The sequence below is a fragment of the Pseudomonas sediminis genome (genome assembly GCF_039555755.1).
GTDB classification, from domain to species: Bacteria; Pseudomonadota; Gammaproteobacteria; order Pseudomonadales; family Pseudomonadaceae; genus Aquipseudomonas; species Aquipseudomonas mendocina_D.
Map to the genome: position 1 here is coordinate 622709 of NZ_CP154631.1, position 57105 is coordinate 679813.

53 protein-coding genes and 1 pseudogene (2 of these 54 only partly in view) are annotated in these 57105 nt (G+C 62.1%); 35 read left to right on the forward strand and 19 right to left on the reverse strand.

The annotated features are described in order from the left end of the window. The 11 genes from algG to AAEQ75_RS03080 all read left to right on the forward strand — a co-directional run. On the forward strand, positions 1-329 hold the end of the coding sequence (gene algG / locus AAEQ75_RS03030) for a mannuronan 5-epimerase AlgG (protein ID WP_343350848.1). Its footprint begins 1207 nt before the window's first position; only the last 329 of its 1536 coding nucleotides appear in the window; its start codon lies beyond the left edge, outside the window; it ends in the stop codon at positions 327-329. Positions 330-340: 11 nt separating this feature from the next. Next, positions 341-1762 (forward strand): alginate O-acetyltransferase, encoded by a 1422-nt coding sequence (locus tag AAEQ75_RS03035; RefSeq protein ID WP_296232544.1) that lies wholly within the window; start codon positions 341-343, stop codon positions 1760-1762. Between the two features lie 10 nt (positions 1763-1772). Then, the gene (locus tag AAEQ75_RS03040) at positions 1773-2882 is read left to right on the forward strand and encodes a mannuronate-specific alginate lyase (protein WP_343350849.1); all 1110 of its coding nucleotides are present in this window, start codon (positions 1773-1775) and stop codon (positions 2880-2882) included. A gap of 177 nt (positions 2883-3059) precedes the next feature. Continuing rightward, positions 3060-4511 carry an MBOAT family O-acyltransferase gene (locus AAEQ75_RS03045; protein ID WP_430523441.1) on the forward strand — a complete coding sequence of 484 codons (1452 nt, stop codon included), beginning with the start codon at positions 3060-3062 and terminating at the stop codon, positions 4509-4511. Positions 4512-4524: 13 nt separating this feature from the next. Continuing rightward, a complete protein-coding gene (locus AAEQ75_RS03050) occupies positions 4525-5658 on the forward strand; it encodes an alginate O-acetyltransferase (RefSeq protein ID WP_343350850.1) in 1134 nt (377 codons plus the stop codon). A gap of 25 nt (positions 5659-5683) precedes the next feature. Continuing rightward, positions 5684-6331, forward strand: coding sequence for an alginate O-acetyltransferase AlgF (locus AAEQ75_RS03055; protein ID WP_343350851.1), 648 nt, complete (start codon positions 5684-5686; stop codon positions 6329-6331). A gap of 97 nt (positions 6332-6428) precedes the next feature. Then, the gene (locus AAEQ75_RS03060) at positions 6429-7865 is read left to right on the forward strand and encodes a mannose-1-phosphate guanylyltransferase/mannose-6-phosphate isomerase (protein ID WP_343350852.1); all 1437 of its coding nucleotides are present in this window, start codon (positions 6429-6431) and stop codon (positions 7863-7865) included. Between the two features lie 165 nt (positions 7866-8030). Beyond that, positions 8031-8495: a multidrug transporter gene (locus tag AAEQ75_RS03065; protein ID WP_343350853.1), complete on the forward strand. Its 465-nt coding sequence runs from the start codon at positions 8031-8033 to the stop codon at positions 8493-8495. 191 nt (positions 8496-8686) lie between these two features. Beyond that, positions 8687-9517 (forward strand): SDR family oxidoreductase, encoded by an 831-nt coding sequence (locus AAEQ75_RS03070; RefSeq protein ID WP_343350854.1) that lies wholly within the window; start codon positions 8687-8689, stop codon positions 9515-9517. Beyond that, entirely contained in the window at positions 9514-9882 is a 369-nt protein-coding gene (locus AAEQ75_RS03075) for a hypothetical protein (RefSeq protein ID WP_343350855.1), read from the forward strand. Before AAEQ75_RS03070 ends, AAEQ75_RS03075 begins: the two co-directional genes overlap by 4 nt. Before the next feature lie 21 nt (positions 9883-9903). Next, complete coding sequence (locus AAEQ75_RS03080) at positions 9904-11064, forward strand: AAA family ATPase (protein WP_343350856.1); 1161 nt, start codon at positions 9904-9906, stop codon at positions 11062-11064. A gap of 111 nt (positions 11065-11175) precedes the next feature. Here AAEQ75_RS03080 and trxB read toward each other — a convergent pair whose 3' ends face one another. After that, positions 11176-12123, reverse strand: a complete 948-nt coding sequence (gene trxB, locus AAEQ75_RS03085; protein ID WP_430523442.1) for a thioredoxin-disulfide reductase — start codon at positions 12121-12123, stop codon at positions 11176-11178. A gap of 415 nt (positions 12124-12538) precedes the next feature. On the opposite strand from trxB, the gene cysZ reads away from it, so the two are divergent. Then, the gene (gene cysZ, locus AAEQ75_RS03090) at positions 12539-13270 is read left to right on the forward strand and encodes a sulfate transporter CysZ (RefSeq protein ID WP_343350858.1); all 732 of its coding nucleotides are present in this window, start codon (positions 12539-12541) and stop codon (positions 13268-13270) included. A gap of 66 nt (positions 13271-13336) precedes the next feature. Beyond that, the gene (locus AAEQ75_RS03095) at positions 13337-14533 is read left to right on the forward strand and encodes a glycosyltransferase family 4 protein (protein WP_343350859.1); all 1197 of its coding nucleotides are present in this window, start codon (positions 13337-13339) and stop codon (positions 14531-14533) included. 125 nt (positions 14534-14658) lie between these two features. Here the strand turns inward: AAEQ75_RS03095 and AAEQ75_RS03100 are convergent, their stop codons facing one another. The 4 genes from AAEQ75_RS03100 to rluD all read right to left on the reverse strand — a co-directional run bounded on the left by AAEQ75_RS03100 (position 14659) and on the right by rluD (position 18221). Continuing rightward, positions 14659-15768, reverse strand: coding sequence for an NADH:flavin oxidoreductase (locus AAEQ75_RS03100; RefSeq protein ID WP_343350860.1), 1110 nt, complete (start codon positions 15766-15768; stop codon positions 14659-14661). A gap of 27 nt (positions 15769-15795) precedes the next feature. Continuing rightward, positions 15796-16386 carry a TetR/AcrR family transcriptional regulator gene (locus tag AAEQ75_RS03105; RefSeq protein ID WP_343350861.1) on the reverse strand — a complete coding sequence of 197 codons (591 nt, stop codon included), beginning with the start codon at positions 16384-16386 and terminating at the stop codon, positions 15796-15798. 132 nt (positions 16387-16518) lie between these two features. Then, the gene (pgeF, locus tag AAEQ75_RS03110) at positions 16519-17250 is read right to left on the reverse strand and encodes a peptidoglycan editing factor PgeF (RefSeq protein WP_343350862.1); all 732 of its coding nucleotides are present in this window, start codon (positions 17248-17250) and stop codon (positions 16519-16521) included. Next, the gene (rluD, locus tag AAEQ75_RS03115; RefSeq protein WP_343350863.1) at positions 17247-18221 is read right to left on the reverse strand and encodes a 23S rRNA pseudouridine(1911/1915/1917) synthase RluD; all 975 of its coding nucleotides are present in this window, start codon (positions 18219-18221) and stop codon (positions 17247-17249) included. The genes pgeF and rluD overlap by 4 nt, the downstream gene beginning before the upstream one ends. 138 nt (positions 18222-18359) lie before the next feature. Here rluD and AAEQ75_RS03120 point away from each other — a divergent pair, with 138 nt between their 5' ends. The 4 genes from AAEQ75_RS03120 (at position 18360) to AAEQ75_RS03135 (ending at position 22706) form a co-directional block, all read left to right on the forward strand. Further along, a complete protein-coding gene (locus AAEQ75_RS03120) occupies positions 18360-19352 on the forward strand; it encodes an outer membrane protein assembly factor BamD (RefSeq protein ID WP_179575669.1) in 993 nt (330 codons plus the stop codon). 192 nt (positions 19353-19544) lie between these two features. Continuing rightward, entirely contained in the window at positions 19545-19781 is a 237-nt protein-coding gene (locus tag AAEQ75_RS03125) for a PP0621 family protein (RefSeq protein ID WP_099522406.1), read from the forward strand. Further along, positions 19771-21363 carry a sensor histidine kinase gene (locus AAEQ75_RS03130; RefSeq protein WP_343352318.1) on the forward strand — a complete coding sequence of 531 codons (1593 nt, stop codon included), beginning with the start codon at positions 19771-19773 and terminating at the stop codon, positions 21361-21363. Before AAEQ75_RS03125 ends, AAEQ75_RS03130 begins: the two co-directional genes overlap by 11 nt. A gap of 2 nt (positions 21364-21365) precedes the next feature. Beyond that, positions 21366-22706: a sigma-54-dependent transcriptional regulator gene (locus AAEQ75_RS03135; protein WP_343350864.1), complete on the forward strand. Its 1341-nt coding sequence runs from the start codon at positions 21366-21368 to the stop codon at positions 22704-22706. Positions 22707-22797: 91 nt separating this feature from the next. On the opposite strand, the gene thiO is transcribed toward AAEQ75_RS03135, so the two are convergent. After that, positions 22798-23892, reverse strand: a complete 1095-nt coding sequence (gene thiO, locus AAEQ75_RS03140) for a glycine oxidase ThiO (protein WP_343350865.1) — start codon at positions 23890-23892, stop codon at positions 22798-22800. 90 nt (positions 23893-23982) lie between these two features. On the opposite strand from thiO, the gene AAEQ75_RS03145 reads away from it, so the two are divergent. The 7 genes from AAEQ75_RS03145 to AAEQ75_RS03175 all read left to right on the forward strand — a co-directional run bounded on the left by AAEQ75_RS03145 (position 23983) and on the right by AAEQ75_RS03175 (position 31346). Then, the gene (locus AAEQ75_RS03145) at positions 23983-24492 is read left to right on the forward strand and encodes a GspH/FimT family pseudopilin (RefSeq protein ID WP_343350866.1); all 510 of its coding nucleotides are present in this window, start codon (positions 23983-23985) and stop codon (positions 24490-24492) included. Between the two features lie 109 nt (positions 24493-24601). Next, positions 24602-25093, forward strand: a complete 492-nt coding sequence (locus AAEQ75_RS03150) for a GspH/FimT family pseudopilin (RefSeq protein ID WP_143506889.1) — start codon at positions 24602-24604, stop codon at positions 25091-25093. Continuing rightward, entirely contained in the window at positions 25090-25608 is a 519-nt protein-coding gene (pilV, locus tag AAEQ75_RS03155) for a type IV pilus modification protein PilV (protein ID WP_343350867.1), read from the forward strand. Before AAEQ75_RS03150 ends, pilV begins: the two co-directional genes overlap by 4 nt. A 2-nt stretch (positions 25609-25610) precedes the next feature. Continuing rightward, complete coding sequence (locus tag AAEQ75_RS03160; RefSeq protein WP_343350868.1) at positions 25611-26333, forward strand: prepilin-type N-terminal cleavage/methylation domain-containing protein; 723 nt, start codon at positions 25611-25613, stop codon at positions 26331-26333. Beyond that, on the forward strand, positions 26330-26890 hold the full coding sequence (locus tag AAEQ75_RS03165) for a pilus assembly PilX family protein (protein ID WP_343350869.1): 561 nt from the start codon (positions 26330-26332) through the stop codon (positions 26888-26890). Before AAEQ75_RS03160 ends, AAEQ75_RS03165 begins: the two co-directional genes overlap by 4 nt. A gap of 32 nt (positions 26891-26922) precedes the next feature. Further along, a complete protein-coding gene (locus tag AAEQ75_RS03170) occupies positions 26923-30882 on the forward strand; it encodes a pilus assembly protein (RefSeq protein WP_343350870.1) in 3960 nt (1319 codons plus the stop codon). Next, positions 30879-31346, forward strand: coding sequence for a type IV pilin protein (locus tag AAEQ75_RS03175; protein ID WP_343350871.1), 468 nt, complete (start codon positions 30879-30881; stop codon positions 31344-31346). The genes AAEQ75_RS03170 and AAEQ75_RS03175 overlap by 4 nt, the downstream gene beginning before the upstream one ends. A 40-nt stretch (positions 31347-31386) precedes the next feature. Here the strand turns inward: AAEQ75_RS03175 and ispH are convergent, their stop codons facing one another. The 6 genes from ispH to murJ form a co-directional block, all read right to left on the reverse strand. Next, positions 31387-32331: a 4-hydroxy-3-methylbut-2-enyl diphosphate reductase gene (gene ispH, locus AAEQ75_RS03180; protein ID WP_343350872.1), complete on the reverse strand. Its 945-nt coding sequence runs from the start codon at positions 32329-32331 to the stop codon at positions 31387-31389. Between the two features lie 138 nt (positions 32332-32469). Further along, the gene (locus AAEQ75_RS03185; protein ID WP_143498154.1) at positions 32470-32907 is read right to left on the reverse strand and encodes an FKBP-type peptidyl-prolyl cis-trans isomerase; all 438 of its coding nucleotides are present in this window, start codon (positions 32905-32907) and stop codon (positions 32470-32472) included. Next, on the reverse strand, positions 32904-33413 hold the full coding sequence (gene lspA, locus AAEQ75_RS03190) for a signal peptidase II (protein WP_343350873.1): 510 nt from the start codon (positions 33411-33413) through the stop codon (positions 32904-32906). The genes AAEQ75_RS03185 and lspA overlap by 4 nt, the downstream gene beginning before the upstream one ends. Then, positions 33406-36237: an isoleucine--tRNA ligase gene (ileS, locus tag AAEQ75_RS03195; RefSeq protein ID WP_343350874.1), complete on the reverse strand. Its 2832-nt coding sequence runs from the start codon at positions 36235-36237 to the stop codon at positions 33406-33408. The genes lspA and ileS overlap by 8 nt, the downstream gene beginning before the upstream one ends. After that, positions 36234-37184, reverse strand: coding sequence for a bifunctional riboflavin kinase/FAD synthetase (gene ribF, locus AAEQ75_RS03200; protein ID WP_343350875.1), 951 nt, complete (start codon positions 37182-37184; stop codon positions 36234-36236). The genes ileS and ribF overlap by 4 nt, the downstream gene beginning before the upstream one ends. A 79-nt stretch (positions 37185-37263) precedes the next feature. Beyond that, positions 37264-38805, reverse strand: coding sequence for a murein biosynthesis integral membrane protein MurJ (gene murJ, locus AAEQ75_RS03205; RefSeq protein ID WP_143506897.1), 1542 nt, complete (start codon positions 38803-38805; stop codon positions 37264-37266). Positions 38806-38996: 191 nt separating this feature from the next. On the opposite strand from murJ, the gene rpsT reads away from it, so the two are divergent. Next, positions 38997-39275 (forward strand): 30S ribosomal protein S20, encoded by a 279-nt coding sequence (gene rpsT / locus AAEQ75_RS03210; protein ID WP_003243036.1) that lies wholly within the window; start codon positions 38997-38999, stop codon positions 39273-39275. 133 nt (positions 39276-39408) lie between these two features. On the opposite strand, the gene AAEQ75_RS03215 is transcribed toward rpsT, so the two are convergent. Beyond that, on the reverse strand, positions 39409-39696 hold the full coding sequence (locus AAEQ75_RS03215) for a PA4642 family protein (RefSeq protein ID WP_343350876.1): 288 nt from the start codon (positions 39694-39696) through the stop codon (positions 39409-39411). 173 nt (positions 39697-39869) lie between these two features. Between AAEQ75_RS03215 and dauA the strand changes: the two genes are divergently transcribed. Beyond that, complete coding sequence (gene dauA / locus AAEQ75_RS03220; protein ID WP_343350877.1) at positions 39870-41588, forward strand: C4-dicarboxylic acid transporter DauA; 1719 nt, start codon at positions 39870-39872, stop codon at positions 41586-41588. A gap of 149 nt (positions 41589-41737) precedes the next feature. Here the strand turns inward: dauA and AAEQ75_RS03225 are convergent, their stop codons facing one another. Further along, positions 41738-42295 carry a hypoxanthine-guanine phosphoribosyltransferase gene (locus tag AAEQ75_RS03225; RefSeq protein WP_343350878.1) on the reverse strand — a complete coding sequence of 186 codons (558 nt, stop codon included), beginning with the start codon at positions 42293-42295 and terminating at the stop codon, positions 41738-41740. A 238-nt stretch (positions 42296-42533) separates the two neighbouring features. Here AAEQ75_RS03225 and upp point away from each other — a divergent pair, with 238 nt between their 5' ends. Continuing rightward, positions 42534-43172 carry a uracil phosphoribosyltransferase gene (upp, locus tag AAEQ75_RS03230; protein WP_041977009.1) on the forward strand — a complete coding sequence of 213 codons (639 nt, stop codon included), beginning with the start codon at positions 42534-42536 and terminating at the stop codon, positions 43170-43172. Position 43173: 1 nt separating this feature from the next. Continuing rightward, positions 43174-44436, forward strand: coding sequence for a uracil-xanthine permease family protein (locus tag AAEQ75_RS03235; protein ID WP_343350879.1), 1263 nt, complete (start codon positions 43174-43176; stop codon positions 44434-44436). A 61-nt stretch (positions 44437-44497) separates the two neighbouring features. Here the strand turns inward: AAEQ75_RS03235 and AAEQ75_RS03240 are convergent, their stop codons facing one another. Together AAEQ75_RS03240 and AAEQ75_RS03245 are read right to left on the reverse strand one after the other, a co-directional pair. Continuing rightward, on the reverse strand, positions 44498-45511 hold the full coding sequence (locus AAEQ75_RS03240) for a DUF481 domain-containing protein (protein ID WP_179575652.1): 1014 nt from the start codon (positions 45509-45511) through the stop codon (positions 44498-44500). A gap of 129 nt (positions 45512-45640) precedes the next feature. Continuing rightward, positions 45641-46633, reverse strand: coding sequence for a DUF481 domain-containing protein (locus tag AAEQ75_RS03245; RefSeq protein WP_343350880.1), 993 nt, complete (start codon positions 46631-46633; stop codon positions 45641-45643). Between the two features lie 17 nt (positions 46634-46650). Here AAEQ75_RS03245 and AAEQ75_RS03250 point away from each other — a divergent pair, with 17 nt between their 5' ends. The 3 genes and pseudogenes from AAEQ75_RS03250 (at position 46651) to AAEQ75_RS03260 (ending at position 50391) form a co-directional block, all read left to right on the forward strand. Next, positions 46651-47025 carry an MGMT family protein gene (locus AAEQ75_RS03250; protein WP_143506905.1) on the forward strand — a complete coding sequence of 125 codons (375 nt, stop codon included), beginning with the start codon at positions 46651-46653 and terminating at the stop codon, positions 47023-47025. 40 nt (positions 47026-47065) lie between these two features. After that, positions 47066-48862, forward strand: coding sequence for an AmpG family muropeptide MFS transporter (locus tag AAEQ75_RS03255; protein ID WP_343350881.1), 1797 nt, complete (start codon positions 47066-47068; stop codon positions 48860-48862). 107 nt (positions 48863-48969) lie between these two features. After that, a pseudogene (locus tag AAEQ75_RS03260) lies at positions 48970-50391 on the forward strand (IS1182 family transposase). A 127-nt stretch (positions 50392-50518) separates the two neighbouring features. On the opposite strand, the gene AAEQ75_RS03265 reads toward AAEQ75_RS03260, so the two are convergent. Both AAEQ75_RS03265 and AAEQ75_RS03270 read right to left on the reverse strand, forming a co-directional pair. Beyond that, entirely contained in the window at positions 50519-51346 is an 828-nt protein-coding gene (locus tag AAEQ75_RS03265) for a mechanosensitive ion channel family protein (RefSeq protein ID WP_343350882.1), read from the reverse strand. Between the two features lie 103 nt (positions 51347-51449). After that, positions 51450-51929 carry a YajQ family cyclic di-GMP-binding protein gene (locus AAEQ75_RS03270; RefSeq protein WP_013714167.1) on the reverse strand — a complete coding sequence of 160 codons (480 nt, stop codon included), beginning with the start codon at positions 51927-51929 and terminating at the stop codon, positions 51450-51452. 138 nt (positions 51930-52067) lie between these two features. Here AAEQ75_RS03270 and AAEQ75_RS03275 point away from each other — a divergent pair, with 138 nt between their 5' ends. The 4 genes from AAEQ75_RS03275 (at position 52068) to AAEQ75_RS03290 (ending at position 56607) form a co-directional block, all read left to right on the forward strand. Then, entirely contained in the window at positions 52068-53030 is a 963-nt protein-coding gene (locus AAEQ75_RS03275; protein WP_143506909.1) for a response regulator, read from the forward strand. Beyond that, the gene (locus AAEQ75_RS03280) at positions 53027-53938 is read left to right on the forward strand and encodes a putative 2-dehydropantoate 2-reductase (RefSeq protein WP_143506910.1); all 912 of its coding nucleotides are present in this window, start codon (positions 53027-53029) and stop codon (positions 53936-53938) included. Before AAEQ75_RS03275 ends, AAEQ75_RS03280 begins: the two co-directional genes overlap by 4 nt. A 71-nt stretch (positions 53939-54009) precedes the next feature. Further along, positions 54010-56028: a HAMP domain-containing sensor histidine kinase gene (locus AAEQ75_RS03285; RefSeq protein WP_017361312.1), complete on the forward strand. Its 2019-nt coding sequence runs from the start codon at positions 54010-54012 to the stop codon at positions 56026-56028. A 3-nt stretch (positions 56029-56031) separates the two neighbouring features. Next, positions 56032-56607, forward strand: a complete 576-nt coding sequence (locus AAEQ75_RS03290; protein ID WP_041976995.1) for a cob(I)yrinic acid a,c-diamide adenosyltransferase — start codon at positions 56032-56034, stop codon at positions 56605-56607. Positions 56608-56805: 198 nt separating this feature from the next. On the opposite strand, the gene AAEQ75_RS03295 is transcribed toward AAEQ75_RS03290, so the two are convergent. Beyond that, positions 56806-57105: the 3' portion of a Nudix family hydrolase gene (locus tag AAEQ75_RS03295; RefSeq protein WP_017361314.1), read on the reverse strand. 639 nt of this gene lie beyond the right edge of the window; 300 of the gene's 939 nt are visible here — the last part of the coding sequence; its start codon lies beyond the right edge, outside the window — the gene reads right to left on this strand; its stop codon occupies positions 56806-56808.

Genomic DNA, 57105 nt, shown 5'->3' on the forward strand with positions numbered 1-57105 from the left:
CGGCGATGAACCAGCTCACCGGTGTGTACGGCCACATCAAGGACCTGTCCGACACCGACCGCGACCTGGACCTCGACCCGTTCGATACCAAGATCTCGATGATCATCGTCGGCGGCACTTTGGCCGGTAACGGCTCCAGCCCGATCAACATCGACTCGCCGCTGTCGGTCGAGCTGTACCGCGTGAAGATGCTTGCCCCGCGCAAGAGCAGCGGCATCCAGCTCGCCGGCATCCTCGGCGAAAAACAGGACGAAATCCTCGACCTCATGGTGCGCCAGCGCCTACCCGTGCTGATCGATCCGATCGAGCCCGAGAAACTGACCAATTGATGAGGCCAACGATGATCCCATCACCCTTCAAGTCCCTTTCCCTGGCCGTGGCCTGTGCCCTGGCCAGCACCGCCCTGCAGGCGCAAGAGCGCCAGGCGCCGCAGTATCAGGTCGAAGACTGCTGCTCGCTGTGCCCGGCTGCGCACGACGCCAGCCGCTACACCACCAACTACATGAAGAACTTCGTCACCCTGCTCGATGCCGAGGAAGGCTGGCTGTTTCGCAGCGTCGAAGACCTGCGCACCGAGTTCGGCACCAGTGAAGTCGGCTACCAGCGCCTCAAGGAGCTGCGTGACGGCCTCAAGCAACGCGGCGTGGAGCTGGTGGTGGTCTACCAACCGACCCGCGGCCTGGTCAATCGCAACAAGCTGTCGCCCGCCGACTACCAGCGCTTCGACTACGACAAGGCGCTGCGCAACTACCGCCAGGCGCTGAGCCGCTTCGAGCAACTGGGTATCTGGGTGCCGGACCTGACCCCGCTGACCGACGAAAACAGCGACAAGGAGTTCTACTTCCGCCGCGACCAGCACTGGACGCCCTACGGTGCCGAGCGCACCGCACGGCTGGTGGCCGAGACGGTCAAGCGCATCCCCGGTTTCGAAGATATTCCGCAGAAGGAATTCGTCACCGAACGCATCGGCCTGATGGGCAAGACCGGCACTATGCAGAACGTCGCCAGCCAGCTGTGCGGCACCGGCTACGCGGTGCAATACGTCGATCAGTTCATCACCGAACCGAAGGACGCCAGCGATGGCGACGCGCTGTTCGGCGACGAGAGCAGCCCGAAGATCACCCTGGTCGGCACCAGCCACAGCGGCAAGAACTACAACTTCGGCGGCTTTCTCGAAGAGTACCTGGGCACCGACGTGCTCAACGCAGCCTTCCCGGGTGGCGGCCTGGAAGGCGCGATGCTCGAGTACCTGGCCAGCGATGCCTTCCAGAACGACCCACCGCAAGTCCTCATCTGGGAGTTCTCGCCGCTCTACGACCTGGCTTCCGACCGCATCCACCGCCAGCTGATGGCCAGCCTGAGCAATGGCTGCAGCGGCCAGACCGAGGTGCTCGCCAGCGAGAAGCGCCTGCATCCGGGCAGCAACGAAATCCTCGTCAATGGCGAGAACAAGCTGCTGACCCTGGCCGGCAATCGCCACCAGCTCGACCTGCGCTTCAGCGACCCTGCGGTCAAGCGCGTCGACGCCACCATCTGGTACCTCAACGGCCGCCGCGAACAGCTCAAGCTGGAGAAACCCAACACCGTCGATACCGACGGCCGTTTCACCGTCGAGCTGCGCGACGAGCCGGGCTGGGGTGAGCAGAACTTCTTCGCCCTGGAAATCCAGAAGCCCGAAGACAGCGCCGACGACCTGAAAGTCCAGGCCAGCCTGTGCCAGCGCCCGAGCGGCACTAGCCAGCAAGTCGCGCAGCACGACTGAGGAGGCCACCATGCCCATACGACTCGCTCCCTTGCCCCTGATGGCCGTGCTGCTCAGCGGCCCGGCCTTTGCCGAACTGCAACCGCCAGCGGGCTACTACGCCGCCGTCGGCCAGCGCGACGGCAAGGCGCCCACCTGCCCGGCGGTGCCGCAGCCGTATACCGGTGAGCTGCAGTTCACCAGCAAGTACGAGGGCTCCGACAAGGCGCGCGCCACGCTCAACCGCCAGGCGGAGAAGAACTTCCGCAAGCAGACCGAGGGCATCGTCCGCCTGGAGAAGGAAGGCGGGCGGATGATCACCAGCTACATGCGCACCGGTCAGCCGGAGCGCCTGGAATGCGCCATCGAATGGCTCGACCAGTGGGCCAGTGCCGATGCGCTGGAGTCCGAGCAGTTCAACCACACCGGCAAGTCGATGCGCAAATGGGCGCTCGGCAGCCTGGCCGGCGCCTGGCTGCGTCTGAAGTTTTCCGAGTCGCAGCCACTGGCCGCCTACCCGCAGCAGAGCGCACGCATCGAGGCCTGGTTCACCCGCCTGGCCGAACACACGGTACGCGAGTGGAGCGACCTGCCGCTGCGCAATATCAACAACCACAGCTACTGGGCCGCCTGGTCGGTGATGGCGGTGGCGGTCATCGATGATCGTCGCGACCTGTTCGACTGGTCCATCAGTCAGTTCCGCATCGCCGCCAATCAGGTCGATGACGAAGGCTACCTGGCCAACGAGATGCGCCGTAGCCAACGCGCCCTGGCCTACCACAACTACGCCCTGCCACCGCTGGCGATGATCGCCGCGTTCGCCGAGGCCAATGAAGTCGACCTGCGCGGCGAGAACCATGGCGCCCTGCAGCGCCTGGCCGAACGCGTACTGCAAGGTGCGCGCGACCCGGCTGCGTTCGCCCAGCGCACCGGTTCCAAACAGGACATGAGCGAGCTGCGCAAGGACTTCAAGTACGCCTGGCTGGCGCCCTACTGCAGCCTCTACGCCTGCAGTGAAGAGACCCGCGAACTGAACCAGGAGATGGGGCCGTTCAACAGCTTCCGCCTCGGTGGCGAGGTGACGCAGGTGTTCAACGGCCGTAGGGCGGACTCAGGAGCGCCAGCGAACAGTCCGCCATAGCGTTTACCAGAGATTCACCGGCGTACTGCTTCGCGAGTACGCCCTACGGCGAGGACAACCGGAGCAACCGGCAGGTCCGCGTAGGGCAAGCAGTCCGCCAACGTATGCAACAAAACAAACCCTCCGCTCGCGGGGGGAACGGGGGGCGCTGCCCCGGCTGTTCACGGAGAAGCACGGATGGTCTTTTCATCCAACGTCTTTTTGTTCCTGTTTCTGCCGATCTTTCTCGGCCTGTACTACCTGTGCCCGAATCGCGGGCGCAACCTGCTGATCCTGATTGGCAGCTACGCCTTCTATGCCTGGTGGCGGGTGGATTTCCTTCTGCTGTTCGCTGCGGTAACGCTGTGGAACTACCTGTTCGGCCTGCGCATCCAGGCGCATGCCGGCACACAGGCGGCACGCCGCTGGGTGGTCGCGGGTGTGATCGGCAACCTGGCCACACTGGGCTACTTCAAGTACGCCAACTTCGGCGTGGCCAATATCAACGCCGTGCTCGAATCGATGGGGATGGAGCCCTTCGTCCTCACTGCGGTGATCCTGCCGATCGGTATTTCCTTCTACATCTTCCAGTCGATCAGCTACCTGATCGACGTATACCGCCGCGATACCGAACCAACGCGCAACCTGATCAACTTCGCGGCCTTCATTGCCCTGTTCCCGCAACTGATCGCCGGCCCCGTGCTGCGCTACAAGGACCTGGCCGACCAGTTCACCGACCGTACCCACAGCCTCGACAAGTTCAGTGAAGGCGCCACGCGCTTCATGCAGGGCTTCGTCAAGAAGGTATTCATCGCCGACAGCCTGGCGCCGCTGGTGGACCACTGCTTCGCCCTGGAAAACCCCAGCACCGGCGATGCCTGGCTGGGCATGATCGCCTACACCGCGCAGCTCTACTTCGACTTCTCCGGCTATAGCGACATGGCCATCGGCCTGGGCCTGATGATGGGTTTCCGCTTCATGGAGAACTTCAACCAGCCCTATATCAGCCAGTCGATCACCGAGTTCTGGCGGCGCTGGCACATCAGCCTGTCCACCTGGCTGCGTGACTACCTGTACGTACCGCTTGGCGGCAACCGTCATGGCACGTTCAACACCTACCGCAACCTGTTCCTGACCATGTTGCTGGGCGGTTTCTGGCACGGCGCCAACTGGACCTTCCTGATCTGGGGCGCCTGGCACGGCATGTGGCTGGCCATCGAACGCGCCCTCGGCGTGAAAGCCGCACCGATTGTGTTCAACCCGTTGAAATGGGCCTTCACCCTGCTGCTGGTAATGCTCGGCTGGGTGATCTTCCGCGCCGAGAATCTGCAGGTGGCCGGACGCATGTATGCCGCGCTGTTCAGCTTTGCTGACTGGCAATTGAGCGAGCTGACCCTGGCGCGCATCACCGGGCTGCAGATGGTCACGCTGGTGCTGGCCTGGGTAGTGATCGCCGTCAACGGCGCCCGCCAGTTCCTCGCCAGCCGCAACCATGAGCCGGGCCTGACCCTGGCCAGCGCCGGCATCGCCCTGCAGGCCGTCGACCTGCGCCTGGTGGTCATGCGCGGCGCCCTGCTGCTGTTGTTCTGCGTCTCGCTGCTCAAGCTCTCGGCGCAGAGCTACTCCCCCTTCCTGTACTTCCAGTTCTGAGCGGAGGCCGACAATGAATCGCCCCATCAAGACCCTGTATGTCGCGCTGTTCGCCCTGCTGCTGTTGCCGGCCAGCCTGCTCGCCCTGACCAAGCTCACCGACTACCACATGCCAGCGCAGCCGAGCGTGCTCGACGGCGGCCTGGCCAAGAGCTTCGAGCGTCACTACGACGAGAACTTCCCGCTCAAGCAGGCCGGCATCAACCTCTGGGCCGCCGTGGAGTACCTCGCATTCGGCGAGGGCCGCAGTGGTCTGGTGATCGGCGAAGACGGCTGGCTGTATTCGGACGAAGAGTTCGATCCGGTGGTCGAGGGTCAGCGTCAGCTGCGCGACAACCTGGCGCTGATTCGTGGTGTACAGCGTCAGCTCGAGGAGCGCGATATCCAACTGATTCTGGCCATCGTCCCGGCCAAGACGCGTCTGTACCCGGAGCACACCGGTAGCCATCGCCCCAGCGCTCTGCAGCGCAGCCTGTACCCGCGTTTTCACCGCGCGGTGCGCAACGCCGGGATCGCCGCGCCGGATCTGCTCGCACCGCTGCAGGCAGCCAAAGCCGACGCCCCGGTGTTCCTGCGTACCGACACCCACTGGACCCCGGAAGGCGCCGACGTCACTGCCAAGGCGCTGAGCGATGTGGTGCACAGCGCCATGCAACTGCGTGGCGAGCCACAACAGTTCGTCACCGAAACCGTGGAAACCCGTACGCACGAAGGCGATCTGACTCGCTTTCTGCCGCTGGCACCGCTGTTCGAAAACCTGATGCCGCAGGCCGACCGTCTGCAACAGCGCGAGACTCAAGCCGCCGAAAGCAGTAGCGACGACCTGTTCGGCGACAGCGACCTGCCGGTGACGCTGGTCGGCACCAGCTACAGCGCCAACCCGGCCTGGAACTTCGCAGGCGCCCTGCGTGAGCACCTGCAGCGCGACCTGGCCAACCACGCCGAGGAAGGCGGCGGCCCGCTGGTACCGATGCTCAAGTACCTGCAAAGCGACGAGCTCGAGGACCACCCGCCACAGCTGGTGATCTGGGAATTCCCCGAACGTTATTTGCCGATGGCCAGCGACTTCACCGATTTCGACCCGCAATGGCTCGCCGCACTCAAAGACGGCGGCGAGCGCCAGGGGCTGGCTGCTGCCAGTCACTGATTCATCCCCCAAGGAGGACTATCCGATGACAACTCAAACCACCCTACGCCGCTTCACCCTGGGCGCCTGCGCCCTGGCCCTCGGCCTCGGCATGTTCCAGGCACAGGCCGATGACGGCGCCCTTTACGGGCCCAAGGCACCGAAAGGCTCGGCCTTCGTCCGCGCCTACAACGCCAGCAGCGCCGAACTCGATGTCAGCGTCGGCCAGACCCAGCTCAAGCAGATCTCGCCGCTGGGCTCCAGCGACTTCAAGTTCCTTCCGGCCGGCAGCTATCAGGCCCAGGTCGGTAACGCACAGATGGCGGTGGATCTGCAGGCCGCGCGTTACTACACCCTGGTCAGCCAGACCGGCGCCGAGCCGCGCCTGGTCGAGGAGCCGCCCTTCACCAGCCGCCAGAAAGCGCTGCTGCGTGTACAGAACCTGACTGACAGCACCCTCAGCCTGAAGACCGCAGACGGCAAGACTGCCGTGGTCGCCGACGTCAAACCTGACGGCCGTGGCGACCGCGAGATCAACCCGGTGAAGGTTGGCCTGGCGCTGTTCGACGGCGAGCGCAAGGTCGCCGACCTGAAACCGGTCACGCTGGAACGCGGCGAAGTGGTCAGCCTGTTCGTCACCGGTGGTCAGGGCAAATTGTCTCCGGTGTGGGTCAAGCGCCCCATCGACGGTTGATGCAGTGAGTTTCTAGAACAAGGAAAACGGCGGGTACACGCCGCACCGACACGACACGGGCAAACCACTTGATCAATCGTTCAGGAGAGACACAACCATGACCCCCATCATCCTATCCGGTGGCAGCGGCTCGCGACTCTGGCCTCTTTCGCGCAAGCTCTATCCCAAGCAGTTCCTCGCCCTGACCGGTGAGCAGACGCTGTTCCAGCAGACCCTGCAGCGCCTCTCCTTCGACGGCATGCAACCGCCCGTGCTGGTGGCCAACCAGGAGCACCGCTTCATCGTCCTCGAGCAACTGGAGCAGATCGGTCAGCAGACGCAAATGCTGCTGCTCGAGCCGTTCGGCCGCAACACCGCCCCCGCCGTGGCCATGGCCGCCCTGCAGCTGGTCGCCGAAGGTCGTGACGAATTGATGCTGGTGCTGCCGGCCGATCACGTACTGGACGACCAGCAAGCCTTCCGCCAGGCCCTGGCACTGGCCACCGTGGCCGCTGAAAAAGGCGAGATGGTGCTGTTCGGCGTACCAGCCGACCGCCCGGAAACCGGCTACGGCTACATCCGCGGCCAGGCCGACGGCGACCTGCCCGATGGCGTGGCGCGCGTCGCCCGCTTCGTCGAAAAACCCGACGCCCAACGCGCCACCGAGTATGTGAACAGCGGCGACTATTACTGGAACAGCGGCATGTTCCTGTTCCGCGCCAGCCGCTTCCTCGAAGAGCTCAAGCACCACGACGTGGACATCTACGACACCTGTTTGCTGGCCCTGGAACGCAGCCAGCGCGAGGGCACCCAGATCACCATCGACCCGGCCACCTTCGCCTGCTGCCCGGACAACTCCATCGACTACGCGGTGATGGAGAAGACCAGCCGCGCCTGCGTGGTGCCGCTCGCCGCCGGCTGGAACGATGTCGGCAGTTGGTCGTCGATCTGGGAAGTGCATGACAAGGACGACGCCGGCAACGTGACCAAGGGCGACGTGGTGCTCGAGGACAGCCGCAACTGCCTGATCCACGGCAATGGCAAACTGGTCTCGGTGCTGGGCCTGGACGACATCGTCGTGGTGGAAACCAAGGACGCCATGATGGTGGCGCACAAGGACCGCGTGCAGGACGTCAAGAAACTGGTTGGCAAGCTCGACGAGCAGGGTCGCTGCGAGACCCAGAACCACTGCGAGGTCTACCGCCCTTGGGGCTCGTACGACTCGGTAGACATGGGCGGCCGCTTCCAGGTCAAGCACATCACCGTCAAACCGGGCGCGCAGCTGTCGCTGCAGATGCACCACCACCGTGCCGAGCACTGGATCGTGGTGTCCGGTACCGCCAAGGTGACCTGCGACGATAAAGAGTTCCTGCTCACCGAGAACCAGTCCACCTACATCCCGATGACCTCGGTGCACCGCCTCTCCAACCCGGGCAAGATCCCGCTGGAGATCATCGAGGTGCAGTCCGGCACCTACCTCGGTGAGGACGATATCGAGCGCCTGGAAGATGTGTACGGTCGCAGCGATGCAGTAGCAGTCGGCGCCGCACACTGAATGAACCGTGGGAGGGACTTTAGCCACGATGTCGCTCGCGGCTAAAGCCCCTCCCACTGCTCATGCCTGCCTCCAAAGCTGTCACACCCTGCGACAGCCCACGCGGTTACCCTGACAAAGCACCTTGTGTAGGATGAACGCAGACTTCGCAAAAAGGCTGCCCTCATGCTGTTCGGTGTCGTACTCGTCATCACCTGGCTGATCCTGCTGATTCGCTACCCGACCAAGGCCCTGCCTGTGTCCATGGCCGCGCTGGTCGGTCTCGGCCTGGTGGCGACCTGGGTGCTCTGGCAGGAAAACCAGGACGAGCGCTACCTCGCTCATGTCGAATTGCGCCTGAGCTACGACCCGCAGCGCTGCCCCGCTGATCGCCCACTGGCCATCGACCTGAAGAACGGCAGCGACGCCGCCCTGCTGGAGCTGCGCTGGGAAGTCGCCGCCTACCGCCCAGGCAACGCCACCAACCTGGCCCAGCGCCTTTACGAGTCGCCACGCTATAGCGGCCCCGGCGAGCTGCTGCCGGGCGCCAGCTGGAGTGACTGCATGCCCCTGCCCGACCTGCGCAGCGGCTATCGCCCGGCTACGCTGGAGTTTCGCGCCGAGCGCCTGCAAGGCAAATTCATTCGATAACCTGTAGGAGCGAGCTCTGCTCGTGAAGCTTGCCGCGTCATGCGCGTTCGCGAGCAGAGCTCGCTCCTACAGCTCGACATCCGTTGCCAGCCCCGTAGGGCGGACTCAGGAGCCTAGGCGAACAGTCCGCCATCACCTCAAGCCAAGCCTGCTAAGCTGCAGCCCCATTCGCGTCTCAGGGAGTCCCGCGCATGCCTCAACCCAGCGTTCTCATCACTGGTTGTTCCAGCGGCATCGGCCGCGCCCTGGCCGACGCCTTCAAGGCGGCTGGCTACGCGGTGTGGGCCACGGCACGCAAGTACGGTGACCTTGCAGCGCTCGAGCAGGCGGGGTTCCACGCAGTGCAACTCGACGTCAACGATGGCAACGCGCTGCAGCAGCTAGCCACACGCCTGAGCGAGGAGATAGGCGGCCTTGATGTGCTGATCAACAACGCCGGCTACGGCGCCATGGGTCCACTGCTCGACGGCGGCGTCGAAGCCATGCAGCGGCAGTTTGAAACCAACGTGTTCTCCATTGTCGGCGTCACCCGGGCGTTTTTCCCGCTGCTGCGCCGTAGCCGCGGCCTGGTAGTCAATATCGGCAGCGTGTCCTCGGTACTGGTAACGCCTTTCGCCGGTGCCTACTGCGCCTCCAAGGCAGCGGTGCATGCCTTGAGCGACGCCCTGCGCATGGAGCTGGCGCCCTTCTCCATCGAGGTGATAGAAGTGCAGCCAGGCGCCATCGCCTCCAGTTTCGGCGCCAATGCCAGCCAGCAGGCCGAGGCGCTGATCCGCGAGGATTCGCCCTGGTGGCCGCTGCGCGACGGCATCCGCGCCCGCGCTCGCGCCTCGCAGGACAACCCGACCCCGGCCAACGACTTTGCCGCGCAACTGCTGACCGCGGTGCAGCGCGACACACGCCCACGCCTGTTGCGCCTGGGCAACGGCAGCCGTGCCCTGCCGCTGCTCGCCACACTGTTGCCCAAGGCGCTGCTGGAACGGGTTCTGCGCAAACGTTTCGGCCTGGCGCAGCAGCTGTGAGCCAGCGCCTGCCCGTGCGCTACTACGCCGTTGCGGGGGTGATCGCCGCCGTGCTGCTGAACCTGCTGCTGCGCACCTTCGTGCGCCTCGGCGGCGTGTTCACCACCTTGCTGATCGCCGCCGCCATCGCCGCCGGTCTGGCACTGGTGTTTCACTGGCGAAGCGGGCGCGCGCCGAGCAACGCCGAGCGCTGGCGCTTCACCCTGCTCTATGGCGGCGTGCTCGGGCTGCTCTATCTGGGCTTGCTGGGCATGATGTACCTGCAGGACACGCCCAGCCCCATGGGCCTGTTTCTATTCAGCCTGCACTACCTGTGCTACCCGGTGCTGGCCTGGCTGGCGTTTTCGCCACGTTATGGCCGCTGATTCCGCCAGGAAACCATCTGCATGCTGCATACCCTCGCCGTCGCCAACTACCGCTCGATCAACAGCCTGATCCTGCCGCTGGGCCGGCTCAACCTGATCACCGGCGCCAACGGCAGCGGCAAGTCCAACCTCTACCGCGCCCTGCGCCTGCTGGCGGAAACCGCACAAGGTGGCGTGGTCAACGCGCTGGCGCGCGAAGGTGGGCTGGAGTCGAGTTTCTGGGCCGGGCCGGAGAAGATTTCCCGGCGCATGCGCAGCGGCGAACTGCCCGTACAGGGCGGCCCACGGCAGAACGTGATGCGTCTGCGTCTGGGCTTTGCCGGCGAGGATTTCGGCTATGCCATCGCCCTGGGTCTACCCGAGCCAAGCAGTTCGGCCTTCGCTCTCGACCCGGAGATCAAGCGTGAATGCATCTGGGCCGGCGCCAGCTATCGCCCCGCCTCGCTGTTGGTGGATCGCGCCGGGCCCATGGTGCGCATGCGTGAAGGTCGCAGTTGGCAGGTATTGGCCCAGCACGTGCCGAACTACGACAGCCTGTTCGACCAGATCGGCAACGACCCAAATTGCCCGGAAGTCTTCCAGCTACGCGAAGCCATCCGCCGCTGGCGCTTCTACGATCACTTTCGCAGCGATGCCGAGGCGCCCGCGCGCCAACCGCAACTGGGCACGCGCACGCCGGTGCTGCACCACGACGGCCGCGACCTGGCTGCAGCACTGCAAACCATCCGCGAGATCGGCGACCGCGACGCCCTGAACGCTGCCATCGACGACGCCTTTCCCGGCAGCCGACTGCATATCGACTTTCAAGCGGGCGGGCGCTTCGCCGTGGAACTGCGCCAGGAGGGCTTGCTGCGCCCGTTGAGCGCCGCAGAACTGTCCGACGGTACGTTGCGCTACCTGCTGCTGGTCGCCGCCCTGCTCACGCCACGGCCGCCCTCATTGATGGTGCTCAACGAGCCGGAAACCAGCCTGCACCCGGATCTTTTGCCGGCACTCGGTCGCCTGATCATCGCGGCCTCGAAGCAGACCCAGGTATGGGTCGTCTCCCACGCCAGCCGCCTGATCGCCACGCTCAAGGAAAGCCCCGACTGCAACACCCTGGAGCTGGACAAGCAGCTCGGTCAGACCTGCATCCGCGGCCAGGGCATGCTCGACGAGCCGCCCTGGCATTGGCCGGATTGAAACCTGCGGATTGATACGAACAACCTGTAGGGTGCGCCGCGCGCACCGACTTCTGATCGCTATCAGCTACGGTCCTGCAAAGCGCGGTGCGCACAGCGCACCCTTGTGTTCTCACAGCCCGTCGAGATAGCGCTCGACATCCAGCGCGGCCATGCAGCCGGCACCGGCCGAAGTGATCGCCTGGCGATAGACCGAGTCGGCCACGTCACCGGCAGCGAACACGCCAGGAATGCTGGTCGCGGTGGCATTGCCCTCGCGCCCGCCATTGACCACCAGATAACCGTCCTTCAGCGCCAGCTGGCCTTCGAACAGGCTGGTATTGGGCGTGTGACCGACGGCAACGAACAGTCCATCCACCTTCAGCTCGCGATAGGCACCGCCGTATTGCTTGAGGCGTACGCCGGTGACACCGCTGGCATCGCCCAGCACTTCGTCGACCTCGGCATTGAGCTGCAGCTCGATCTTGCCCTCGGCGACCCGCTCCTGCAGTTTGTTCTGCAGGATCTTCTCGGCACGAAAGGCGTTGCGGCGATGGATCAACGTAACCTTGCTGGCGATATTGGCCAGGTACAGCGCCTCTTCTACCGCCGTATTGCCGCCGCCAACCACGGCCACCTCACGGCCGCGATAGAAGAAACCATCGCAGGTCGCACAGGCTGATACGCCACGGCCCATGAACGCCTCTTCACTGGGCAGCCCCAGGTAACGCGCGCTGGCACCGGTAGCAATGATCAGCGCGTCGCAGCTATAGGTGCCGCTGTCGCCAACCAGGGTGAAAGGCTTGCCGGCCAGATCCACGGCGTTGATATGGTCGAAAACGATCTCGGTCTCGAAGCGCTCGGCATGCTCCTGCATGCGCTGCATCAGCGCCGGGCCGGTCAGGCCATGCGGGTCACCCGGCCAGTTGTCCACTTCGGTGGTGGTGGTCAGCTGGCCACCGGCCTGGATACCGGTGATCAGCAGCGGTTTCAGGTTGGCGCGCGCGGCATAGACGGCAGCGCTATAACCGGCAGGGCCGGAACCCAGAATGATGACGCGGGCATGACGAACGGCAGACATCACTAACTCCTTGCAAGCCCACAGGGCCGGCAGGCCAGAATAAAAAGGGACTCTCGAAGCACTAGGGGAAGGCTTGGAATGTTGAGAGCCCCGCAAAAAGCGCACCTCTAAAAACTACCTGCGTTGTCATCGCTGCGTTAAAAACAGGCTCAAAATGCTCATTTACAGCTCGTAAACTGCGCTTTTTCGCCTGTGTTTGCCTTGCGCTGACTGCCTCGCCTACGTTTTTAGAGGCGCCCTAAAATGAAACTGTGCGCAAGGCTATCGAGGCGGCTGGCGAAGCGGAAATATCCATTGCCAATTCAGCGAATAGAATCCGCCTATGGCCGTCGGGTTGAACCCTACCCATGGCTGAACTTTCACCGCGCAGGCAAAGTCGGTATGGTCGCGCGCATCAACCACTCAGGAGACCGCCATGCCCGCCGCTCCCGTCCTGTCCGGCCCGCAATACCTGCGAGAAGGCCTGAGGCTGGTACTCAGCCCCGGCCTGCGTCTGTTCGTATTGCTGCCGCTGGCGATCAATCTGATCCTGTTCGTCAGCATGATCAGCTTTGCTGTGCAGCAATTCAGCGGTTGGGTCGACACCTTCATGCCCACCCTGCCGAGCTGGCTGAGCTTTCTGCAGTACATCCTCTGGCCGCTATTCGTGGTGCTGGTACTGCTGATGGTGTTCTTTACCTTCACCCTGCTGGCCAACATCATCGCCGCGCCCTTCAACGGTTTTCTTTCAGAGAAGGTCGAGGTGGTGGCGCGTGGCGAGGATCACTTCCCACCGTTCAGCTGGGCCGAGCTGGCGGCCATGGTGCCGCGCACCATGGGCCGCGAGATGCGCAAGCTAGGTTACTTTCTGCCACGCGCCATCGGTCTGCTGATCCTCAGCTTCATCCCGGTGGTTAACCTGGTCGCCGCGCCGCTTTGGCTGCTGTTCGGCGTGTGGATGATGGCCGTGCAGTACATCGACTACCCGGCGGACAACAACAAGATGAGCTGGCAGGACATGCTCGCCTGGCTGCGCGAGAAGCGCTGGCAAAGCCTGAGTTTCGGCGGCATCACCTACGCCGCGCTGCTGGTGCCGGGGCTGAATATCCTGATGATGCCAGCTGCCGTGGCTGGGGCGACCTTGTTCTGGGTACGCGAGCGCAGCTAACCGTCCATCACAAAAGCGCAAACAAACCGTCACAGTCATTACATGGCACAGGCAGAGACTGCGTATATGAACGCACCGTCTCTACATATCGCGCTGATCAGCGAAACCTTCCCGCCGGAAATCAACGGCGTGGCCAACACCCTCGGTCGCCTGGTCGACGGCCTGCGTAGCCGTGGCCACCGCGTGCAACTGATACGGCCGCGCCAGGACATCGACCACGCGCAGGACGCCGACGATGACCTGCTGCTGACCCGCGGCTGGCCGTTACCTGGCTACCCCGGCCTGCAATGGGGCCAGTCGTCGCTGCACAAGCTGCTCAGGCGCTGGCAGCGGCAACGCCCGGACGTGCTTTACATCGCCACCGAAGGCCCGCTGGGGCTTTCGGCATTGCGCGCGGCCAGGCGCCTGGCGATCCCGGTGGTCAGCGGTTTTCACACCAATTTCCAGCAGTACACCGGGCACTACGGCATCGGCCTGCTGACCCGGGCCATGACCAACTACCTGCGCTGGTTTCACAACCGCACGCAACTGACATTGGTGCCGAGCATTGGCCAAAAGGTCGACCTCGAACGCCGCGACTTTGAACGCCTGGCCCTGCTCGCCCGCGGTGTCGACAGCCAGCTGTTCCATCCGCGCCGGCGCAGCGACGCCCTGCGCGAAAGCTGGGGCCTGGGGCCGGATGATCTGGCCGTGCTGCATGTCGGACGCCTGGCTGCAGAGAAGAATCTCGGCTTGCTGGTCAAGGCCTTCAAAGCCTTGCGGCAGGCTCATCCACAACGCCGTATGCGCCTGATTCTGGTGGGGGACGGACCACTGCGCGCCAGCCTGCAGGCGCAGCTGCCGGAGGCGCTTTTCTGCGGTCTGCAGCGCGGTGAAACGCTGGCCGAGCACTACGCGTCAGGTGACCTGTTTCTGTTTCCCAGCCTGTCGGAAACCTTCGGCAACGTGGTGCTGGAGGCCCTGGCCTCGAGCCTCGGCGTGGTGGCGTTCGACCAGGCAGCGGCCGCCCAACATATCCATCACGGCCACAACGGCCTGCTCGCCCGTCCCGGTGACGAGGCAGGCTTCTGCGAAGCCGCCTGTGAATTACTGGGTGATGCGGAGGTACTGCGGCATATCCGCCTCAACGCCCGCCGACATGCCAGCCATCTGAGCTGGGACGGCATCGTCGCGCTGTTCGAACAGCACCTGCGCAGTGCCATGCAACCTCAGATCAGCGTTGAAGCAGCGCTTGCCGGTAGGGCGGGTGAAACCCGCCATTGAGACAATCTGGCGGGTTGCACCCGCCCTACGTGATCACATCCACTCAAGACACGCAGGCGTAAAAAAGCCCCGATGTGCCGGGGCTGAAACGGGGCGTCGGATCGCGACGCCCGATAGAAACGGACTCAGACCAGCGTGGTCAGCGCATCGCGGCTGAACGGCAAGATGTCGTGCTCGCGGCCTTCACGCACCTTCAGCGCCCAATCCGGGTCGACCAGCAACGCGCGGCCCACGGCGACCAGATCAAACTCCTCCTTGTTCAGGCGCTCGAGCAGGTTTTCCAGGCTGGCCGGCTCGGCCACCTTGTCGGTCTTGACCATGAACTGCAGGAACTCGCCATCCAGACCGACGCTACCGACGGTGATGGTCGGCTTGCCGGTGAGCTTGCGCGTCCAGCCGGCCAGGTTGAGGTCACTTCCTTCGAACTCCGGCTCCCAGAAGCGACGGGTCGAGCAATGGAAGATGTCTACGCCAGCGTCGGACAGCGGTTTGAGAAAGGCCTCCAACTGCTCCGGGGTCTGCACCAGGCGCGCGGTGTAATCCTGCTGCTTCCACTGCGAGAACCGCAGGATGATCGGGAAGTCCGGGCCGACTGCGGCGCGCACAGCCTGGATCAGCTCGATGGCGAAACGCGAACGCGCCGCCAGGTCGCCACCGTAGCCGTCGGTGCGCTGATTGCTGCCTTCCCAGAAGAACTGGTCGATCAGGTAACCGTGGGCGCCATGGATCTCCACGCCATCCATGCCGATGGCCTTGGCGTCGCGCGCAGCCTGGGCGAAGGCAGCGATCACCTCGTCGATATCGGCCTGGGTCATGCCATGCACGACCACCTGGCCGTCCTTGACCTTCTCCATCGGGCCAAAGCCAGGAACGTTGGCATCCGGCTCGGTGCCCAACTTGCGCACGTTACCCACGTGCCAGAGCTGCGGGACGATCTTGCCGCCTTCGGCATGCACCGCGTCGACCACCTGCTTCCAGCCAGCCAGGGCGTCTTCGCCGTAGAAACGCGGCACGTTCGGATAGCCATTGGCGGCCTTGTGCCCGACCGTGGTGCCCTCGGTGACGATCAGGCCTACACCCGCGGCAGCGCGGCGACGGTAGTACTCGACGACTTTGGCGTTGGGCACGCCACCGGGCGAGAAGGAGCGGGTCATCGGCGCCATGACCACACGGGTCGGCAGCTCCAGGTTACCGAGGCGGAACGGGGCGAACAGGGCTTGAACGGGAGCGCTCATGATCTTTCCTCTAGGGTTGAACGGTAATCAGGCCTGCAGCAAACGCTCCAGGCGGGTGACGAAAGCTTCCAGCGGCTGCAGGTTGCGACCCACCTTGAGGCGAGCCAACACGCCCTGCCAGGCGTCGCTGATAAAGGTAGCGAGGTTGCCGCAATCCTCGTCGGCCGGCAGTTCACCGGCGGCCTGCGCCTGCTCCAGGCAGTCGCGCAGAATGTCCACAGACGCCTGCTGAATCGCCGCGACCTCGGCGCCGATCGCCGGCAGCATCTCGCTCATCTCGAAACTCAGGCTACCGATGAAGCAGTGGTACTGCGGCGTCTCCTGGCGAGCGAAGTGCGCCAGCAGGTCAAGGTAATAAGCGAGGATGCGTGCACGCGGGCTCAGCGCCGGATCGTTCAGCGCCTGGGCATAACGCGCCAACCGCGGCCGATAGATGAAGGCCAGCGCCTGCAGGGCGAAGTCTTCCTTGCTGGCGAAGTAGTGATAGAAGCTGCCCTTGGGAATCCCGGCTGCCTGGACGATTTCCAGTACGCCGGTGCCGTGGTAGCCGCGACGCGTCATCACCGCCGAGCCCTTGCTCAGGATCAGGTCGCGCTTGTCGAGTCGAATGCTGTTCATGGCGCCGAGCATATGACCGGTCGTCTCGCTCAGCACAGCACTATTGATATTGGTGATTGAGGACTAGAAAACGTAGGGCGGGTGCAACCCGTCGCTAGCCGGTCAGGCGGGTTGCACCCGCCCTACTCAAGCTCAGGACTGCAGCCAGATCAGCGAGGCGAAACGCCCGGTGCGGGCACTGCGGCGATAGGAGTAGAAACGCGGGTCGTTGTAGCTACACAGTCCACCGCCGCTGACCGAGGTCACGCCGATGGCGGCCAGGCGAATGCGCGCCAGTTGGTAGATATCAGCCATGAACTTGCCAGCGTTGGCGCCGGGCACAAACGCCGCAGCAGCCTCGGCATGCTGTTGCACGAAGGCCTCGCGCACTTCAGCCCCAACCTCGAACGCAGCCGGGCCGATGGCCGGGCCGAGCCAGACCAGCAGCTCTTGCGGCGCGACATCCAGGGCTTTGACTGTCGCCTCCAGCACACCACCAGCCAGCCCACGCCAACCGGCATGGGCCGCTGCCACGCGGGTACCGGCGCGGTCACAGAACAGCGCTGGCAGGCAGTCGGCCGTCATCGCTGTGCAGGCGATACCCGGTGTGCTCGTCCAGTTGCCATCGGCTTCAATGACCACCGCCGGATCGGCCTCTGCCACAACAATGCCATGTACTTGGCGCAGCCAGGCTGGCTGGCAACCCAGGGCATCGACCAGATACTGACGATTACTCGCCACCGCAATCGGGTCGTCCTCGACATGATCGCCCAGGTTGAAGGTATCGAACGGCGCCGCACTGACGCCGCCGCTACGGGTGGTGACGCAAGCACGTACGTTGGCGGGCGCAGGCCAGTCGGGCGTCAGCCAGTCGTGGACGCTCACCCGACGAACGCCTCGCGATCCTGACGCAGCAGGGTCAGCAGCCAGACCAGATCACCCGGCAGTTCCGACTCCCACTTCATGCGCTGGCCGGTGGCTGGATGATCCAGTTCAAGGAAACGCGCATGCAGGGCCTGACGCGGAAACTCCTTGAGGCTCTGCACCAGAGTCGGGCTGGCAGCTGGCGGAATGCGGAAACGCCCTGCGTAGACAGGGTCGCCCACCAGCGGATAGCCAACGTGGCTCATGTGTACGCGAATCTGGTGGGTGCGCCCGGTTTCCAGCTTGACCCGCACATGGGTGTGCGAGCGGTAGCGCTCGAGCACGCGGTATTGGCTGATCGCCGGCTTGCCGCCATCGGTCACCGCCATGCGCTGACGCTGGCTGGAGCTGCGCCCAATCGGCGCATCAATGGTGCCGCCAGCGGTGATCACACCGATGCTGATGCATTCATAGATGCGGCTGACAGAGCGCTTCTGCAGTTGCTCGACCAGATTGGTCTGCGCCTGCAGGGTTTTGGCCACCACCATCAGGCCAGTGGTGTCCTTGTCCAGACGGTGGACGATACCGGCACGCGGCACATTGATGATGTCCGGCACATGGTGCAGCAGCGCATTGAGCAGAGTGCCGTCGGCATGTCCGGCTGCCGGATGCACCACCAGGCCTGCGGGCTTGTCGATGACCAGCAGGTGTTCGTCTTCATAGACGATGTTCAGTTCGATGTCCTGCGCGATCCACTCGCCCTGCGCTTCTTGCTCGGCATCCAGTACCAGCGTCGAGCCGGCATGCACGGTGTCACGCGGGCGCGCCACTGCGCCATCGACGGTCAGGCGACCTTCCTTGATCCAGGTGGAAAGGCGCGAACGGGAGAACTCGCCAAACAGCTGCGCAGCCACCTGGTCGAGGCGTTGACCGCCCTGTTCAAAGGGGACGATGGCCTGGAGTTGAATCAGCTGCTTGTTTATAGAAGTCATCTTCGGCAACGGCGGGAGCCTGGCCTTTGGTTTCGGCGACAGGCTTGTGGTTAAATACGGCGTCTTTGCCCCAGGGGTTTCCGGGGGCGCTCATCATAACAGGACGGCCGCGCGGCCGTCACAGGGACGCAAGCCGCCATGCAAGTGAAACACCTGCTGCTGATCGCCATCCTCGCCCTTACCGCCGCCTGCTCTTCCAAGCAGCCGGAGGTCGATGAAAACCTCAGCGAGGTGGAGCTGTACCAGCAGGCCCAGGCCGACCTGGACAACCGCAGCTACACCCAGGCCATCTCCAAACTGAAGGCGCTGGAGTCGCGCTATCCGTTCGGGCGCTACGCCGAGCAGGCGCAGCTGGAACTGATCTACGCCTACTACAAGAATGCCGAGCCGGAAGCCGCCAAGTCCTCCGCAGAGCGCTTCATCCGCCTGCACCCGCAGCACGCCAACGTCGACTACGCCTACTACCTCAAGGGCCTGGCCTCGTTCGACCAGGACCGCGGTCTCCTGGCCCGCTTCCTGCCGCTGGACATGACCAAGCGCGACCCGGGCGCCGCGCGCGACTCCTACAACGAGTTCGCGCAGCTCACCAGCCGTTACCCGACCAGCCGTTACGCCCCGGACGCCAAACAGCGCATGATCTACCTGCGCAACCTGCTGGCCGCCTATGAGATCCACGTAGCCCACTACTACCTGACCCGTCAGGCCTACGTCGCTGCCGGCAACCGTGGCCGCTATGTGGTGGAAAACTTCCAGGAAACCCCGTCGGTCGGTGATGGCCTGGCGATCATGACCGAAGCGTATCAGCGTCTGTCCCTGGACGACCTGGCTGCCACCAGCCTGGAAACCCTCAAGCTCAACTACCCTGACCATCCGAGCCTGGAAAGCGGCGAGTTCGTCCCGCTCGAAGAAGAGGCCGACAACCGCTCCTGGCTGGCCAAGGCCACCCTGGGCCTGATCGAAACCGACACGCCGCTGCCGCCGGGCGAAACCCGCGCCAGCCAGGACGTGATTCGCCAGTACGAAGACGCCGAGCAACAAATCCCGTCCGAACTGCAGCAAGACGCCAAGACCGGCGAAACCGCCAAAAAGCGTTCGATCTGGAGCTACCTGACCTTCGGTCTGTTCGACTGATCGATGCACGACAGAACAAGGGAGGCCTCGGCCTCCCTTTTTTGTGCCTGCGGATTTCATCCAGGCTCAGTGCCGCCGCTCTGACTTGCAGCTCGCCGCCCCGGAATCAGCTCACAGCCTGCCACCGCCCCTCTGTGCCGATGGTCTCAGCTTGGCTAAACTGCCGGCTTTAACCGGATAAAAGAGCACACCATGGGCCTGTTCCGCCTGCTGTTCTGGGTTGCCGTGATCTTCGCCGCAATCTGGATCTGGCGTCGTTTCATCAGCAAAGCCAAACCTACTCGCCCCACCGAGGACGCCGCAGCCCCCATGGTGCGATGCGAGAACTGCGGCGTGCATATTCCCAAGACCCAGGCACTGAGCCAGGATCAGCGCTGGTACTGCAGCCAGAAACACCTTGAGCAAGGCCCACACACCGGTGATCGCTGACACCAGCGTACAGAACAGCAAACAAGGGCAGCGCATCCTCAGGCTCTACCACTTCTATCGCCTGAGCATCGGCCTGGCGCTGATCCTGCTAATTTCCAGCAACCTCGACGAGCAGTTGCTGGACGTCGTGCATATCGAGCTATTTCGCACCGGCAGCTGGGTCTACCTGATCCTCAACATCTTCATCGCCGTGCTGGTGCAAAAGCCCAAGCACCTGGTGCAGCTGTTCAGCCTGGCGCTTGTCGACGTGATCTTTCTCTCGGCCCTGTTCTATGCAGCCGGCGGCACGCCCAGCGGCATCGGCAACCTGCTGGTGGTCGCCGTGGCCATCGCCAATATCCTGCTGCGCGGCCGCATCGGCCTGCTGATCGCCGCCATTGCCGCGATGGCGCTGATCTACCTGACCTTCTATCTCAGCCTCAGCCGCCCCGCCGCCGCCGCGCAGTACGTACAAGCAGGCGCACTCGGTGCGTTGTGCTTCGCCGGCGCTCTGTTCATCCAGGGCATCACACGCCGCCTGCAGGTAAGCGAGAGCCTGGCCGAACAACGTGCGGCCGATGTAGCCAACCTCGAAGAGCTCAACGAGCAGATCCTGCAGCGTATGCGCACCGGTATCCTCGTGCTCGACACCCAACATCGGGTGCTGCTGACCAACCAGGGCGCAAAGCAGTTGCTCGGGCGCGGTGAACTGACCGGAAAGATCATCGATCCGCACTGCCCCGAACTGGTCAAGCGTCTGCAGCAGTGGCTGCACAACCCAACCCTGCGCCCGGACAGCCTGCAGGCCCAGGTCGACGGGCCGGTGCTACAGCCCAGCTTCATTTCCCTTCAGCGCGGTGACCAGCAGCACACCCTGGTGTTTCTCGATGACATCTCGCAGATCGCCCAGCAGGCGCAGCAGCTCAAGCTGGCCTCGCTCGGCCGCCTGACCGCAGGCATCGCTCACGAAATTCGTAATCCGCTCGGCGCCATCAGCCACGCAGCGCAGCTACTGCAGGAATCGGAGGATTTGCACGGCCCGGATCAGCGCCTGGCGCAGATCATCCAGGACCACTCCAAACGCATGAACCTGGTGATCGAAAACGTCCTGCAGCTCTCCCGCCGTCGCCAAGCCGAGCCGCAGTTGCTCGACCTCAAGTACTGGCTGCATCGCTTCGCCAGCGAGTTTCGCAGCTCGGCCCCCGCCGACCGCCAGCTCCACCTGGAGGCACGCGGCGGCGGACTGCAGACTCGAATGGATCCGCACCAGCTCAATCAGGTGCTGACCAACCTGGTGCAGAATGGCCTGCGCTACAGTGCTCAGAAGCACCGCCTTGGCCAGGTCTGGCTGCGCCTGTTCCGCGATGCGGAAAGCGACCTGCCGGTACTGGAGATTCTCGACGACGGCCCCGGCGTGCCGCCCGAGCAGGAACCGCACATCTTCGAGCCCTTCTACACTACCGAGAACAAAGGCACCGGCCTTGGCTTGTACATCTCGCGCGAGCTGTGCGAGAGCAACCAGGCTCGCCTCGACTATAAACCTCGTGAAGGTGGCGGCAGTTGCTTTCGCATCACCTTCGCCCATCCGCGCAAACTGAGCTGAACATGAACCGTCAGAGAGCCCTGATCGTCGACGACGAGCCCGACATCCGCGAGTTGCTGGAAATCACCCTCGGACGCATGAAGCTGGACACCCGCAGTGCCCGCAATGTCAAGGAGGCGCGCGAGTGGCTGGCGCGCGAGCCGTTCGACCTGTGCCTGACCGACATGCGCCTGCCGGATGGTACCGGCCTCGACCTGGTGCAGCACATCCAGCAGCGCCACCCGCAGGTTCCCGTGGCGATGATCACCGCCTACGGCAGCCTGGACACCGCGATCAACTCGCTCAAAGCCGGTGCCTTCGACTTTCTCACCAAGCCGGTGGACCTCGGTCGCCTGCGCGAATTGGTCGCCACAGCCCTGCGCATTCGCGCGCCCGAAGGCGAGGAAACCCCAGTCGACAGCCGCCTGCTAGGCGACTCCCCGCCCATGAAGTCGCTGCGCAAGCAGATCCTGAAGCTTTCGCGCAGTCAGGCGCCGGTTTATATCAGCGGCGAATCGGGCAGCGGCAAGGAGCTGGTTGCCCGCCTGATTCATGAGCAGGGCCCACGCATCGAACAACCGTTCGTGCCGGTCAACTGCGGCGCCATCCCCTCGGAGTTGATGGAGAGCGAGTTCTTCGGCCACAAGAAAGGCAGCTTCACCGGCGCCATCGAAGACAAGCAGGGGCTGTTCCAGGCGGCCAATGGCGGCACCCTGTTCCTCGACGAGGTCGCCGACCTGCCGCTGCCCATGCAGGTGAAACTGCTGCGTGCGATTCAGGAAAAAGCCGTGCGCGCAGTCGGCGGCCAGCAAGAAGTAGTTGTCGATGTGCGCATTCTCTGCGCCACCCACAAGGACCTTGCCGCGGAAGTCGCTGCTGGCCGCTTCCGTCAGGACCTCTATTACCGCCTCAACGTGATTGAGTTGCGCGTACCGCCGCTGCGTGAACGTCGCGAAGATATCGCCCAGCTGGCTGACGTGATGCTCGCGCGCCTGGCCGATGGCACCGGCCTGGCCGCCGCCAAACTGCACCCCGACGCGCTGGAAAAACTGAAGAGCTATCGCTTCCCTGGCAACGTGCGCGAGCTGGAGAACATGCTCGAACGCGCCTATACCCTCTGCGAAGACGACCAGATCACGCCCAGCGACCTGCGCCTGGCCGATGCCAGTGGTCCCAGCAACGAGGGCGGCGAAGCCAGCCTGGCGCAGATCGACAACCTTGAGGACTACCTCGAAGACATCGAGCGCAAGCTGATCATGCAGGCGTTGGAAGAAACGCGCTGGAACCGCACGGCGGCGGCTCAGCGCCTGGGCCTGACCTTCCGCTCGATGCGCTATCGCCTGAAGAAGCTGGGTATCGACTAACCACGGATAACGCGCGTGTAGGAGCCGGCTTGCCGGCGATCACGATCGCAGCTTCAAACCCCGCAACCTTTGATGCGGGGCTGACGGCCCACTACTGCAACCGCCCTGTTGGCGCATAAGGCGCCGGGTCGATGATCGGCTCACGCCCAAGCATCAGATCAGCCAGCAACTGGCAGGACGCTGGCGCCAGCACCAATCCGTTGCGGAAATGCCCACAGTTCAGCCACAGGCCTGGATGCGTAGACACTTCTCCAATAAAGGGAATACCTTCCGGCGAGCCGGGCCGCAAACCGGCCCAATGTCCCACCACCTCGGCACCCTTGAGTGCAGGCAATAGTTCCTCTGCCGATGCCTTGAGGCTTTCCAGCGCATTATCGGTCGGCGTCTTGTCGAAGCCGGCGTATTCCAGCGTGCTGCCAATCAGGATATGGCCATCACGCCGCGGGATCGCATAGCGCCCCTTGGCCAATACCATGCTTGGCAGAAAATCCTCGGCGCACTTGTAGAGAATCATCTGCCCCTTCACAGGTTCAACTGGTAACTCCAGCCCAAGCGTCTTGAGCAACTCACCACTCCAGGCACCGGCCGCTAGAACCACGCGCTCGGCACGAATCTCGCCACCAGCGGTAGTCACGCCCCGAATCTGCCCATTCTCCTGAATGAAACCAGTGACCGGGCAATGCTCACGCAACTCCACATTCGGCATGGCCGCCAAAGCGGCTCGCAACGCCTTGACCAACCTGGGGTTACGCACATTGGCCACACCTGGCATATGAATGGCGCGCTTGAAGCCATCGCCCAGCACAGGCACCTGCTGATACGCCTCAGCGATATCCACCGCAAACAGCTCACGGCCCTGACGCCGAGCCCAGGCCAGCGCCTCGGCTTCATCATCCAGATCCAGCCAATACAACCCGGTGACATGCACCTCGGGATCGACACCCGTCTGCGCCAACAGACGCTGACCCAGACCCGGGTAGAAATCCTGCGACCAATGCGCCAAGGCCGTGACCGCTGCGCTGTAGCGCCAGGGATAGAGCGGCGACACGATGCCGCCGCCAGCCCAGGAGGATTCGCCGCCAACCCCCTGACGATCCACGAGCAAGACCTCCTCACCCGCTGCAGCCAACAAGCTGGCAGACAACAAACCTAAAGCACCGCCCCCGACCACTAACACTCGCCCCACATCGCCCTCTCATTTGCCAAGACAGTCAATCACGACTAAACCTTTACCTGTGCCAGGAACGCACGCAGCAGAACATAAAGGACTATACCCATGAAACGATCCTCACAGTCGGCGTTCAGCCTCTATGAACTTCTTGTCGCGCTGGCACTGGTCAGCATCGGTACCTCGATAGCCATCCCCAGCCTCGCAGCGCTACAACAAAAAAGCGAACGCGAGGCACTGCGCAATCACCTGCATGCATCACTTCATCATGCCCGGCTACAAGCCGTACTGCACAGGACAAGCGTAGAACTGTGCGGCTCCCGCGATGGAGTGACCTGCGGCAGCGACTGGGGTCAGGGTTGGCGCATACAGCTGATGCACACCCCGGATCAAGCCCTGCAAATCCAGCAACACCGCAGCAGGACACCGCTGCGCTGGGCGGGCTTCGACTCGCGCATACGCTTCCATGCCAACGGCACCAGCCCGTCCAGTAACGGCCGTTTCTTTCAATGCAAAGGCAACGTTGTTGCCTGGCAACTGATCCTCAATCGACAGGGGCGCGTTCGCCAGGCAAGCCATCTGGAAAACCTCGAAGAGGCCCATCGCTGCCAGGGTTGAACACACGCTGTAACCAGTCATCCGCTCCAGTCAGCCAGCCGTCCTGCGATGGCAGACAGACAAGGGACGTTATCGCAGTATTCGCTCGGACGTCCCTTAGGAGCAAAACATGTCACACCACCCTGACATGCGAGGATTCAGCCTGATCGAACTGATGATCGTGCTGGCATTGCTGGCTATCGCAGTAGGTATCGCAATACCCAACTTCGCCCGCCTGGTTGCCAACAACCAGATCGAGGCGCAGGCGCAGACACTCAACAGCCTGCTGCAATTCGCCCGCTCGCAAGCGGTGGTGCGCCGCACCTCGATACGGCTGCGTAACGATAACGCGAATAACTGGATCGTCGAAAACGCTGCAGATAACACGGCCCTGCGGCAGGAAAGCTTCAACCCGCAGCATGCCAGCATCACCAGCAGCCTGGCGCCCATTACGCTGACCTTTACGCCAAACGGCACAGCCGAAAGCGCTGATTTCGTCATCTGTCGCGACGGTAACGCAGCATTTGCCTATCGGATCGAAGTACAGCCCAGCGGCAGCACACGGCTGTTGCCGCGCGGCAAGAACAATCAAGGCAATGACCTGGGAGACTGCCAACCATGACCCAGCGCAACACACAACGCGGCTTCAGCCTGATCGAAGTACTGGTCACCCTGGTTCTGCTCACCGTTGGCATGCTCGGCCTGGTGGCCATGCAAGGCCGTGGCATCCAGTTCACCTCGGACTCGGTGGCACGCAACAACGCCGTCATGCTGGCGACCGAGATCATGGAGAAAATCCGCGCCAATCCGGACGCCCGCGACAACTATCTGATTGACGAGCTTGCAGCCGAGGGCGAATGCGAGGGCGGCCAGGTGGACGCGACCGACGTTGCCGAGCAACTCACCTGCTGGAGCGAGAAGGCGCGCATGCTGATGCCCGGCACGGCGGGCGACGATGACGACGCCGCAGCCGTACGCAATGCCTTCTACGTTTGCCGCTCGGTACAACCTGGCGTCTGCGCCGCCGGCGCCGGTTCGACGGTCGAAGTTCAGGTGGCCTGGCGCTCCAACGGCGAGACCTGTGGCAACGGCGCCGATCCCTTTATCTGCACCTTACGCCTGCGCGGAGAACTTTGACCATGCACAAGCAACACGGTCTTTCCATTATCGAGATGATGGTCGCCCTGCTGATCAGCAGTTTCCTGATCATCGGCATCACCCAGGTTTACCTGGACAACCGCGAGAACACCCTGTTTCAGCAAAGCCAGGGACAGAATATCGAGAGCGCGCGTTTCTCCATCCTGCTGCTGGAACAAACGCTGGCCAAGACCGGCTACCGCCGTCGTCCAGATGAAACCATGGAGGCCGCCTTCCCTTCGGCAAGCGGCGGTGCCTGTGACGGTATGGCTGCAGGGCAAGTAGTCAAACGAGTAAGTGCCAACTCATTTTGCATTCGTTACCAACCCGCCTTCCCCAATGCCCGCACCTGCAGCGGCGACAATATCGTCGGTATTCCGGCCAGCCCTTATATCGAGGCTGACCCGGTAACAGAGATCTTCAACCTCGCTAACGGCAACCTGACGTGCAATGGCCAAACCATTGCCACCGGAATTGCAGGACTGGGATTCGACTATGGCGTGAACTATAGCGAAGAAAAGCGTATCACCGAATACGTTCCTGAACCTGCCGAGAACGCCAATATTCGTGCCGTGCAGTTCTCCGTTATGGCAGCAAGTCCAACCGAAATTAGCAAGAGTGCTGGCAGCCACGTTTATGAATATTGGTTCGGCAACCAGCCTAACGACAAGCGCCTCTACACCATGCTATCCAGCAGCGCCAGCATGAGGAATCTGATGCCATGACACAGAATCGCCACCAACTTCTGGGCCAACGACGCCAGCAACAAGGTATTAGCCTGCTGATTGCCTTGGTATTCCTGCTGGTCATCACTGTTCTAGCCATAGCCAATATGCGCGAGGTCAGTCTGGAGTCACGAATCACCGGCAACATGATCGAAAGCAAACAACTGCTGAATGTTGCCGACTCCACGCTTCGCGATGGTGAGCGACGGGTGGTCGAATTTGGCCCGCAGGAACCGACGGATGACTGTGCAGGCCTGGCTCCGAAAAAGCTCTGCCTACTCAACCGCGACCCTACCTATGCAATCAATGCAACAGATGTCCAGGTTTACTCACCAAATGACGGCACCGAACTCTACGGCACCGCTCAGTGGTACGCACAGATTGCACCAGGGGGAGAGCTGCAGGGCGAATCCGAAAACCCGGAATATGGAAACATGTTATTAGGTATCGGGGTATTCCGCTACGAAGTCAATGGTACTGCCGAAAACAACAATATCAGTAGCGCTGTTCGCTCAACTGTAGCCCTGAACTCAAAGGGTTTGATCGAGAAAAACTAAGACGCCGTCAGCGATTACTTCAGGACAACGCCATGCACAAGCCCACACTTTCAAGCAAATCACTGCTCAGCACTCTAGGCTTTTTTCTCTATTTCGGCTGCACCTTTTCAGTCGGCGCCGCAGCGCTCAATATCAGCCAGAAGCCGTTGATTCTCAACGAAACAGTAGCCCCAAACCTTATTCTTACTCTCGACGACTCGGGAAGTATGCGCTGGGCGTTTGTACCAGACAGTATTAATGGGTTGCACAGCACACGCCGAGCAAAATCGGCCGACTTCAACCCGATGTACTACAATCCATCGGTAACCTATCGCATCCCCACACGCTATGATAGCGACGGCGACGTCTCAGCAACACCTTATTCCACCAGCTTTACAGCCGCATACAATAATGGCTTTAATACTGGCCGAGGAGCATACGACCTTAGCAATTCATATCGAGTCACTTGGACATACGACCCAAAAGGAACGCTACCAACCAACACCTCTTATGGTTACAACAGCACAGCGAACCGTTTCGGAGCAAACCCTGCCTCCGACTTCAACTTCGACACAAACACCTTTAACCTAAACCTCAGCAACGGACAAACTTCGGCTGTACTCACAACAGGCAACACAACATATACTGTCACACGAAACAGTAACAGCAGCTGCACCGCAAGCATCACCTCATACCCTTTACTCAACGTCTACTGCACCATCTCCAACACAAGTGCAAACAGCGCCACCTTCCGGGTTAGAACCACTGACACACGGACAAGTGGAGTTCCAGCTTACTACTACCTCTACGATGAGTCCCTGGCCAACTGCAACGCTAGCAAAACCAACGAAAACTGCTATCGGCTGGTCTTTGTTTCCGCCACCTCCGGAAAGCTTCGAACCGATGACAGCGCTGCTGGCACAGATGAACGCCAAAACTTTGCCATCTGGTATTCGTTTTATCGCAACCGTGCATTGGCGACATTGAGCGCCGCTCAAATCGCATTCTCCGACTTACCGGCAGAGGTTCGACTAACCTGGCAAAGCCTGGGCAACTGCACGAACTTCAACGGCACCAGCAGTGCTTGCAAGGACAATCGGTTGCGCGAATACACCAGCGCACATAAAGGCCAGCTATTTTCCTGGTTTCAAGATCCTCCATTCGATCAAGGCACACCACTACGAATAGCGATGCAAAGAGCTGGCGAATTCCTTAAGAGCCCGGTTGCTTGGCACAAGTATCCAAATGACTCCAGTCAAACCAACAATGCCGGCAACACTTATGCCTGCCGCCCCAGCTATCACATCATGATGACCGACGGCATATGGAACGGCGGGTATAACTCGCCCACCAACACCCTACGCGCAGACCACAGTAACTTTACTCTACCTGACGGCACCAGTTACAACGGAAGCCGCCACCCTTTTGCAGACGAGACAGAACAAACACTTGCTGACTTGGCAATGCACTACTGGGCTACGGATCTCAACCCAAATCTCTCCAACAGCCTTAGTCCTTATGTTCCATTCAAAAACGAGATTACGGCGACTCAATACTGGGATCCTCGGAACGACCCAGCGACCTGGCAGCACCTGGTCAACTTCACCATGGGCCTAGGCCTCACAAGCGCCTTGAATCAAGCAGGACTGGAATGGGATGAGGGAAAAGGCACATTTGGCGGTACAGGCTATAACAACTTGGCAAGCGGCACCAAAAACTGGCCTGCCGCAGGTTCAGACAGTGTCAATAACGTCTATGATTTGTGGCACGCGGCAATCAACTCGCGCGGAGAGTTTTTCAGTGTCGACAGTCCAGACGCTATGGTGCAAGCCTTCAAAGACATCCTGAATCGCATCGCCGACAGAACCGCCTCCGCCGCACGCCCCGCAGTATCGGCATCCTTCGTGTCTGATAATGATGGAACCAGCATTCAAAGCAACGTCTACGCGACGCAATTCTCCAGCCAGGACTGGAGTGGCCAACTGATCAAAACCCTGGTCGCCGGTAACGGCGAGCAAACAGTGCTTTGGAATGCTAAAACAGCCAACCAGAGCATCGACCCAGCCACTCGCAAGGTCATGATGGCAGACACCGGCAACTCAACAAATAAGCTGAAGAACTTCACCTGGAACAATCTGGGCTCTATGCAGAACCTGCTAAGCATCGACCCGGAAAGCTTGGTTGGAGCCAGCGATACTCGAGGTGCTGACCGTGTCGCCTATATTCGTGGAGACCGCAGTAAAGAGGGCTCAGCCAGTCCCTTGTTCCGCACCCGTAGCACTGTACTGGGCGACATCGTCAACTCCAGCCCAGTCGTTGTCGGCACTCCTGGCTATCTAGCTTATCTGGCCGACGCGATCGAAAACCCTGGCGGCGACAATAGCAGCTATAAAAGCTACGCTGCATTCCGCACTGCAAACCAAAAATCGGCTCGAAAGGAAATGATCTATGTAGGCGGTAACGATGGCATGTTGCACGGTTTCAATGCAGCAACCGGCCAGGAAGAGTTTGCCTTTATCCCGACCGAAGTAATCAAGAACCTCTATCGCTTAACCGGCCAAAACTATACCGGTGCGGAACACCGCTATTTCGTCGATGGCTCACCTATCGTTCGCGACGTTTATTTCGGCGACGGTAACGGCGAAGGTTGGCGCACAGTACTAGTCGGCACCCTTCGTGCCGGCGGCAAGTCTTTGTTTGCATTGGACATCACCGATCCAGAAAACATCAAACTGCTTTGGGAGTTTGACTCGACTACCGACACTGATCTTGGCTACACCTTCGCTCAACCGGAGATCGTGCGGCTACATTCGGGACAGTGGGCAGTGCTGATGGGTAATGGTTACAACAGCACCAACGACAAGGCTGCCTTGATGATCATCGACATCAAAAGCGGCAACCTGCTGAAGAAGCTCACCGTACCCGACGTCGTCGAGAATAACGTAACTTTACCGAATGGCCTCTCCAGCGTACGAGGCGCAGACAACAACGGTGATGGACTAGTCGATTATGCCTATGCCGGGGATCTGCAAGGAAACCTGTGGCGCTTTGATCTGCTACCGACTGAAAGTACGCCAGCCGGGACAGACCCCTTCTCGCGGACACTGGAAGCCCTCGAGAATGTCACCGTCGATGACTTCAAGATAGCCTACGGTGGCAAGCCATTATTTACTGCAAAAGACTCGAAGAGCGGTGTATTGAAACGCCAGGCGATCACCATTCAACCCTCTCTGGTTCGCCACCCGAGCTCTTACGGCTATCTGGTTCTAGTAGGTACCGGCAAGTACATCGAGAACAGCGATGCGAATGTCGATACGAGTCGAGCCATGACCCTTTATGGCATCTGGGATCGCAACACCAAGCGCCAATCGACCACTGACAATACGCCTAGAGCCACTGACCGCAGCCAACTGCAGAAACAGCAGTTTACCGATCAGGTCGATGGCGCCGTGATCGGCGACGAAAACCAAAGCGCGCAGAATGACATCCGCTTGCTTAGCCAAAATCAGGTTCAATGGTTCAAGACACCGACCCCGAATGACCCGAATCCTCCCGTAGCCCCGAAAGACGATGCTTCAGTCAACCTGTGGGGCTGGGCATTGGACATGGCAGTGGAAGGCTCCGGAGGGCAGAAGCTGACCGGCGAGATGATCATCAACAATATGGCTGCACGTGGCTCGACGCTGTTCCTCAGCAGCCTCACCCCAAACCAGGATCCTTGCCAGGCCGGCGCTGACACTTGGTTCTATGCAATCGATGCATTTACCGGCGGCCGTACCAAATTCAACGTGCTCGACCTTAATAACGACAAGATGGTGAGCCCACTAGACGCTTATGGTGATGCGAAGAGCGTGGTCTCCGGCGTACGCTTCCCGGCAGTCGGCGGTTTCACTCTGGCACCGGGCAACAAAGTATTCGGCAGCGACGGCGCCTCCGACCCGGCCACCGTCGGTGACGACCCCAATAGTAGCGGCCGCCAGAGCTGGCATATCGTGCCGGAGGAGTTTCAATGATTACGACTCAACAGCGCGGTTTTACGCTGATCGAACTCATGATAGTGGTGGCGATCGTCGGCATCCTGGCGGCAATCGCTATCCCCAACTATCAGGAGTACATCACGCGCAGCAAAAGGGCCGAGGGTATGGCGCTGCTGCAAGAGATGGCCGCACGCCAGGAGCGGTTTTACGCGCAGAACAACGGCTACGTGACCAATAACGCCAATATCGGCCAGTTGGTCAGTAATGCCGCGCAAGTCGTCGGCGCAGGCGCCGCGGCACGAATACGCTCGGAGAACGACTACTACCGAGTAGGTGTGGCCAGCGCAGCGGGGGATGGGGGCTACACCCTGACAGCCAGCCCAAACGCACCAACTTTCAGCGATGCTGCCTGCGGCAATCTCACCCTGAGCGCCATCGGCGTCAAAGGCCGCAGCGCCAGTGGCTCGGGCGCCAAAACCGTAGAACAGTGCTGGAAATAATGGCTTGATCGGCGGGAGCCACTGGCCCCCGCCTACTCGTTCACACCTGCCTGACCCGCAACTCCTTGGGCATGGAGAACGTCACGTTCTCCGGCCGCCCATCCAACTCCGTCTCCCCTTCCGCCCCCCAGGCGCGCAGTTGATCCACCACCCCACGCACTAGAACCTCCGGCGCAGAAGCACCAGCGGTGATACCAACACCCTTCACCCTTTCGAACCATTCGCTTTTGAGATCCTCGGCGCCATCGATCAGGTAGGCCGGCGTGCCCATGCGTTCGGCCAGTTCACGCAGGCGGTTGGAGTTGGAACTGTTGGGGCTGCCAACGACCAGCAGCACGTCGCACTCGCTGGCCAATTGCTTGACCGCATCCTGGCGGTTCTGCGTGGCGTAGCAGATGTCGTCCTTGCGCGGGCCACCAATAGCGGGGAACTTGGCGCGCAGCGCGTCGATCACTTTGCTGGTGTCATCCATGGACAAGGTGGTCTGGGTGACGAATGCAAGGTTCTCGGGGTTGCGCACCTGCAGTTCGGCGACGTCGACCTCGTCCTCGACCAGGTAGATGGCGCCGCCGTTGCTGGCGTCGTACTGGCCCATGGTGCCTTCGACTTCCGGGTGACCTTCGTGGCCGATGAGGATGCACTCACGGCCTTCCCGGCTGTAACGCACCACTTCCATATGCACCTTGGTCACCAGCGGGCAGGTGGCGTCGAACACCTTGAGGCCACGTCGCGCCGCCTCGTCGCGCACGGCCTTGGACACGCCATGGGCACTGAAGATGACGATGACATCATCCGGCACCTGATCCAGCTCTTCGACGAATACCGCGCCGCGCGCGCGCAGGTCCTCGACCACGAACTTGTTGTGCACCACTTCATGGCGCACGTAGATCGGCGGGCCGAAGACTTCCAGGGCGCGGTTGACGATTTCGATGGCACGGTCGACGCCGGCGCAGAAGCCACGGGGATTGGCGAGTTTGATATGCATGCTGGCTGTCTCGGTATTGATCGGGGATCGCACGACGCTATGGTTCGATCCCGGAAAGGTACAGCCTGCGCGGGATCAGGGCAGGCTGCAACAAGAGCTTCGCGGCTGAAGCCGCTCCTACAAGAGCGGCAGCACGGGCTAGAGCGCCTTGACTTCGATGATTTCCACATCGAAGTCAAGCACCTTGCCGGCCAGCGGGTGGTTGAAGTCGATGGTGACCTGCTTGTCGTCGAACGCCTTGACTACACCCGGCAGCTCGGCATTGGCGGCGTCGTTGAAGATCACCAGCAGGCCTTCGGAGAGCTCCATGCCCTCGAACTGGCTGCGCGGCATGATCTGCACGTTCTGTGGGTTGGGCTGGCCGAAGCCCTGCTCCGGTTGTACCTGCACGCTGCGCTTGTCGCCAGCCTTGAAGCCGTACAGCGCCTGTTCGAAACCAGGCAGCAGGTTGCCGTCGCCGACTTTGAAGGTCGCCGGTTGCTTGTCGAAGGTACTGTCGATCACATCGCCGTTTTCCAGCTTGAGGGCGAAATGCAGGGTCACTTCCCTGTCCGGACCGATGCGTACGTCTGTCATTGCGCAGCCTCCTTCGCGGACTTGTCGCTCTTGAACATATCCAGCGCCAGCAGGATGGCGCCGATGGTGATGAAGGTGTCGGCCAGGTTGAATGCCGGGAAGAACCAGCGGCTCTGCCAATGCACCAGAATGAAGTCGACCACATGGCCAAGCACCACGCGGTCATACAGATTGCCCAGCGCGCCGCCCAGGACCATGGCCAGCGCCACGGCCAGCAGGGTCTCGTGACGCTTGAGGCGCTTGAGCCAGATCACCAGCACCACGCTGACGACTATGGCGATGGCGGCGAATAACCAGCGCTGCCAGCCCGCGGCATCGGCCAGAAAGCTGAAGGCCGCGCCGGTGTTGTAGGCCAGGGTCCAGTCGAAGTAACCCGGAATGACTTCGATACGCTGATACATGCTCAGCGTGCCCTCGAAGATGTCCTTGGTCACCCGGTCGACCACCAGGATCAGCACGCTCAGCACCAACCAGGGCAGATGCCCGAAACGCGAGGACTCAGGCATGCTTGCGCACCTCTCCCTCGCCTTCGATGTTGCTCACGCAACGGCCGCACAGCTCCGGATGTTCAGCATGACTGCCGACATCGGCGCGGAAGTGCCAGCAACGGCCGCACTTGGCGTGGGCGGACTTGAGGATCTTCAGCTTCAGGCCTTCGACCTCGGTCACCACCGCATCGGCCGGCGCATCGGCCAGCGGCGCGGTCTGCGCCGCCGAGGTGATCAGGGCGAAACGCAGCTCGTCGCCGAGCTTGGCCAGGTCGGCCTGTTTGGCCTCGTCGCAGAACAGGGTGACCTCGGCCTGCAGGCTGGCACCGATGGCCTTGGCCGTACGCAGGTTCTCCAGCTCTTTGTTGACCGCGGCCTTGACCTCCATCACGCGGTCCCAATAGGCGCGGTCCAGTTCGAAGCCTTCCGGCAGGCGCTGCAGACCGGTGTACCAGGTATTGAGCATCACCGACTCGTTGCGCTCGCCCGGCAGGAACTGCCAGATTTCCTCGGCGGTAAAGGCCAGGATCGGCGCGATCCAGCGCACCAGCGCCTCGCTGATGTGGAACAGCGCGCTCTGGCAGGAGCGGCGTGCCACGCTGTCGGCGGCGGTGGTGTACTGGCGGTCCTTGATGATGTCCAGGTAGAAGCCGCCCAGCTCCTGCACGCAGAAGTTGTGCACCTTGGAATACACGTTCCAGAAGCGGTAGTCGGCGTACGCCTCGATGATCTCTTCCTGCAGGCGCAGGGCCGCGTCGACGGCCCAGCGGTCGAGGTCGAGCATCTGCTCGAGCTGCAGCAGATCCTTGGCCGGATCGAAACCGTTGAGGTTGGCCAACATGAAGCGCGCGGTGTTGCGGATACGCCGGTAGGCATCGGCACTGCGCTGCAGGATCACCTTGGACACGGCCATCTCACCGGAGTAGTCGGTGGAGGCGACCCACAGGCGCATGATGTCGGCGCCCAGGCTGTCGTTGACCTCCTGCGGGGCGACCACGTTGCCGAGGGACTTGGACATCTTGCGGCCGTTCTCGTCGACCACGAAGCCGTGAGTCAGCAGCGCCTTGTACGGCGCGTGACCATCGATGGCGCTGCCGGTCAGCAGGGAGGAGTGGAACCAGCCACGATGCTGATCCGAACCTTCGAGGTACAGATCGGCGCGCGGGCCGTCGGTGTGACCCATGTCGTGGGAGCCGCGCAGCACGTGCCAGTGCGTGGTACCGGAGTCGAACCACACATCGAGGGTGTCGTTGATCTTGTCGTAGTCAGCTGCTTCAGCGCCAAGCAGCTCGGGGCCGTCGAGTTTGAACCAGGCTTCGATGCCCTCTTGCTCGACGCGCTTGGCGACCTCTTCCATCAGCTCGACAGTGCGCGGGTGCAGCTCGCCAGTGGCCTTGTGCAGGAAGAACGGGATCGGCACGCCCCAGTTGCGCTGACGCGAGATGCACCAGTCAGGACGACCGGCGATCATGCTGTGCAGGCGCGCCTGGCCCCAGGCCGGGACGAACTGAGTCTGCTCGATGGCTGCCAGCGCACGCTCACGCAGAGGCGCACCTTGCTTCGGCTGGGTATCCATGCCGACGAACCATTGTGCGGTGGCGCGGTAGATCAGCGGCGTCTTGTGACGCCAGCAGTGCATGTAGCTGTGCTGGATTGGCTGATGCTTGAGCAGCGCACCGACTTCGGCAAGCTTCTCGACGATGGCCGGGTTGGCCTTCCAGATGAACTGACCGCCGAAGAACGGCAGCTCCGGGGTGTATACGCCATTGCTCTGCACCGGGCTAAGAATGTCGTCATTGCTCATACCGTAGGCTTTGCAGGTACGGAAGTCGTCCTCACCATAAGCCGGCGCCGAGTGGACGATGCCGGTACCGGCGCCCAGCTCGACGTATTCGGCCAGGTACACCGGCGAGAAACGCTCGTAGAACGGATGACGGAAACGGATCAGATCCAGTGCGGCGCCCTGCGCGGTCGCGATCACCTGACCTTGCAGACCGTAACGCTGCAGGCAGGACTCGACCAGTTCTTCAGCCAGCAGCAGGAGACGCTCGCCGGTGTCGACCAGCGCGTAGGTGAACTCCGGATGCACGTTGAGCGCCTGGTTGGCCGGGATGGTCCAGGGCGTGGTGGTCCAGATGACGATGGCGGCCGGTTTGCTCAGCTCGCTGAGGCCAAAGGCGGCGGCCAGCTTGTCTGCATCTTCGATTGGGAAGGCAACGTCGATGGCATCGGACTTCTTGTCCTGATACTCCACCTCGGCCTCGGCCAGCGCCGAGCCGCAGTCGAAGCACCAGTTCACCGGCTTCAGGCCCTTGAACACGAAGCCCTGCTTGACCATCTCGGCCAGGGCGCGAATCTCGCCGGCCTCGTTGGCGAAATCCATGGTCTTGTAAGGGTTGTCCCAGTCACCCAGCACGCCGAGGCGGATGAAATCGGCCTTCTGCCCTTCGATCTGCTCGCCGGCATAGGTGCGGCAACGCTCACGGGTCAGGTCCGCCGGCTGATTCTTGCCGAAGGTGGTTTCGACCTTGTGCTCAATCGGCAGGCCATGGCAGTCCCAGCCTGGGACATAGGGCGCGTCGAAGCCGGCCAGGGTCTTGGAACGGGTGATGATGTCCTTGAGGATCTTGTTCACCGCATGACCGATGTGGATGCTGCCGTTGGCATAGGGTGGGCCGTCGTGCAGGACGAACTTCGGCCGATCTTCGCCAATCTTGCGCAGCTTGCTATACAGACCAATCTCGTTCCAGCGCTGCAGGGTCTGCGGCTCGCGTTGCGGCAGGCCGGCCTTCATCGGGAACTGGGTATCGGGCAGGTTCAGCGTAGCTTTGTAGTCGGTCATTTCGGGCTCTTCATCAGCGGGTGGCTCTGCCAATATTCACGGGCAGCGGCGATATCAGCGGCAATCGCCGCCTTCAGGGCCTCCAGCGAGGCGAAACGCTGCTCATCACGCAGCTTGTGGTGGAAAGCCACCGAGAGACGCCGGCCATACAGATCGCCGGCAAAATCCAGAAGATGCACTTCCAGATGGGCGCTGCCGTCACCGGCAACGCTGGGGCGCACGCCGATATTGGCGACACCCGGTTGAATCACGCCATCGACTTCACAGCTCACCAGATAAACACCGGTCAGCGGAACCTTGCGCCGCTTGAGCTGGATATTGGCCGTTGGTGCATCGAGCTGGCGACCGAGCTTCTGCCCGTGCAAGACCCTGCCGGCGATGCGGAACGGCCGGCCGAGCAAGGCTTCTGCCAGTTCGAAATCGCCATCGGCCAGGGCCTGACGCACGCGCGTGCTGCTGACTCGGCCACCGAGCACTTCGACCGTGGTCGAAGCATCGACGCTGAAGCCGTAACGCTGGCCGGCGGCCTTGAGAAATTCGAAATCGCCGGCGCGGTCGCAGCCGAAGCGGAAATCGTCGCCGATTTCCAGATCCTTCACGCCAAGGCCATCAACCAGCACACGCTGGACGAACTCGGCAGCCGACAGCTCGCGCAGGCGGCGGTTGAAGGCCAGGCACAGCACCATGTCGACGCCTTCGGCGGCCAACAGGGCGAGCTTGTCACGCAGGCGGGTCAGACGCGCCGGCGCGGTGTCCGGGCCGAAGAATTCACGCGGCTGCGGCTCGAAGATCACCACACAGCTGGGCACGGCCAATTCCGCAGCACGCTCACGCAGGCGCGCCAGGATGGCCTGGTGCCCACGATGAACGCCGTCGAAATTACCGATGGTGACCACACAGCCCCGCGCCTGGGGCTGCAGGTTATGAAGACCTCGAACCAGCTGCATAGCACGCTTCTTGTTCACAAAGTGGCCGATTATACGCACAGCACGCCATGCACAACAGGCATCGCGATGGGTGAAATCGCTACAACGCCCGCCGGGCAAAATCACGCGGACGGAAGCCCAATATGAGCAGCATGCCGAAGTAGGCAATCAGCCCAGCGGCCACCAGCGCGCCGAGACGCAACAGGCGCACGAGCATCTCCCCTTCTGCCCAGACAGGCATCACCTGCAACAGCCCCAGCAACACAGCGACCATCACCGCCACCGCAACCACCAGCTTGAACAGGAACAGCCCCCAGCCCGGCAGCGGCTGGAAGATATCGGCGCGGCGCAGTTGCCAGTACAACAGGCCGGCATTCAGGCAGGCCGCCAGGCTGATCGCCAGCGCCAGGCCGACGTGCGCCATCTCCAGGCCAAACACGAACAGCGCATTCATCACCTGGGTGGCCAGCAGGCTGATGATGGCAATACGCACCGGTGTCTTGATGTTCTGCTGGGCATAAAAGCCTGGCGCGAGGATCTTGATCAGAATCAACGCCAGCAGGCCGACCGAGTAGGCCACCAGCGCCCGCTGGGTCATCAGCGCATCCTCTGCACCGAACTTGCCGTACTGGAATAGCGACACCACCAGCGGCTCGGCGAGAATCGCCAGCGCCAACGTGCAGGGCAGTACCAACAGAAAGCACAGGCGCAGCCCCCAATCGAGCAGACGACGGTACTCGTCGCGATTCTTGCTGGCGTAGGTCTTGGAGAGTGCCGGCAGCAAGATGGTGCCCAGCGCCACGCCCAGCACACCCGAGGGCAGCTCCATCAGGCGGTCGGCGTAATACATCCAGGACACCGAGCCAGCCACCAGGAAGGAGGCGAATATCGTGTTGATGATCAGCGAAATCTGACTCACCGAGACGCCGAAGATAGCTGGCCCCATCTGTTTGAGCACGCGCCAGACACCCAGATCACCGAAACTCAGGCGCGGCAGCACCAGCATGCCGATCTTTTTAAGGTGCGGCAGTTGCCAGAGCAGTTGGGCCAGGCCGCCGACCAGCACCGCCCAGCCGAGAGCCATGATCGGCGGGTCGAAATAGGGCGTCAGAAACAGCGCGAAGACGATCATGCTGACGTTGAGCAGCGTCGGCACGAATGCCGGCACCGAAAAACGGTTCCAGGTGTTGAGAATGGCGCCCGCCAGCGATGACAGGGAGATCAGCAATATATAAGGAAAGGTCACCCGCAGCAGATCGACGGTCAGCTCGAAGCGCTCGGCCTCATCGGCAAAACCCGGCGCCGTGGCCCAGACGATCCAAGGCGCTGCGAGCACGCCGATGGCCGTGACCAGCGCCAGCACCAGGGTCAGCAACCCCGATACATAGGCAATGAAGGTGCGCGTAGCCTCCTCGCCCTGTTGCATCTTGTACTCGGCCAGAATCGGCACGAAGGCCTGAGAGAACGCCCCTTCGGCAAAAATACGGCGCAGCAGGTTGGGCAGCTTGAAGGCCACCACGAAGGCGTCCGACGCCACTCCGGCCCCAAAGGTGCGGGCGATGATGGTGTCGCGCACGAACCCCAGCACGCGCGAAACCATGGTCAGTGAACTGACGGCAGCCAGGGACTTGAGGAGATTCATGGGGTATTTCGGCTTCCATAAAGAGGTGCAGTAGCGGACAATCCGCCGCCCAACGAAGGCGTCGAGTGTAGCGAGCCACCACTGGTCAGGCCAGCACAGGAAAGCGTCATCAGACTTGACAGCAGGCAGATGGATCGGCATGATTCGCGGCCTTATTTGTCGTAACCCCCCAGTTTTCGAGGAGCTTGACGGTGGCCAACTCACCTTCTGCCAAAAAACGCGCCAAACAGGCTGAGAAGCGCCGTAGCCATAACGCCAGCCTGCGCTCGATGGTTCGTACTTACATCAAGAACGTAGTCAAGGCTATTGCTGCCAAAGATCTCGAGCTTGCCAAAACCGCTTACACTGCAGCCGTTCCGGTCATCGACCGCATGGCTGACAAAGGCATCATCCACAAGAACAAAGCCGCTCGCCACAAGAGCCGCCTGAACGCGCACATCAAGGCGCTGGGCGAAGCTGCTGCCGCTTAATCGCGACAGGTTCTTGAAAAACCGGCCCTGGTGGCCGGTTTTTTATTGCCCTAAATTCAAGTCCGCAGCCGTGCAGCCATGAAAAATGCCCGCCTCCTTGCGGAATGCGGGCATTTCTCGAAAACAGCAAAGATCAGCCGCGAGCAGCCTTGATCACTTCGATGTAAGGCTCGGCATTGCGCTGATCCTGAATCAGCGCAATGAAATCATTGCCCTGTGCATCGGTGGCCGAGAGATCGTAGCCTTCAGCGACGAAGAAACCCATGAAACGCTCGAAGTCATCGATACGCAGACCGCGATAAGCCTTGACCAGCTTGTGCAGCGAAGGCGGCGTGGCGTCCGCTGGCTCCACCGCAAGGAACAGCTTGATCGAGTCGTCGCTGATTTCTTCGCCAATCACCTGCTTCTTGTCTTTACGCATCGCCCGCTCCCGCCAGCATTACAGAGGGCCGGCAGTGTACCGCCGAGCCGCGCGCGGCTCAACGCGCAGCCGTGCAGGCTAACACGCGATCAATCGACACAACAGCCGACCTAGGTCATGCCGCGCCCGACGAACTCGCTCCTATAATGCGCCAAGCCACTAGGGAGCCTAGCATGTCACGTCTATCGTTGCCGCTGTTCGCCGCCTGGCGCCAGACCCTGCGCGCGGGCTACTCCTGGAAGGCCTTGCGCGGCGACCTGAGCGCCGGCCTGACGGTGGGCATCATCGCCATTCCACTGGCCATGGCACTGGCTATTGCCGTGGGCGTGGCACCGCAGCACGGCCTTTATACCGTGCTGATCGCTGCACCGCTGATCGCCCTGTGCGGCGGCTCGCGCTTCAATATTTCCGGCCCCACCGCCGCCTTCGTGGTGATCCTGCTGCCGATCACCCAGCAGTACGGTCTCGGCGGCTTGCTGCTGTGTACGCTGATGGCTGGCGTGATCCTGATCACCCTGGGGCTGCTGCGCGCCGGACGCCTGATCGAGTTTGTGCCCTATCCGGTAACACTGGGCTTTACCGCCGGCATCGGCATCGTCATTGCCGTTCTGCAGATCAAGGATCTGTTCGGCCTGCACTTCGCCGGCACACCCCAGCACCTTCTGGAACAGGTGAACCTGCTGATCCGTGCCTTGCCCAGCCTGCAACTCGGCGACAGCCTGGTGGGCGCCGCGTGCCTGGCGACACTGCTGATCTGGCCACGCCTGGTACCGAAGATTCCTGCACACTTGGTCGCCCTGGCGATTGGTGCGTTGCTGGCACTGGCCCTGGAGCGCCTGGGGCTGCCCGTGGCGACATTGGGCGAGCGCTTCAGCTATCAGCTCGACGGCATCGAATATCCCGGCATCCCACCTTTCCTGCCGGACCTGTCGTTACCCTGGAACCTGCCGGGCGCCGGCGGCCAGCCGCTGGTGCTTTCATTCGAACTGATCCGCCAACTGCTGGCGCCGGCATTCGCTATCGCCATGCTCGGCGCCATCGAGTCATTGCTGTGCGCGGTGGTAGCCGACGGCATGACCGGCAGCAAGCATGACCCCAACGCCGAACTGATCGGTCAGGGTCTGGGCAATCTGGCTGCACCGTTCTTCGGCGGCATCACCGCCACCGCTGCCATTGCCCGTACCGCCGCCAACGTGCGTGCCGGTGCGTTCTCCCCACTGGCGGCACTGGTTCATGCGGGCGTGGTACTGGCGGCGATTCTGTTACTCGCGCCGCTGTTCAGCTATTTGCCCATGGCCGCCCTGGCAGCGCTGCTGCTGATCGTGGCGTGGAACATGAGCGAACCCCACCATGTCGTCCACACCCTGCGTATCGCGCCACGCAGCGATGTGCTGGTACTGCTCACTTGCCTGGCACTAACGGTGCTGTTCGACATGGTGCTGGCCGTCGGCGTCGGCCTGCTGCTGGCGGCTGGGCTGTTCATCAAGCGCATGAGCGAGCTGACCGATACCGCGGCGCTGAATCGGCAGCAACGTCAGGCCTTGCTGGATCTGCCCGAGCACGTGCTGGCTTACGCCATTCGCGGCCCGCTGTTCTTTGGCGCGGCAGAAAAGGCGTTGAGCGTGCTGCGGCGTTTCACGCCGGGAGTGAAGATAGCCATCGTCGATATCAGCGCCGTGCCACTGCTGGACATGACAGCCATTGCCGCGCTGGACAACGTGCTGCGCGATTACCGCCAGCAGGGTGTGGCGCTGATTCTGAGCGGGCCGACGGCGCAGGTGCGCCTGCAATTACGTCGCGCCGGCGTACATCGCCGCGAGGGCGAGCTGGCCTATGTGCGGGACCTGCCGCAAGCACGAGAAAAGGCGCTGCGCTGGTTGGGAGAGGCCTGAGGCCGTGACCGGATTTCATCCGGGCTTCGCGCCCGACGGCGATCTGTAGGAGCGGCGCCCCGCCGCGAAGCTGGGCGGCACTGACATCAACAGCTTCGCCCCGGGGCGGGGCTCCTACGGAAAGCAGGTGTGTGAACCTGGTATCAGGCTTACAGCCCCTTGACCGCGTAGATGCCAGCGGCGTTGCGCCAGTAGCCCTTGTAGTCCATGCCATAACCGAAGATATAGCGGTCGATGCACTGCAGCCCGACGTAGTCGGCTTTCAGGTCCGGACGCGCCTTGCGGTCATGCTCCTTGTCGATCAACACCGCGGTATGCACGGCACGTGCACCGGCATGGCGGCAGAAATCGATGATCGCACCGAGGGTGTGCCCTTCATCGAGGATGTCGTCGACGATCAGCACATCGCGGTCGATGAAGGAAACTTCCGGCTTGGCCTTCCAGAACAGTTCGCCACCGCTGGTTTCATTGCGATAACGGGTCGCGTGTAGATAGGACGCCTCGAGCGGGAAGTTCAGCTTGGTCAGCAGTTTGCCGGAGAAGATCAGGCCGCCGTTCATCACGCAGAACACCACCGGATTGCGCTCGGCCAGCTCGGCGTTGATCTGGCTGGCAACCCTGTCGATGGCCGCTTCCACCTCGGCTTCGGTGAACAGGCAGTCGGCTTCCGCCATGATTTGGCGAATGTGCGCGAGATCGGCGGACATGGTGTGCTCTCTCTTGATCGGACTGATGAATGGCGGCGAACAGCCTGAAAGCTGATCGAGCCGTCAAATAAAAGCGGGCAAAGGTACAGACCCGTGCAGCACTTGCCAAGTATCGACTGACCAGCGTAGCCGATGCACAGCGCAGGGCATCGTGACTCATCAGTCACCCACCACTTGGCATGAGCAATGCTTTAATCTAACGCGATTTTTCCCAGAGCCCCGTTGGAGATCCCAGCCCATGCCCACTCGCGAGATCCGCCACCCGCTGATCCGTCACAAGATCGGCCTGATGCGCCGCGCCGATATCAGCACCAAGAATTTCCGTGAGCTGGCCCAGGAAGTGGGCGCCCTGCTGACTTATGAGGCCACCAACGACTTGCCTCTGGAAGCCTACGACATCGAAGGCTGGGCGGGCACCGTGCAGGTGGAGAAGATCGCCGGCAAGAAAATCACCGTGGTGCCTATCCTGCGCGCCGGCATCGGCATGCTCGACGGCGTGCTCAGCCTGATTCCCGGTGCCAAGGTCAGCGCAGTGGGCGTCGCGCGCAACGAGGAAACCCTGGAAGCGCACACTTACCTGGAAAAGCTGGCGCCGGAAATCGACTCGCGCCTGGCCCTGATCATCGACCCGATGCTCGCCACCGGCGGTTCGATGGTCGCCACCATCGACCTGCTGAAAAAAGCTGGCTGCAAGGACATTCGCGCCATGGTCCTGGTTGCCGCTCCCGAAGGCATCAAGGCAGTCGAGCAGGCTCATCCGGACGTGACCATCTTCACCGCCTCAATCGATCAGTGTCTGAACGAACACGGCTACATCATTCCGGGCCTGGGCGATGCCGGCGACAAGATCTTCGGCACCAAGCAAAAGGACGCCTGACATGTCGCAAACGGAATTCAACGATCCACTGTGGCGCCAGGGCATCTCCGGCGCACAGATGCTGTTCGTGGCCTTCGGCGCGCTGGTACTGATGCCACTGATCACAGGCATGGACCCCAACGTCGCGCTGTTCACTGCCGGCATCGGTACCCTGCTGTTCCAACTGGTCACCAAGCGTCAGGTACCGGTGTTCCTGGCCTCCAGCTTTGCCTTTATCGCGCCGATCCTGGCAGCCAAGGGCGAGTTCGGCCTACCCGCCGTGATGGGGGGCGTGATCGCCGCCGGCCTGGTCTACATCCTGCTGTCGGCGCTGGTCAAACTGCGCGGCCCCAACTTCATCGACCGCCTGCTGCCTCCCGTAGTGATCGCGCCGGTGATCATTTCCATCGGCCTGGCGCTGTCGCCGGTCGCGGTGAACATGGCAATGGGCAAGGCCGGTGATGGCAGTGTCGAGCTGGTGCCCTACAGCACCGCGATGATGATCTCGATGCCGGCACTGATCACCACCCTGCTGGTGGCCGTGCTGGGCCGGGGCATCTTCCGCCTGGTACCGATCCTGGCCGGCATCGCGGTCGGCTGCGCCATCGCTGCCGTGCTCGGGGTGATCGACACCAGCGCCGTTGAACAAGCCGCCTGGCTCGCCGTACCCAACTTCATCGCACCGGAACTGCACTGGGGCGCGATCCTGTACATGGTACCAGTCGCTCTGGCGCCAGCCATCGAGCACATCGGCGGCGTGGTCGCCATCGGCAACGTCACCGGCAAGAACTTCGTCAAGAAGCCGGGCCTGCACCGCACCCTGCTCGGTGACGGCCTCGCCACCTCGGCAGCCGGCCTGTTCGGTGGCCCGCCCAACACCACCTACGCCGAAGTGACCGGCGCGGTGATGCTGACCAAGAGTTACAACCCGAAGATCATGACCTGGGCCGCGGTATTCGCCATCGCCCTGGCCTTCATTGGCAAGTTCGGCGTGGCCCTGCAGAGTATTCCGGTCCCGGTAATGGGCGGCATTCTGTGCCTGCTGTTCGGCTCCATCGCCGTGGTCGGCCTCAACACCTTGATTCGCCACCAGGTCGACCTTTCCGAAGCGCGCAACCTGATCATCGTCTCGGTGACCCTGGTATTCGGTATCGGCGGCATGGTCATCGGCGGCAAGGAATTCGCTCTGTCGGGGATTTCCCTGTGCGCCATAAGCGCGCTGCTGCTCAACCTGGTGCTGCCTGGTGGCGCAGGCTGGAAACAGCGGGAGCCGGAGGAAACCTGATTCCGCCGACCAATAAAAAGCCCGCGAGCAGATCGCGGGCTTTTTCGTTTACCGGGGGCGGTTACCAGCCGACACCGAAGCCAAGGGTATAACGGGTTTCGTCCAGATCCCCCTCGGCACCGCTGACCATATCCTTCTCGGCCTTCATGTTCAGCGACGCCCAATCGGTCACCTTGTAACGCAGACCAACTTCGGCATCCAGGGTGTAATCGGCAACCCCTTCAAGGGGTTTACCCAGCTCGCCGACACTGAACAATTCGACGGTCTTGCCGATCAGGTAGCGGTTGTAGTCCCACTTCACGCTCATCGCATAGAAGCGGTCCTGCTCACCGTTGCTGTAGCGGTAATCGCTGCGGTTGGCCAGGGTGGCGATGGAGAACGCACCCAGCTCGTCATCCCAGAACTGGTAACCAGGGCCGGTACCGAGGGTACGCTGACGCTGCACTTCCTCAATGCGGTCGCGCTTGTACTCGAAGCGTCCCTGCCAGAACCATTTCTCGGTGAGGAAACGGTCGAGCGCGTATTCGGCGCTCCAGTTGTCGGTGCTGACGACGTCGTTCTTCAGCTCGCGGTTATAGTCGGCAATTGCGTTATGCCGCCAAAGACCGTGACGGGCCTGGGTCTTGATATCGACGTCGTAGTCGTCGGAGTCACGCTCGCCGCGCTTGTAGTCCAGACCAAGGTCGATATTGCCCTTCCAGGTGAAATCCTCCACCAGCGGTTTGGGCTTCATGATCTGCTCGATCTGCGTCAGCTCGATGGTCTTCGGCGCTTCGCCGTTGGCCAGGGTCACCTTGCCAGGTTCGGCAGCCAGCAGCGACTTGGCGCGCTCGCCATCCACCGGACCTAGCTTGACCAGCAGCTCGTGATCACTTTCCAGGGTGGCGATTTTCTTCCAGTCCAGCGGGATGGAGCCGCCATAGTCGGTTTCCAGCAGCAGCTTGCTGCCGTCGAAGAAGCGGATGGTGCCGGAGAGACGGTCTCCATTCTTCAGCCAGACGGTATCGGCGAAGGCGGCGGAACTGCACAGAGCGATGCTCAGGCCTAGCAGGGACAGCGATGTAGAGCGCGACATAAGTTGGGCAACGGCGTTGGTGGACGAAAGCCGGGCATTATCCGCAACCCCGGCGCCAGAGCAACAGCTGACCGGGCCTGATTCGCAGAGTTCAGCTTTTCCCGTCGAGCGGTGCTCTGTAGAGGGGCGTCACCAACCGACGCCCACGCCGATCAGGTAATGCCGGTCCGACACCGTACGCCCCTGTCCACGCAACTGGTCCAGTTCATACAAAAGAGAAAGGCGCGCCCACTGATTGAGCCGATAGCGCAAGCCGAACTCACTATCAAGCACGTAGTCGATCTCATCGATTTGCGGAACCTGCAATTCGGCATTGGCGTAGAACTCCAGTCGCGTGCCCCACAGCAGGCGCTTGTAATCCAGTTCCAGCGACGTCGTGTTGAAGGCCAGGTCGGCTATATCAGACTCAAGGCGTACACGGTTGAACTGGCCGATCAGGTCAAAACGCCCCAGCTCGTCATCCCAGAAACGATAACCCGGGCCGGTGCCGACGATGCGCTGACGGTCGATGGCTTCGAACTCGTCCTCAGCCTGCTCCACGCCAACCCGCCAGAACCAATGCTCGGAGAGAAAACGATCGAGGTCGTATTCCAGCTCCCAATTGTCCTCGACCTTCCTGTCGTTCTTGGTTTCGCGCTCCAGTTCGCCACTGAGCACATGGCGCCAGCGCCCGTGTTCGATCCGGGTGTCACCCTTGAGCTTCCATTCATCGACATCGTTCTGGTTGCGCTTCATATCCAGCTTGGCGTCGAGGTTGCCCTCCCAGAGGCGGTCTTCCAGCACTGGCCGCGGCGGAATCAGCCGTTTGATCTGCGCCAGCGGCAGGATGTACTGGCGCTCCCCCTGCACTCGGACCATGCCCGCCCCGGCTGCTGCCAACCTTTCGCTGCGTTCGTTGTCGAAACCGCTGCGGCGCACCAGCAGGGGTTTGTCCGAGCTGAGGGTATCGATATCCTTCCAGTCGATCAGCACCTGGCCGGCGTATTTGGTCTTGAGCGCCAGCTTGCCGCCATCGAGCAGGATAATCTCACCGCTGAGGCGGTCACCGTTGTTCAGCCAGACGGTATCGGCCCAGATCGGGGCTGCCAGGGTAGAAAGGAACAAGGCGAGTAGTACGCGCATGATGAAGGACGAACCCTATGGGCAAGACGAAACCGCCAGAGTCTGCATGGCCGGCACCACCACCGGCAAGCGTGGAAGCGCGTCGCGAGGCGCTGTATCTGGTATTGGCACAGGTGCCTGAGGGCAAGGTCGTCAGCTATGGCGAACTGGCGCAGTTGGCAGGACTGGGCCGCGCCGCGCGCTGGGTCGGCCGCACGCTGAGCCAGTTGCCGGATGGCACCACACTCCCCTGGCATCGGGTTATCGCCGCTGGCGGGCGCCTCAGTCTGGCTGCCGGCAGCCCCTCTGGTAACGAACAACGGGCACGTCTGCGCGCGGAGGGCATCAACATCCTGAACGAACGTGTGGATATGCGTCTTCACGGCTGGCGCCCGATGGAGCACAGCAGTTAGAGTGCGCCCTACGAACCACCCCTGCCCAGATTCGAGCCTGATGCCACGCAAATCCTGGCGAGACGCCCTCGCCACCTACGCCAACCCCGCCACACTGGCTCTGCTGCTTCTGGGTTTCGCCGCCGGCCTGCCCTACATGCTGGTGTTCTCGACCCTTTCGGTATGGCTGCGCGAAGCCGGAGTAGCACGCGAGACAATCGGTTTCGCCAGCCTCATCGGCCTGGCCTACGCCTTCAAATGGGTGTGGGCGCCCATGCTCGACCAGTGGCGCCTGCCGCTACTGGGCAAACTTGGCCGGCGCCGCTCCTGGCTGGTGCTGTCGCAAGGCCTGGTCGCCATCGGCTTGATCGGCATGGCCTATTACGATCCGCAGACGCATCTGTCGACGCTGATCGCCCTCGCCGTGCTGGTGGCCTTCGCATCGGCCACCCAGGACATTGCCATCGACGCCTACCGCCTGGAAATTCTCGGCGATGAGCATCAGGCTGCGCTGGCCGCCGCTTACATGACCGGCTACCGCGTCGCCGCGCTGCTGGCAACAGCCGGTGCGCTGTACTTTGCCGAAGGCTTCGGCTCGACCGCCAAGAACTACCAATTCAGCGCCTGGACCGGCACCTACATGGTCTTCGCCCTGCTGATGCTGCCAGGCCTGCTCACCTCCATCTGGATGCGCGAGCCGCCAGCACCGCCACACATCCATGTCGCGCCGCCCAAGCACGGATTTTTCCACCAACTGCTGGCGATCAGCGCGGTCATCATGCTGATCATCGCCGTGCCGACCATGTTCATCCAGTTCTATCAGAGCGATCTGATAGCGGTGCTGCTCGGCGACGTCAGCATGCAGGAACTGCTCTATAACGACCGCGCCTTCCTGCGCGCCCTGCTCTACAGCACTCTGGCCTGCGTCTGCGCATCCGGGCTGTTCTGGGGCGGGCTGGCACCGGTGCTGAAAACGGCTGCCGCCAGGTACGGGTTCTTCCACCAACTGCTTTCCGTACTGCTGCTGATCATTCTGCTGATAGCCATCCCGGCCATGGTCACCCAGTTCTACGAAAGTGACCTGATGCTGGTGTTCCAGGGCCAGATAAGCCTGCAGGAGCTGCTCTACTACGACCGCGCCTTCCTGCGTGCACTGCTCTATACCCTGCTCACCGGCCTGTCCATCTCCAGCCTGTTCTGGGGCGGCATGGCCCCGGTGCTCACGCCGGTCAACGACTTCATCGTGCGCTATCGCTGGCAGGCGCTGCTGCTGCTAAGCCTGATCGCCACCTATCGCCTGTCCGATACGGTAATGGGCGTGATGGCCAACGTGTTCTACATCGACCAGGGCTTCACCAAGGAACAGATTGCCAGCGTCAGCAAGATTTTCGGCCTGGTGATGACCCTGCTCGGCGCCGGTGTCGGCGGTCTGTTGATCGTGCGCTTCGGCATCATGCCGATTCTGCTGATCGGTGCTGCCGCATCGGCGGCCACCAACTTGATGTTCATGCTGTTGGTGGGCATGGGTCCGCACCTGAACATGCTGATCGTCACCATCAGCTGCGACAATTTCAGCGCAGGCCTGGCTACCTCGGCGTTCGTGGCCTATCTGTCGAGTCTGACCAACCTGAAGTTCTCCGCCACCCAGTACGCCCTGCTCAGCTCCATCATGCTGTTGCTGCCGCGTCTGATCGGCGGCTATTCCGGCGTGATGGTGGAAAGCCTCGGCTACGCGCACTTCTTCCTGGCCACAGCGCTGATGGGAATACCGACACTGCTGCTGATCATCGTCCAGTGGCGGCGTGACAAGCGCCAGCCGTTGCCGGATGCGACGCCACCTGCGCTCGACAAGGCCTGATTGGCAGACAGAAAAAAGCCCCGGATCGACAGACTGTGTGAAAACCTAGCAGTCTGAGAGCAAGCTGAAGACAATGCCTCCATCAGTCGATGGGGGCATTGTCGTTTATGGGCTACATCCAGGGCGAAGGTCGTCAGCAAAGCAGCCTGTTTCCTCCCACATTGGAGGAGCTGGTGCCGGAGGATCACCTGGTACGGGTGATCGAGGCCTATGTCGCCCGCCTGGATCTGCAGGCTCTGGGTTTCAGCAAGGCCGAACCACTCAAGACTGGACGTCCTGGCTATGATCCAGCGGATCTACTCAAGCTTTATCTGTACGGTTACTTCCAGCGCATCCGCTCCTCCCGGCGCCTGGAAGCTGAGTGCCAACGCAATGTCGAGGTGATGTGGCTGCTGGGCCGATTGGCACCGGATTTCAAGACCATTGCTGATTTTCGCAAGGACAACAGCGCTGCTTTTCAGGCGACCTGCCGCACCTTCGTCCGGTTCTGTCGCCAGGTGGGGCTGATCAGCGGGCAACTCGTGGCCATCGATGGCAGCAAGTTTCAGGCGGTAGCGTCGCAACGCAAGCATCTGAGCCTGACGAAGCTCAAGCGTCAACAAGGCAAGCTGGAGGCGCAGATCGCCCGTTATCTGGCCGAACTGGACGAGGCTGACCGCAGTGAGGCCGCTGAAGTGGTTGATCGCAGTGCGGTCAAGGCTGCGCTGCAGCAGCTGGAGAGCCGACATGCCGATAACCTGACAGCCCAGGCGTTGATGGAGGTACAGGGGCTGGAGCAGTTCGTCGTGGGTGAGAGCGAGGCGCGCATGATGCGTACCCACTAGGGGGCTCGCGTGGCTTATAACGTGCAAAACGCGGTGGATGGCGAGCATGGGCTGATCGTGCATCATGCTGTCACTCAGGATGGCAGCGATAACCAACAACTGGAACCTATGGCCAAGGCTGCCCAGGCGATCCTGGCGCAGGAAGAGCTGACGGTTACAGCCGATGCCGGCTACTCCAATGGTGAGCAGTTTCAAGCGTGTGATGATGCTGGGATTACGGCCTATGTGCCGGAGAATCGGGGCATAAATAACAAGGGCGACGACACGCCGCTATTCGATCGCAGCGCCTTCAGCTACGACGCAGAAAACGACCAGTACCAATGCCCTGCAGGCCAATGGTTACCGCTCAAGCAGGTAAACGGCCTACAGCGCATTTATGCTCTACGCGGCGACTGCACGGCTTGTCCATTGAAATCACGCTGCACCAAGGCTAAACGTCGACACGTGACTCGGCATGTCCATGAGGCCGCATTCGAGCGCATGCATCAGCGGATGCAGGCGCATCCAGAGATGATGGTCAGGCGCCGATCCATCGTCGAACATCCCTTCGGCAACCTGAAGCAATGGATTTTGGGTAATGGTCGCTTCCTGCTCCGACAACTGCAGGGCGCTCGGACGGAAATGGCCCTGGCGGTCAACGCCTACAACCTGAAGCGTGCCATCAATGTGATGGGTGCCCGTCGGCTGATCGAGCTGTTGGGGTAAATCCCGCCTTCCATTTCCAAGCATCAAAAACACCAACGCCCCGAACCAGTCGGGGCGTTGGATTTTTCTGGCGTCAGTGCGTTTTCACACGCTCTGATCGACCGGGGCTTTTTCATTTCAGCGCGCCTCACTCGGCCTTGGCTAAATGCACCACCCGCTGCGGGAACGGAATACCAATACCCGCCTCGGTCAGACGCTCCTTGGCCAGTTCGGTGAACTCGAAGGTCACCGGCCAGAAATCACCAGTCGCCACCCATACGCGCAGCGAGATGTTCACGGCGCTTTCACCCAGCCCGGTCACGAATACCACGGGCGCGGGGTCAAGCTGCACACGCGGGTCCTTGGCGATATCAAGCAGCACTTCACGGGCACGCTTGATATCGCTGGAGTAGTCGATGCCGATATTGATGTCGGCGCGCCGACGCGGCTCACGCGAGTAGTTGGTGATATGGCCGTTGGACAGCGCGCCATTGGGCACGATCACCACCTTGTTATCCGCCGTTTTCAGCGTGGTGTGGAAGATCTGGATGCTGTCGACGCTACCGGAAACGCCTTGCCCCTCGATCCAGTCGCCCGCGCGGAACGGGCGAAACAGCATGATCAGCACGCCACCCGCGAAGTTGGCCAGGCTGCCCTGCAGCGCCAGGCCGATGGCCAGACCCGCCGCACCGATCATGGCGATGAACGAAGTGGTCTCCACACCGATCATCGAAGCCACGCTGATCAGCAGCAGAATACGCAGCACGATGCTGACCAGGCTGCCAATGAAGCTGCTCAACGCGCGGTCCACCTTACGCGCTGCGAGCATGCTCTCGATGCTCGACGTCAGCCGGCTGATCAGCCACCAGCCGATCAGCAGAGTGATCACTGCCAGGGTCAGCTTGCCGCTGTACTCCAACACCACCGGCAGCCAGGCCTCGGATATTTTCACCAGTTCCTCGACGTTCATCTCCATAGGGTGCTCCTGTTTTCTCGTATATGAAACGAAACCGCCATGGCAAGCCATGGCGGTCAGAATGCTATCAACCTAGCCTGCGACGCCTCAGCATCACAAAGGTTCAATCGCGGAAGTTGTTGTACTGTAGCGGCATGCCGAACTCGTGACCGCGCAGCAGGGCGATGGCTTCCTGCAGATCGTCACGTTTCTTGCCGGTCACGCGTACCTGCTCGCCCTGGATGGCGGCCTGCACCTTGAGCTTGGCGTCCTTGATGTGAGCGACGATCTTCTTCGCCAGCTCCTTGTCGATGCCTTCACGAAAGGTGACTTCCTGCTTCATCACCTTGCCCGAGGCATAGGGCTCCTTGGTTTCCATGCACTGGCAGTCGATCTTGCGCTTGACCAGACTGCTGCGCACGATGTCGAGCATCTGCTCGAGCATGAATTCGGCTTCGGCGGTCAAGGTCAGCGCCTTGTCCTTGCTCTCGATGCTGCACTTGCCGCGCAGGTCGAAACGGCGGTCGAGTTCCTTGATGGCGTTATCGACCGCATTGGTCAGTTCGTGTTTATCCAGTTCGGACACGACGTCGAACGAAGGCATGAGTGGGCTCCTGATGGACGGCGCGATCCTCTTCACGGAGTGAACGCGCCTGACTTGACGATAACTATGGCGGCCTCATTATAACCAGTCTGATAAACGCCGTTTGGCGTCCTTACCTCCTGCCTGCGAGCCAGTACCATGCCCAACCCCCATCTCAGCATCCTGGTGGTGGACGACGCCAAGTTCTCCAGCGCCATGATTGGCCGTGCACTGAGCCAGGCTGGCTACCAGGACGTGCGCTTTGCCAGCAGCGCCAGCGAAGCCCTGCAGCAGCTGGAGCAGCGCCCGGCCAGCGTATTGCTGGCCGACTGGCTGATGCCCGAGATCGACGGCCTGGAACTGACCGCGCGGGTACGCCAGCTGGATGAGACGGCCGATCACTACACCTACATCATCCTGCTGACCGGCAAGGAAGGCGAAAACGTGCTGGGCGAAGCCTTCGACCGTGGCGTCGATGACTTCATCAGCAAGGCGGCCATGAACGAGCAGCTGGTGCCACGTGTGTACGCCGCCGACCGGTTGTGCAATACCCTGCAGCGCCTGCTGCACGAAAACCGCATGCTCACGCAGAATGTCGCCAGCCTGGAGCGCCGCAACCTGGTCGACCCGCTGACGGGGCTGGGCAACCCGCGCTATTTGCGGCAGAAGCTCTCCGACAGCTTGCGCCAGATCGAATCACGCGGCGGCGCCGTCTGCTACCTGTTGATAGGCCTGCCCGAAGCCACGCAGCTGCGTAGCCAGTATGGAGAACGCTTCTTCAACGAGCTGCTGCGCAGTGCCGCCCGCCGCCTGCAGCAGCTGGTCAGGCCGCTGGATGTGCTGACCCGTCTGGATGACAACCATTTTGGCCTGATCACGCTGCTCGAGGATCTGCAGGAATGCTCGCCGAGCAGTTTCAAGCGTCTGCACGAGGGGCTGAACCTCAAGGCATTCAAGACCAGTGAAGGCTTCATCACCCTCAAGGCTGGTATCAGCCTGGTCGGCATCGATGCAAAGGCACTGCCCAACGACCCCGAGCAACTGATCCTGCATGCACAAAAGCTGCTGGCCGAGTCCTACGCCAGCGGTCGCGTCGCAGCCATGCGCCTGCCTCTGCCGTGACCTGGCACATCCTCGGCGCCGGTAGCCTCGGCAGCCTGTGGGCTGCGCGTCTGGCCCGTGCCGGTCTGCCGGTCAGGTTGATTCTGCGCAACCGGCAACGCCTCGCGGCCTACCAGCAGGCCGGCGGCCTGACCCTGATCGAAGCGGGCCAGGCCCAGCAGTACGCCATTGCCGCGGAGTTACCACAGGCCGACGCGCCCATCCATCGCCTGCTGCTGGCTTGCAAGGCCTATGACGCGCAAAGCGCGGTGGCGACCATCGCCGAGCGTCTGGCCCCGGGCGCCGAACTGCTGCTGTTGCAGAACGGACTAGGCAGCCAGGATGAAGTCGCCCAACGCCTACCCAGACAGCGTTGCCTGTTCGTCTCCAGCACCGAAGGGGCCTTTCGCCCTGCCGACTTTCAGGTGGTTTTCGCCGGCAACGGCTACAACTGGCTGGGCGACCCGAACAATCCCCAGCCGCCAGCCTGGCTGGACGACCTGCAGCGCGCCGGCATCGCCCACCAGTGGAGCACGGATATCCTCGCGCGCCTGTGGCGCAAGCTGGCGCTCAATTGCGCGATCAACCCGCTCACTGTGCTGCACGACTGTCGCAATGGCGGCCTGAGCGAACACCCGGCCGAAGTCGCCATCCTGTGCACTGAACTCACGGAGCTGCTGCAGCTCTGTGGCCAACCGGCTGCGGCGGACAACCTGCACGAGGAAGTGCAACGGGTGATTCATGCCACCGCGGCAAACTACTCCTCCATGCACCAGGATGTAGCCCTGGGTCGCCGCACCGAGATCAGTTATCTGCTTGGCTACGCCTGTGCCGCTGCGCAGCGCCATGGGTTGCAGTTGCCGCACCTGCAGCATGTGCAACAGCGCTTGCTTGAGCATCTGCAAGCACGTGGCCTGCCAGTGAACTAGCGGGCCAGGCCGTGGCAATGACAGCCCTGGCGCGCTAACCTGCCCGCTCTACTCGCCACAGCGATAAGCTCATGAGATTGCGTCAGCGCCTCGAAAACCTGCCGGTTGGCCGCAAACTGCTTGCCGCGCTGCTGGTGCTGCTCGCCGCGGTGATGCTGGTGGCCAACCTGGCGTTCATCAGCGCAGCCTACTGGATCACCCAGGAGAGCATGGCGCCACAGGCCCTGCACACTCTGGGTCGACTCATCGCCAGTCCGACACTGAGCAAGGAGGCCCTGCACTCATCAGCCTCGGCCGAGGCCGTGCTCAAGCGCCTGGACGATTATGCGCCGCTGCGTGCAGCGGTCATCTATGACAGCAACGGCAACAGCCTGGCACAACTGCAGCGAGGGGAAAAACTGCAGCTGCCACAACAGCTCAGCCAACTGCAGAACTGGCGTGACACCGCCTTTCGCACCAACCTGCTGGTTGACCTGCCGCACCCCAGCGGTCGCCCCGGAGCGCTGCTGCTGGTCGCGTCCAGCGAGCTGCCCAGCGTCTTCTATACCGGCACCCTGACCGCCAGCCTGGTAATCCTGGCGTTCAGTGTGCTGCTCTGGCTGCTGGTGGCCAAACAGATCAAACGCCTGGTAACCAAGCCCATCCGCCGCCTGGAGGAACTGTCCCGCCAGGTTACCCGCGAAGAAAACTATGCGCTGCGCGCCAACCGCGGTCACCAGGATGAAATCGGTAGCCTGGCCGACGCCTTCAATACCATGCTGATGCGCATGGAAGCGCGTGAACAGCAACTCAAACGCGCGCGCGACGACGCCCAGCAGGCCTTCGATCAGGCACAGAGCCTGGCCGAGGAAACCCGCCACTCCAACCGCAAGCTGGAGCTGGAAGTCCAGGTGCGCAGCAAGATCGAGAAGAAGCTCACCGGCTTCCAGAATTACCTCAACAGCATCATCGACTCCATGCCTTCGGCGCTGATTGCCCTCGACGAGCAGCTGTACGTAACGCAGTGGAATCAGGAGGCCAGCACGCTATCCGGCACGCGCCTGGAAGAGGCTCTGAACCAGCCAGTGTTCCTCGCCTTTCCACCACTCAAGCCGTTCCTCCCCCAACTCAAGCGCACCGCCGAACAGCACAGGGTGGAAAAGATCGAGCGCGTAACCTGGCACAAGGACGAAGAGCCCCATCACTACGCCCTGACCTTCTACCCACTGATGGGTGGTGCCGGGCGCGGTGTGGTGATCCGCATCGACGACATCACCCAGCGCCTGGCTCTCGAAGAAATGATGGTGCAGTCGGAAAAGATGCTCTCGGTCGGCGGCCTGGCCGCAGGCATGGCACACGAGATCAACAACCCGCTCGGCGCCATCCTGCACAACGTGCAGAACATTCGCCGACGTCTGTCACCGGACCTGGAGAAGAATCTCGAACAGGCCGAACAGGCGGGTGTCAGCCTGGCCGCCATCCAGCACTACATGGAAGCGCGCGAGATACCGCGCCTGCTCGACGGTATCCAGCAGGCCGGCCAGCGCGCCGCCAAGATCGTCAGCCACATGCTCAGCTTCAGCCGACGCAGTGACCGCCAGCTCTCGCCCTGCGATCTGCCGGCGCTGATCGACCAGGCGCTGGAGATCGCCGGCAATGACTTCGACCTGGCCGACAGCTTCGATTTCAAGACGCTGGAAATCGTGCGCCAGTTCGACCCGCTGCTGGGGCCGGTAGCCGGTACCGCCAACGAACTGGAACAGGTGCTGCTCAACCTGTTGAAAAATGCCGCCCAGGCCATCCACCAGCGCGACGAAGAGGCCGAGCCCGGCCGCATCATCCTGCGCACCCGACAAGCCGGCAACTGGGCAGAAGTGCAGGTGGAAGACAACGGCACGGGCATGAGCGAAGCCGTGCGCAAGCGCATCTTCGAACCCTTCTTCACCACCAAGGAGGTTGGCCAGGGCACCGGACTCGGCCTGGCGGTCTCCTATTTCATCGTCACCAACAACCACAAAGGGCAAATGGAGGTGCACTCCACGCCGGGCCAGGGCACCTGTTTCACCCTGCGCCTGCCACTGGCTTCGCTGCCCGAGCACACAGGACTCTGAACCATGGGCTTTCGCCTTTCGAAGATCTACACCCGCACCGGCGACAAGGGCGAAACCGGCCTCGCCGATGGCCGTCGAGTCGGCAAGGACCATCCGCGCATCGAAGCCATCGGTGAACTGGATACGCTAAACAGCCAGCTGGGCCTGCTGCTCGCCGGCCTCGATGAAGCCGCAGCGGCCAGCCCCGGCCTCAAGGAGATCAGCGAGGTGTTGAGCCCCTGCCAGCATCGCCTGTTCGATCTTGGCGGCGAACTGGCGATGCCCGAGTACCAAGCCCTGCAGCCAGAGGAAATCGAACGTCTGGAGGCTGTTATCGATCGCTGGAACGATGAGGTCGGGCCGTTGGAGAACTTCATCCTGCCCGGCGGCTCCAGGCTGATCGCCCAGGCTCATGTCTGCCGCAGCTTTGCCCGCAGCGCCGAGCGCCGTTGCCAGCATCTCAATGCCGTTGAGCCGCTGCGCGCCGAGGGCCTGGCCTACGTCAATCGCCTATCCGACCTGCTGTTCGTGGCTGCCCGTCTGATTGCCAGGCGCCAGGGCGTGGCCGAAGTACTGTGGAAAGCCGCAGACAAGCCGTAGAAGTGCGCCAGACCTATAGCGAATTCATTCGCGGTCATCGCAGACTCGGCGCCATCCGCTCTTCGCGGATAAATCCGCTCCTACCGACCGTGCATACAGGGTCGTAGGGCGTACTCGCGGAGCAGTACGCCATTCTGGAATACGATGATGGGTTGCAGAGCCACCGGCGGACTGTTCGCCTAGGCTCCTGAGTCCGCCCTACGGCCAGAATGCGCGGATGCCCGCAACGCCCTGGGCGCCAATCTGCCAGGCGCGCTCGATATCGGCCGGGCCGATACCGCCCAACAGGTAAGCCGGCAGGTTGAAATGGGTCAGCATCTCGCTTGCTGCCTCCCAACCCAGCGGCAGTGCTTCGGGATGCGTTGCGGTCGCCTGCACCGGCGACAGGGTGACGAAATCCACACCCATCTGCGCTGCCAACGCCAGCTCCTCGGCACTGTGGCAGGAGGCTGCCAGCCAGCGATGCTCCGGGAAAGGCCGGCCGCCAGCGGCATGCTT

Coding starts and splice junctions, on each gene's coding strand:
- AAEQ75_RS03035 (WP_296232544.1), top strand. CDS start 341: ATGATCCCATCACCCTTCAAGTCCCTTTCCCTGGCCGTGGCCTGTGCC.
- AAEQ75_RS03040 (WP_343350849.1), top strand. CDS start 1,773: ATGCCCATACGACTCGCTCCCTTGCCCCTGATGGCCGTGCTGCTCAGC.
- AAEQ75_RS03045 (WP_430523441.1), top strand. CDS start 3,060: ATGGTCTTTTCATCCAACGTCTTTTTGTTCCTGTTTCTGCCGATCTTT.
- AAEQ75_RS03050 (WP_343350850.1), top strand. CDS start 4,525: ATGAATCGCCCCATCAAGACCCTGTATGTCGCGCTGTTCGCCCTGCTG.
- AAEQ75_RS03055 (WP_343350851.1), top strand. CDS start 5,684: ATGACAACTCAAACCACCCTACGCCGCTTCACCCTGGGCGCCTGCGCC.
- AAEQ75_RS03060 (WP_343350852.1), top strand. CDS start 6,429: ATGACCCCCATCATCCTATCCGGTGGCAGCGGCTCGCGACTCTGGCCT.
- AAEQ75_RS03065 (WP_343350853.1), top strand. CDS start 8,031: ATGCTGTTCGGTGTCGTACTCGTCATCACCTGGCTGATCCTGCTGATT.
- AAEQ75_RS03070 (WP_343350854.1), top strand. CDS start 8,687: ATGCCTCAACCCAGCGTTCTCATCACTGGTTGTTCCAGCGGCATCGGC.
- AAEQ75_RS03080 (WP_343350856.1), top strand. CDS start 9,904: ATGCTGCATACCCTCGCCGTCGCCAACTACCGCTCGATCAACAGCCTG.
- trxB (WP_430523442.1), bottom strand. CDS start 12,123: ATGTCTGCCGTTCGTCATGCCCGCGTCATCATTCTGGGTTCCGGCCCT.
- cysZ (WP_343350858.1), top strand. CDS start 12,539: ATGCCCGCCGCTCCCGTCCTGTCCGGCCCGCAATACCTGCGAGAAGGC.
- AAEQ75_RS03095 (WP_343350859.1), top strand. CDS start 13,337: ATGAACGCACCGTCTCTACATATCGCGCTGATCAGCGAAACCTTCCCG.
- AAEQ75_RS03100 (WP_343350860.1), bottom strand. CDS start 15,768: ATGAGCGCTCCCGTTCAAGCCCTGTTCGCCCCGTTCCGCCTCGGTAAC.
- AAEQ75_RS03105 (WP_343350861.1), bottom strand. CDS start 16,386: ATGAACAGCATTCGACTCGACAAGCGCGACCTGATCCTGAGCAAGGGC.
- rluD (WP_343350863.1), bottom strand. CDS start 18,221: ATGACTTCTATAAACAAGCAGCTGATTCAACTCCAGGCCATCGTCCCC.
- AAEQ75_RS03120 (WP_179575669.1), top strand. CDS start 18,360: ATGCAAGTGAAACACCTGCTGCTGATCGCCATCCTCGCCCTTACCGCC.
- AAEQ75_RS03125 (WP_099522406.1), top strand. CDS start 19,545: ATGGGCCTGTTCCGCCTGCTGTTCTGGGTTGCCGTGATCTTCGCCGCA.
- AAEQ75_RS03135 (WP_343350864.1), top strand. CDS start 21,366: ATGAACCGTCAGAGAGCCCTGATCGTCGACGACGAGCCCGACATCCGC.
- AAEQ75_RS03145 (WP_343350866.1), top strand. CDS start 23,983: ATGAAACGATCCTCACAGTCGGCGTTCAGCCTCTATGAACTTCTTGTC.
- AAEQ75_RS03150 (WP_143506889.1), top strand. CDS start 24,602: ATGTCACACCACCCTGACATGCGAGGATTCAGCCTGATCGAACTGATG.
- pilV (WP_343350867.1), top strand. CDS start 25,090: ATGACCCAGCGCAACACACAACGCGGCTTCAGCCTGATCGAAGTACTG.
- AAEQ75_RS03160 (WP_343350868.1), top strand. CDS start 25,611: ATGCACAAGCAACACGGTCTTTCCATTATCGAGATGATGGTCGCCCTG.
- AAEQ75_RS03165 (WP_343350869.1), top strand. CDS start 26,330: ATGACACAGAATCGCCACCAACTTCTGGGCCAACGACGCCAGCAACAA.
- AAEQ75_RS03170 (WP_343350870.1), top strand. CDS start 26,923: ATGCACAAGCCCACACTTTCAAGCAAATCACTGCTCAGCACTCTAGGC.
- AAEQ75_RS03175 (WP_343350871.1), top strand. CDS start 30,879: ATGATTACGACTCAACAGCGCGGTTTTACGCTGATCGAACTCATGATA.
- ispH (WP_343350872.1), bottom strand. CDS start 32,331: ATGCATATCAAACTCGCCAATCCCCGTGGCTTCTGCGCCGGCGTCGAC.
- AAEQ75_RS03185 (WP_143498154.1), bottom strand. CDS start 32,907: ATGACAGACGTACGCATCGGTCCGGACAGGGAAGTGACCCTGCATTTC.
- lspA (WP_343350873.1), bottom strand. CDS start 33,413: ATGCCTGAGTCCTCGCGTTTCGGGCATCTGCCCTGGTTGGTGCTGAGC.
- ileS (WP_343350874.1), bottom strand. CDS start 36,237: ATGACCGACTACAAAGCTACGCTGAACCTGCCCGATACCCAGTTCCCG.
- ribF (WP_343350875.1), bottom strand. CDS start 37,184: ATGCAGCTGGTTCGAGGTCTTCATAACCTGCAGCCCCAGGCGCGGGGC.
- murJ (WP_143506897.1), bottom strand. CDS start 38,805: ATGAATCTCCTCAAGTCCCTGGCTGCCGTCAGTTCACTGACCATGGTT.
- AAEQ75_RS03215 (WP_343350876.1), bottom strand. CDS start 39,696: ATGCGTAAAGACAAGAAGCAGGTGATTGGCGAAGAAATCAGCGACGAC.
- dauA (WP_343350877.1), top strand. CDS start 39,870: ATGTCACGTCTATCGTTGCCGCTGTTCGCCGCCTGGCGCCAGACCCTG.
- AAEQ75_RS03225 (WP_343350878.1), bottom strand. CDS start 42,295: ATGTCCGCCGATCTCGCGCACATTCGCCAAATCATGGCGGAAGCCGAC.
- upp (WP_041977009.1), top strand. CDS start 42,534: ATGCCCACTCGCGAGATCCGCCACCCGCTGATCCGTCACAAGATCGGC.
- AAEQ75_RS03235 (WP_343350879.1), top strand. CDS start 43,174: ATGTCGCAAACGGAATTCAACGATCCACTGTGGCGCCAGGGCATCTCC.
- AAEQ75_RS03240 (WP_179575652.1), bottom strand. CDS start 45,511: ATGTCGCGCTCTACATCGCTGTCCCTGCTAGGCCTGAGCATCGCTCTG.
- AAEQ75_RS03245 (WP_343350880.1), bottom strand. CDS start 46,633: ATGCGCGTACTACTCGCCTTGTTCCTTTCTACCCTGGCAGCCCCGATC.
- AAEQ75_RS03250 (WP_143506905.1), top strand. CDS start 46,651: ATGGGCAAGACGAAACCGCCAGAGTCTGCATGGCCGGCACCACCACCG.
- AAEQ75_RS03255 (WP_343350881.1), top strand. CDS start 47,066: ATGCCACGCAAATCCTGGCGAGACGCCCTCGCCACCTACGCCAACCCC.
- AAEQ75_RS03265 (WP_343350882.1), bottom strand. CDS start 51,346: ATGGAGATGAACGTCGAGGAACTGGTGAAAATATCCGAGGCCTGGCTG.
- AAEQ75_RS03270 (WP_013714167.1), bottom strand. CDS start 51,929: ATGCCTTCGTTCGACGTCGTGTCCGAACTGGATAAACACGAACTGACC.
- AAEQ75_RS03275 (WP_143506909.1), top strand. CDS start 52,068: ATGCCCAACCCCCATCTCAGCATCCTGGTGGTGGACGACGCCAAGTTC.
- AAEQ75_RS03285 (WP_017361312.1), top strand. CDS start 54,010: ATGAGATTGCGTCAGCGCCTCGAAAACCTGCCGGTTGGCCGCAAACTG.
- AAEQ75_RS03290 (WP_041976995.1), top strand. CDS start 56,032: ATGGGCTTTCGCCTTTCGAAGATCTACACCCGCACCGGCGACAAGGGC.